Source organism: Posidoniimonas polymericola, from assembly GCF_007859935.1.
In the GTDB taxonomy this organism is placed as follows: domain Bacteria; phylum Planctomycetota; class Planctomycetia; order Pirellulales; family Lacipirellulaceae; genus Posidoniimonas; species Posidoniimonas polymericola.
The window spans coordinates 284800-340461 of the sequence record NZ_SJPO01000004.1 but is presented as its reverse complement, the minus strand read 5'-3'; the positions used below and the strand labels follow the sequence as shown (position 1 = coordinate 340461).

General features: G+C 66.8%; 54 protein-coding genes (2 of these 54 cut by a window edge). 31 read left to right on the top strand and 23 right to left on the bottom strand.

What is annotated here, in order from left to right; genetic code table 11:
* The 3 genes from Pla123a_RS10495 to Pla123a_RS25160 form a co-directional block, all read right to left on the bottom strand.
* Positions 1–365: the 5' portion of a hypothetical protein gene (locus tag Pla123a_RS10495; protein ID WP_146586629.1), read on the bottom strand. 100 nt of this gene lie to the left of the window's left edge; only the first 365 of its 465 coding nucleotides appear in the window; the start codon lies at positions 363–365; its stop codon lies off the left edge, out of view.
* Positions 358–948 (bottom strand): DUF6940 family protein, encoded by a 591-nt coding sequence (locus tag Pla123a_RS10490; protein ID WP_146586627.1) that lies wholly within the window; start codon positions 946–948, stop codon positions 358–360. Before Pla123a_RS10490 ends, Pla123a_RS10495 begins: the two co-directional genes overlap by 8 nt.
* An 80-nt stretch (positions 949–1028) precedes the next feature.
* Positions 1029–2126 (bottom strand): metal-dependent hydrolase, encoded by a 1098-nt coding sequence (locus tag Pla123a_RS25160; RefSeq protein WP_146586625.1) that lies wholly within the window; start codon positions 2124–2126, stop codon positions 1029–1031.
* Positions 2127–2339: 213 nt separating this feature from the next.
* Between Pla123a_RS25160 and Pla123a_RS10480 the strand changes: the two genes are divergently transcribed.
* The 6 genes from Pla123a_RS10480 to Pla123a_RS10455 all read left to right on the top strand — a co-directional run bounded on the left by Pla123a_RS10480 (position 2340) and on the right by Pla123a_RS10455 (position 7378).
* A complete protein-coding gene (locus Pla123a_RS10480; RefSeq protein WP_146586623.1) occupies positions 2340–3506 on the top strand; it encodes a hypothetical protein in 1167 nt (388 codons plus the stop codon).
* Between the two features lie 285 nt (positions 3507–3791).
* Positions 3792–3977: a hypothetical protein gene (locus Pla123a_RS10475; protein ID WP_146586621.1), complete on the top strand. Its 186-nt coding sequence runs from the start codon at positions 3792–3794 to the stop codon at positions 3975–3977.
* 205 nt (positions 3978–4182) lie between these two features.
* Complete coding sequence (gene ispH, locus Pla123a_RS10470; RefSeq protein WP_146586619.1) at positions 4183–5148, top strand: 4-hydroxy-3-methylbut-2-enyl diphosphate reductase; 966 nt, start codon at positions 4183–4185, stop codon at positions 5146–5148.
* Between the two features lie 167 nt (positions 5149–5315).
* The gene (locus tag Pla123a_RS10465) at positions 5316–5732 is read left to right on the top strand and encodes a secondary thiamine-phosphate synthase enzyme YjbQ (protein WP_146586617.1); all 417 of its coding nucleotides are present in this window, start codon (positions 5316–5318) and stop codon (positions 5730–5732) included.
* A 116-nt stretch (positions 5733–5848) separates the two neighbouring features.
* Positions 5849–6193 (top strand): DMT family protein, encoded by a 345-nt coding sequence (locus Pla123a_RS10460; protein ID WP_146586615.1) that lies wholly within the window; start codon positions 5849–5851, stop codon positions 6191–6193.
* A gap of 69 nt (positions 6194–6262) precedes the next feature.
* Positions 6263–7378, top strand: coding sequence for a DmpA family aminopeptidase (locus Pla123a_RS10455; protein ID WP_146586613.1), 1116 nt, complete (start codon positions 6263–6265; stop codon positions 7376–7378).
* Positions 7379–7453: 75 nt separating this feature from the next.
* On the opposite strand, the gene Pla123a_RS10450 is transcribed toward Pla123a_RS10455, so the two are convergent.
* Both Pla123a_RS10450 and Pla123a_RS10445 read right to left on the bottom strand, forming a co-directional pair.
* Positions 7454–8569 (bottom strand): LamG domain-containing protein, encoded by a 1116-nt coding sequence (locus tag Pla123a_RS10450; RefSeq protein ID WP_146586610.1) that lies wholly within the window; start codon positions 8567–8569, stop codon positions 7454–7456.
* 193 nt (positions 8570–8762) lie between these two features.
* A complete protein-coding gene (locus Pla123a_RS10445; RefSeq protein WP_146586608.1) occupies positions 8763–9467 on the bottom strand; it encodes an alpha/beta fold hydrolase in 705 nt (234 codons plus the stop codon).
* Positions 9468–9515: 48 nt separating this feature from the next.
* On the opposite strand from Pla123a_RS10445, the gene Pla123a_RS10440 reads away from it, so the two are divergent.
* Positions 9516–10178, top strand: coding sequence for a hypothetical protein (locus Pla123a_RS10440; protein WP_146586606.1), 663 nt, complete (start codon positions 9516–9518; stop codon positions 10176–10178).
* Positions 10179–10685: 507 nt separating this feature from the next.
* Here the strand turns inward: Pla123a_RS10440 and Pla123a_RS10435 are convergent.
* The 3 genes from Pla123a_RS10435 to Pla123a_RS10425 all read right to left on the bottom strand — a co-directional run bounded on the left by Pla123a_RS10435 (position 10686) and on the right by Pla123a_RS10425 (position 12983).
* Positions 10686–11099: a type II secretion system protein GspG gene (locus Pla123a_RS10435; RefSeq protein ID WP_146586604.1), complete on the bottom strand. Its 414-nt coding sequence runs from the start codon at positions 11097–11099 to the stop codon at positions 10686–10688.
* A gap of 33 nt (positions 11100–11132) precedes the next feature.
* Positions 11133–12005, bottom strand: coding sequence for an ABC transporter permease (locus Pla123a_RS10430; RefSeq protein ID WP_146586602.1), 873 nt, complete (start codon positions 12003–12005; stop codon positions 11133–11135).
* 150 nt (positions 12006–12155) lie between these two features.
* Positions 12156–12983 carry an ABC transporter permease gene (locus tag Pla123a_RS10425; RefSeq protein ID WP_146586600.1) on the bottom strand — a complete coding sequence of 276 codons (828 nt, stop codon included), beginning with the start codon at positions 12981–12983 and terminating at the stop codon, positions 12156–12158.
* 102 nt (positions 12984–13085) lie between these two features.
* Between Pla123a_RS10425 and Pla123a_RS10420 the strand changes: the two genes are divergently transcribed.
* Positions 13086–14060 carry an NTP transferase domain-containing protein gene (locus Pla123a_RS10420; RefSeq protein ID WP_146586598.1) on the top strand — a complete coding sequence of 325 codons (975 nt, stop codon included), beginning with the start codon at positions 13086–13088 and terminating at the stop codon, positions 14058–14060.
* 77 nt (positions 14061–14137) lie between these two features.
* Here Pla123a_RS10420 and Pla123a_RS10415 read toward each other — a convergent pair whose 3' ends face one another.
* From Pla123a_RS10415 to Pla123a_RS10395, 5 genes are all read right to left on the bottom strand, one after another.
* A complete protein-coding gene (locus tag Pla123a_RS10415; RefSeq protein ID WP_146586596.1) occupies positions 14138–14350 on the bottom strand; it encodes a hypothetical protein in 213 nt (70 codons plus the stop codon).
* Complete coding sequence (locus tag Pla123a_RS10410) at positions 14347–15783, bottom strand: purine-cytosine permease family protein (protein ID WP_146586594.1); 1437 nt, start codon at positions 15781–15783, stop codon at positions 14347–14349. Before Pla123a_RS10410 ends, Pla123a_RS10415 begins: the two co-directional genes overlap by 4 nt.
* Before the next feature lie 115 nt (positions 15784–15898).
* Positions 15899–17155, bottom strand: coding sequence for an L-rhamnose isomerase (locus Pla123a_RS10405; RefSeq protein ID WP_146586592.1), 1257 nt, complete (start codon positions 17153–17155; stop codon positions 15899–15901).
* Between the two features lie 98 nt (positions 17156–17253).
* The gene (locus tag Pla123a_RS10400; RefSeq protein ID WP_146586590.1) at positions 17254–18756 is read right to left on the bottom strand and encodes a rhamnulokinase; all 1503 of its coding nucleotides are present in this window, start codon (positions 18754–18756) and stop codon (positions 17254–17256) included.
* A gap of 122 nt (positions 18757–18878) precedes the next feature.
* Positions 18879–21086 carry a bifunctional rhamnulose-1-phosphate aldolase/short-chain dehydrogenase gene (locus Pla123a_RS10395; RefSeq protein ID WP_146586588.1) on the bottom strand — a complete coding sequence of 736 codons (2208 nt, stop codon included), beginning with the start codon at positions 21084–21086 and terminating at the stop codon, positions 18879–18881.
* Between the two features lie 126 nt (positions 21087–21212).
* On the opposite strand from Pla123a_RS10395, the gene Pla123a_RS10390 reads away from it, so the two are divergent.
* From Pla123a_RS10390 to Pla123a_RS10370, 5 genes are all read left to right on the top strand, one after another.
* Positions 21213–22106, top strand: a complete 894-nt coding sequence (locus Pla123a_RS10390; protein WP_197527853.1) for a DeoR/GlpR family DNA-binding transcription regulator — start codon at positions 21213–21215, stop codon at positions 22104–22106.
* Positions 22103–22834 (top strand): (Fe-S)-binding protein, encoded by a 732-nt coding sequence (locus Pla123a_RS10385; RefSeq protein ID WP_146586584.1) that lies wholly within the window; start codon positions 22103–22105, stop codon positions 22832–22834. Before Pla123a_RS10390 ends, Pla123a_RS10385 begins: the two co-directional genes overlap by 4 nt.
* Positions 22831–24228, top strand: coding sequence for a LutB/LldF family L-lactate oxidation iron-sulfur protein (locus Pla123a_RS10380; RefSeq protein WP_146586582.1), 1398 nt, complete (start codon positions 22831–22833; stop codon positions 24226–24228). Before Pla123a_RS10385 ends, Pla123a_RS10380 begins: the two co-directional genes overlap by 4 nt.
* The gene (locus Pla123a_RS10375) at positions 24225–24896 is read left to right on the top strand and encodes a LutC/YkgG family protein (RefSeq protein ID WP_197527851.1); all 672 of its coding nucleotides are present in this window, start codon (positions 24225–24227) and stop codon (positions 24894–24896) included. Before Pla123a_RS10380 ends, Pla123a_RS10375 begins: the two co-directional genes overlap by 4 nt.
* A 66-nt stretch (positions 24897–24962) precedes the next feature.
* On the top strand, positions 24963–25931 hold the full coding sequence (locus Pla123a_RS10370; protein ID WP_146586578.1) for an L-threonylcarbamoyladenylate synthase: 969 nt from the start codon (positions 24963–24965) through the stop codon (positions 25929–25931).
* 110 nt (positions 25932–26041) lie between these two features.
* On the opposite strand, the gene Pla123a_RS10365 is transcribed toward Pla123a_RS10370, so the two are convergent.
* Positions 26042–27691: a DUF7453 family protein gene (locus tag Pla123a_RS10365; protein WP_146586576.1), complete on the bottom strand. Its 1650-nt coding sequence runs from the start codon at positions 27689–27691 to the stop codon at positions 26042–26044.
* A 395-nt stretch (positions 27692–28086) separates the two neighbouring features.
* On the opposite strand from Pla123a_RS10365, the gene Pla123a_RS10360 reads away from it, so the two are divergent.
* From Pla123a_RS10360 to Pla123a_RS10345, 4 genes are all read left to right on the top strand, one after another.
* The gene (locus tag Pla123a_RS10360) at positions 28087–28323 is read left to right on the top strand and encodes a hypothetical protein (RefSeq protein WP_146586574.1); all 237 of its coding nucleotides are present in this window, start codon (positions 28087–28089) and stop codon (positions 28321–28323) included.
* Between the two features lie 285 nt (positions 28324–28608).
* Positions 28609–29220: an NAD(P)H:quinone oxidoreductase gene (wrbA, locus tag Pla123a_RS10355; RefSeq protein ID WP_146586573.1), complete on the top strand. Its 612-nt coding sequence runs from the start codon at positions 28609–28611 to the stop codon at positions 29218–29220.
* Positions 29221–29279: 59 nt separating this feature from the next.
* A complete protein-coding gene (locus tag Pla123a_RS10350) occupies positions 29280–31331 on the top strand; it encodes a catalase (RefSeq protein WP_146586571.1) in 2052 nt (683 codons plus the stop codon).
* An 86-nt stretch (positions 31332–31417) separates the two neighbouring features.
* Positions 31418–32317: a diacylglycerol/lipid kinase family protein gene (locus Pla123a_RS10345; protein ID WP_197527850.1), complete on the top strand. Its 900-nt coding sequence runs from the start codon at positions 31418–31420 to the stop codon at positions 32315–32317.
* Between the two features lie 30 nt (positions 32318–32347).
* Here Pla123a_RS10345 and Pla123a_RS10340 read toward each other — a convergent pair whose 3' ends face one another.
* Positions 32348–33190, bottom strand: a complete 843-nt coding sequence (locus Pla123a_RS10340) for a metallophosphoesterase family protein (RefSeq protein WP_146586567.1) — start codon at positions 33188–33190, stop codon at positions 32348–32350.
* A 42-nt stretch (positions 33191–33232) separates the two neighbouring features.
* Between Pla123a_RS10340 and Pla123a_RS10335 the strand changes: the two genes are divergently transcribed.
* Together Pla123a_RS10335 and Pla123a_RS10330 are read left to right on the top strand one after the other, a co-directional pair.
* Entirely contained in the window at positions 33233–33973 is a 741-nt protein-coding gene (locus Pla123a_RS10335) for a lysophospholipid acyltransferase family protein (RefSeq protein ID WP_146586565.1), read from the top strand.
* Positions 33974–34051: 78 nt separating this feature from the next.
* Positions 34052–34540, top strand: coding sequence for a hypothetical protein (locus Pla123a_RS10330; RefSeq protein ID WP_146586563.1), 489 nt, complete (start codon positions 34052–34054; stop codon positions 34538–34540).
* A gap of 10 nt (positions 34541–34550) precedes the next feature.
* On the opposite strand, the gene Pla123a_RS10325 is transcribed toward Pla123a_RS10330, so the two are convergent.
* The 3 genes from Pla123a_RS10325 to Pla123a_RS10315 all read right to left on the bottom strand — a co-directional run bounded on the left by Pla123a_RS10325 (position 34551) and on the right by Pla123a_RS10315 (position 39384).
* Positions 34551–35267 (bottom strand): ZIP family metal transporter, encoded by a 717-nt coding sequence (locus Pla123a_RS10325; protein WP_146586561.1) that lies wholly within the window; start codon positions 35265–35267, stop codon positions 34551–34553.
* A gap of 173 nt (positions 35268–35440) precedes the next feature.
* Positions 35441–36346 (bottom strand): LysR family transcriptional regulator, encoded by a 906-nt coding sequence (locus tag Pla123a_RS10320; RefSeq protein WP_146586559.1) that lies wholly within the window; start codon positions 36344–36346, stop codon positions 35441–35443.
* A gap of 77 nt (positions 36347–36423) precedes the next feature.
* Positions 36424–39384, bottom strand: coding sequence for a tetratricopeptide repeat protein (locus tag Pla123a_RS10315; RefSeq protein WP_146586557.1), 2961 nt, complete (start codon positions 39382–39384; stop codon positions 36424–36426).
* A gap of 336 nt (positions 39385–39720) precedes the next feature.
* Between Pla123a_RS10315 and Pla123a_RS10310 the strand changes: the two genes are divergently transcribed.
* Complete coding sequence (locus Pla123a_RS10310) at positions 39721–40122, top strand: DoxX family protein (protein ID WP_146586555.1); 402 nt, start codon at positions 39721–39723, stop codon at positions 40120–40122.
* Positions 40112–40444: a TfoX/Sxy family protein gene (locus tag Pla123a_RS10305; protein WP_146586554.1), complete on the top strand. Its 333-nt coding sequence runs from the start codon at positions 40112–40114 to the stop codon at positions 40442–40444. The genes Pla123a_RS10310 and Pla123a_RS10305 overlap by 11 nt, the downstream gene beginning before the upstream one ends.
* 45 nt (positions 40445–40489) lie before the next feature.
* Here Pla123a_RS10305 and Pla123a_RS10300 read toward each other — a convergent pair whose 3' ends face one another.
* From Pla123a_RS10300 to kaiB, 3 genes are all read right to left on the bottom strand, one after another.
* Entirely contained in the window at positions 40490–42310 is a 1821-nt protein-coding gene (locus Pla123a_RS10300; protein ID WP_146586552.1) for a response regulator, read from the bottom strand.
* Positions 42303–43808 carry a circadian clock protein KaiC gene (gene kaiC / locus Pla123a_RS10295; protein ID WP_146586550.1) on the bottom strand — a complete coding sequence of 502 codons (1506 nt, stop codon included), beginning with the start codon at positions 43806–43808 and terminating at the stop codon, positions 42303–42305. The genes Pla123a_RS10300 and kaiC overlap by 8 nt, the downstream gene beginning before the upstream one ends.
* 98 nt (positions 43809–43906) lie before the next feature.
* Entirely contained in the window at positions 43907–44185 is a 279-nt protein-coding gene (gene kaiB, locus Pla123a_RS10290; protein ID WP_146586548.1) for a circadian clock protein KaiB, read from the bottom strand.
* Between the two features lie 319 nt (positions 44186–44504).
* On the opposite strand from kaiB, the gene Pla123a_RS10285 reads away from it, so the two are divergent.
* From Pla123a_RS10285 to Pla123a_RS10270, 5 genes are all read left to right on the top strand, one after another.
* Entirely contained in the window at positions 44505–44915 is a 411-nt protein-coding gene (locus Pla123a_RS10285; protein WP_146586545.1) for a VOC family protein, read from the top strand.
* Between the two features lie 290 nt (positions 44916–45205).
* Positions 45206–45988, top strand: coding sequence for a hypothetical protein (locus tag Pla123a_RS10280; RefSeq protein WP_146586543.1), 783 nt, complete (start codon positions 45206–45208; stop codon positions 45986–45988).
* Positions 45989–46903: 915 nt separating this feature from the next.
* Positions 46904–47197, top strand: coding sequence for a hypothetical protein (locus Pla123a_RS10275; protein WP_146586542.1), 294 nt, complete (start codon positions 46904–46906; stop codon positions 47195–47197).
* A gap of 70 nt (positions 47198–47267) precedes the next feature.
* Positions 47268–47522, top strand: coding sequence for a hypothetical protein (locus Pla123a_RS24575; RefSeq protein WP_197527849.1), 255 nt, complete (start codon positions 47268–47270; stop codon positions 47520–47522).
* Entirely contained in the window at positions 47519–48721 is a 1203-nt protein-coding gene (locus Pla123a_RS10270) for a S1 family peptidase (protein WP_197527848.1), read from the top strand. Before Pla123a_RS24575 ends, Pla123a_RS10270 begins: the two co-directional genes overlap by 4 nt.
* Positions 48722–48740: 19 nt before the next feature.
* On the opposite strand, the gene coaD is transcribed toward Pla123a_RS10270, so the two are convergent.
* The gene (gene coaD, locus Pla123a_RS10265) at positions 48741–49229 is read right to left on the bottom strand and encodes a pantetheine-phosphate adenylyltransferase (RefSeq protein WP_146586538.1); all 489 of its coding nucleotides are present in this window, start codon (positions 49227–49229) and stop codon (positions 48741–48743) included.
* Between the two features lie 50 nt (positions 49230–49279).
* Positions 49280–50446, bottom strand: coding sequence for an aminotransferase class V-fold PLP-dependent enzyme (locus tag Pla123a_RS10260; protein ID WP_146586536.1), 1167 nt, complete (start codon positions 50444–50446; stop codon positions 49280–49282).
* A gap of 177 nt (positions 50447–50623) precedes the next feature.
* On the opposite strand from Pla123a_RS10260, the gene Pla123a_RS10255 reads away from it, so the two are divergent.
* From Pla123a_RS10255 to Pla123a_RS10235, 5 genes are all read left to right on the top strand, one after another.
* Positions 50624–51844, top strand: a complete 1221-nt coding sequence (locus tag Pla123a_RS10255) for a protein-L-isoaspartate(D-aspartate) O-methyltransferase (protein WP_146586534.1) — start codon at positions 50624–50626, stop codon at positions 51842–51844.
* A gap of 380 nt (positions 51845–52224) precedes the next feature.
* On the top strand, positions 52225–53343 hold the full coding sequence (locus Pla123a_RS10250; protein WP_197527847.1) for a TIGR03000 domain-containing protein: 1119 nt from the start codon (positions 52225–52227) through the stop codon (positions 53341–53343).
* A 136-nt stretch (positions 53344–53479) separates the two neighbouring features.
* A complete protein-coding gene (locus Pla123a_RS10245; protein ID WP_146586530.1) occupies positions 53480–54283 on the top strand; it encodes a hypothetical protein in 804 nt (267 codons plus the stop codon).
* The gene (locus Pla123a_RS10240; RefSeq protein WP_146586528.1) at positions 54280–55281 is read left to right on the top strand and encodes an HTTM domain-containing protein; all 1002 of its coding nucleotides are present in this window, start codon (positions 54280–54282) and stop codon (positions 55279–55281) included. Before Pla123a_RS10245 ends, Pla123a_RS10240 begins: the two co-directional genes overlap by 4 nt.
* Positions 55282–55472: 191 nt before the next feature.
* Positions 55473–55662, top strand: the 5' portion of a protein-coding gene (locus Pla123a_RS10235; RefSeq protein WP_146586526.1) for an aspartate-semialdehyde dehydrogenase. The gene runs 827 nt beyond the window's last position; the window shows 190 of its 1017 coding nt (coding positions 1–190); the start codon lies at positions 55473–55475; its stop codon lies off the right edge, out of view.

The window sequence follows — 55662 nt, the reverse complement described above, 5'->3', positions numbered from 1 at the left end:
CGGACCCACTTGGGGTCGCGGAAGTTTTGGCGGGCGCAGTGCCCGCGCAGCCGCTGGGCCTCGGCGGCTGCCTGTTCGAGCGTGGTGAAGGTGGCGCGTTCGTGCCAAGTGTGCCCGATCAGCCGCGACTCGGCCACCACCGCTGCTCGGTAGTTGTCCGGCTCGGTCGACAGGTGATTGACTTGCAGGTTGAACCTGATGTGGGTCGTCGTCCAATTTGTGCAGACGGTTCCAACAGGGAACGACCCGGCAATGTCTGGCGTCAGCGTGAAAGAGCAACGCTGCAGCCCCCGCCAGCCGAGTTGGGCGGCGAAGTGCTCGACGAGTCGATCGTGGTGGTCGAGGTAAGAGAGCTGACTAGGCATCGCGATAGGGACGGTGTTGATAGTACTTGGGATGGCGGTCGAGCCTGGCGTGCAGCCACGCGACGCCGCCGCCGGCGGTGCTGACCCACAGCGGGCGGGCGTCGAGGGCGCGGTGTACCTCGGCCCCGAGAACTCGCCAGAAGGCGTCGCATTGCGTGGGGGGAGCCGATCGGACAAACGAGGCGAGGTGGCCGTAGGCGGTCTCATGGGTTCGTGGCGACGGGACCACCAACGTGGAATCACCGCGGAGATTGGCAAACGCGACAACTCCCTCGTTGGCGTTGTCGGTCGTGAAGAACTCAGCGAAGCTTACTGAGTCAGTTGGCCGATCGATGAAGCTAGCGGCGCTCAGGAGCACAAACTCGAATTCGCGGCCCAACGTATTGATGGTAATTGGCGGAGTCTCCCAACGGAACGCGTCGAGAGGCGAGTCCGCCAGCACCCGGTTGAAATCGCTGCGAAAGGCGGCAGAGGTTCGCCACAACTCGATCACCCGCCCGTAATCTACCGGCGCTCCGCTGTCCAAGATTCGGCAGCGGAACTGGTCGGCAGCGAGTTCTTCAACTTCGTGAGTGATGCTCATGTCGTGGCGGACAAGCAAGACGATCGACTGGGACCGACCCAGTCTACCGCGGACCACGAAGTCGGGCGAGCAGGACACGCCTACCGTTGGTTCCAGCCACCCGGCTGCGCGTGCTGAGCGGCGGGCGGGTAGTTGTACTGCGGCGCGGGCTGCCCGTAGCCAGTCCCGTAGTCGCTCCCGTAGCCGCCACTGTTGGGGCGGAAGCCGCCCGGATTGGTCGGCTGCTGGATCGGGGCGAATCCCTGTGGGGGCTGCTGCTGCGGGTAGCTAGGTTGTTGGTAAGCCGGTTGCTGGTAATTGGGCTGCTGATAGGCCGGCTGCTGACCGCCCTGCGGCGGATAGCTTGGCTGGGGCAGGGCGGGCTGAGGCTGGGTTGGCTGTTGACGCTGGGTTGGCTGTTGAGGCTGGCCCCACCACGAGGGCGGCGTGGCTTGTGGTTGCTGCGGTGGCGGTTGGGGGGCGGCCCCGCCTTCGGTAAATCCGCGGACCCGCTCGCCGGTCGCCTCGGCAATGTCGGCCAGGCCGGGGTGGGTCTCGCGTAGCCGCGTCACCACCGACATGTCGCCGAAGACTAACATCGCGACCACAATCAGCTTGGCGTAGGTCGAGAAGTTGGCCCACGGGCTCTTGCCCCAGAATTTCACCGCGCTGCCGAACGACTTCTTGAACTTGGGGACGATGCCCCGCGTGTCGACGCTGTAGACCTCGTCGAGCACCAGGTGGCTCATTGTGCCGAGGAACACGGCGAACGCCTTGAAGTACTTGATGGTCAGGTCACTGGAGCCGGTGATCAGGAACGCCAGCCCGGCAAAGATCAGCGCCGCCGGAATGCTGTGCCACATGCCGCGGTGCACGGAGAACTCGCCGATTAACTTCGAGAGGCCAAACCGGATCCCGAAGTACAGCCCGGCCGCGATCAGCACCATCTGGTCGTGCTCAAGCTGGTACTGCTGGAAGCGGCTGACCAGCAGCATCGGCACGATCGCGGCGGCGAAGCCCATGGTCTCGCGGCGGGGGATGCCCGAGTCGCTGTCGACGTCCGGCAGCATGCCCGACAGGCCGCACAGGCCGCCGGCCACCAGCGAGGTATCCATGCCCATGCCGGCGGTCATGCCGGCGAACGCGTAGCCGCAGCCCAGCACACTGCTGAACGTGACGTGCGTCTTGAAGTCGGCCATGGCGGGCGGTCCGGTGCAGCGATCCGGTGGCAGGGATCCGAAAGAGCGGGCAAACCGGGGGAATGTAGGGGAATCGGCGGCCGGTCGGAAGGCGGATCGGTCCGCGGACGCTAGCAGTCGAAACCCGGGGCGCCGCTTGGGGTTAAGGTACACTAGGGGCTCTGGTCCGCGGGGCCGCCCGTTGTTCCTTATCGACTCGTCGGGAGTGCTGGTATGAGCCGCTCGAAACTGGTGGAGGTTGGTCCGCTCTGGGTGGGGCTCGTTCTGGCATTGTCGCTTGCGCCGTCGCAGGCAAGAGCGGGCGAGGCCGCCGACGACTTGTTTGCCCGGCTCGACGCCAACGGCGACCAGCTGCTCGACCCGGCCGAGGTGGCCAGCGAGCACCAGCGGCTGTTCGAGCGGCTGCTCCGCAAGGCCGACCAAAACGGCGATGGCAGGCTGACTGCTGCCGAGTTCGCCGCGGGGCTGACGCCGTCGACGCCCCCCAAGCCGATTGTCGACGAGCCGGCCGACTCGACCCCGGCGACCGACGCGCTGCGGCTCTTGCTGCTGAAGCTCGACACCGACCGCGACGCGATGCTCACCCGCGACGAGGCGCCCGCCGAGCTGCGCGAGGCGTTCGACCAGCTGGCCCGCGCCGCCGACGGCGACCAGAACGGTCAGATCGCCTACCGCGAGCTGGTGCAGGGGGGCCGCCGGGCGTCGCAGACAGCGGTGCGGATAGCCCGCCAAGAAGGCTGGGACGTCGAGCGGCAGCTCCGCCGCCTCGACGCCGAGCAGGGCGCCGCCGCCAAGCGGTTCAGCAGCCAGCCCAACCCCCGCGAGGCGCTGGCCAGCCCACGCCGCACACAAGAAATGTTCAAGCAACTCGACGCCAACCGCGACGGGCGGGTAGCCCTGGACGAGGTCCCCGAGCAGGCCCGCGATCGGGTCGAGCGGCTGCTCCGCGCTGCCGACCGCGACCGCAGCGGCGACGTCACCCTCGAGGAGTTTCAGCGGCAGGCGCAGCGGGCGGCGCGGTTCGCAGGGATGGCCGAAGGCGATTCGCCGCGGCTGAACGACCGCCCCGGCAATGAAGACCCCGACGCGATGCGGCGCGAGCGGGGCAGGATGCAGGCCGAGGGGGGCGGCGCGATGCAGCGGATGCTCCGTCAGCTCGACGCGAACAACGACCGCATGATCTCTCGGGAAGAGGCCGCCGGCGTCCTCGAGCGGCGGTTCGACCGGCTCGACGCCAACGGCAACGGTCAGCTCGACGCCGACGAGCTTGGCCGCACCGTCCAGCAGCTGCAACGACGCACCCAGATGAACGGGCGGCGGCCTGGGGGGCGTTCCGACGGGCAGCCGAATGGTCCCGCGCCGGCCGACGCGCAGCGGTAGCGTGTGGCGTCGGCGCCTCATCGCATGGCGGTAGGCCGCTTTCTAAGCCGGCGCGAACCTGTGTATTCGTCGGCCGCGGTCCGTTCTTGCCGGCCGTTAGGCTTCGTGCGGGTTTTTCTTTGAGGGGCTCGGATTCGTGGCGAAATCCGCCCCGAACCTGGCAACACTGGCGCCTGTCCTGCGTACAAGAATTAGACCCAGCCGGCTGCCCCGTCAGTCGTCGCCCCGCCCGCCTTCATCACGACTGGGCCGTGCTGGGTCTCGGAACCGCAGAAAGAGGACGCCATGACCGCCCAGCCCCTCCCCGAGAAGCAGGAACAGTTACTCATCGACCTCGAGCAGGAGTGGTTCCAGCCCATCCTGCTGCCGCTCGATTCGTACAGCGATTTCGCCAAAAGCCTCTCCGATCAGCTCGAAGAGTTCGAACGCCGCTTCCCGGCGCCCGAGCCACTGAGTCGCTGGGGCCGCTGAGTCGCTTTTTCCGTGGGCCATTGGGGTGGCACGCCCTGTCAGGGCGTGGTTGCGTCGGTGCCGGGTTCACCACGCCCTTTCAGGGCGTGCCACCCAGGCCGCGGCCGGTTTCTCCGCCCGATCCGCACGCCTACAATGGGGACTACCAAGTCCCCAATGTCGCGACCCGAATGTCGCAAATCGTGCTGCGGAGCCAGACAGGCGTATGAAGGTATTGTTGGCCAGCCCACGCGGGTTCTGCGCGGGCGTGAACATGGCGATCGAGTCGCTGGAGCTCGCCCTGGCGTCGTTCGGGGCGCCGATCTACGTCTACCACGAGATCGTCCACAACCGGTATGTGGTCTCGCACTTCAAGGACCGCGGCGTCACGTTCCTCGACGACATCGAAGACGCACCGGAGGGTTCCACGCTGCTGTTTTCGGCGCATGGGGTCTCGCCGCTTATTCGCGAGGCGGCCCGGCGGCGGAACCTGACCGCCATCGACGCCACCTGCCCGCTGGTCACCAAGGTCCACCTCGAGGCGATCAAGTACGCCAAGGCGGGCTACACCATCCTGCTGATCGGACACGAGGGGCACGACGAGGTGATCGGCACCATGGGCGAGGCGCCCGAGGCGACCCTGCTAGTCGAGAGCCCCGAGGACGTGGACCGGCTCAAGGTCGCCGACGAAAAGAAGGTCGCGTACCTCACGCAGACCACGCTCAGCGTCGACGACGCCAACCGCATCATCGACCGGCTGAAGCAACGCTTCCCGCACATCGCCGCGCCGCCCAAGTCTGACATCTGCTACGCCACCAGCAACCGGCAGGAGGCGGTCGCCAAGCTCGCCACGCAGGCCGACCTGACGCTGGTGCTCGGTAGCCAGAACAGCAGCAACAGCGCGCGGCTGGCCGAGCTCTCGACCGAGTGCGGCACGCCCGCCCACCTGATCGACGGCGCCGGCGACATCGACCCCGCCTGGCTCGAGGGCGTCGAGACCGTGCTGGTGACCGCCGGCGCCAGCGCGCCAGAAACGGTTGTCAATGAGTGCCTGGACCTGCTGCGTGACCGCTACAACGCCACGGTCGAGCCGCAGGTGATCCGCACCGAGAGCGTGTCGTTCCCGCTGCCCAGAGAACTCCGCGGCCACGCCGCCGAGACCGAGGTCACCAGCGTGCTGACCAGGTCGTAGAAAACTCCCTCCTCCTTCGGGGGAGGGCCGGGGTGGGGGCGCCCCGGATACTAGGTCAGCCTTCAAACCTATCGTTGTCCGGCGCATAACGGCGGGCTCAAGCCGGCCACCCTTGTACCGACTTCACCCCCACCCTAACCCTCCCCCTGAGGGGGAGGGGATTACTTATGGTCCACCAGCAAGAATTCACCATCGAGACCAACGGCCACGGCGACATGCGCGACCTCACCGAGCAGGTCGCCGGCATCGTCGCCGCGTCGGGCGTCACGACCGGGATGGCCCAGGTGTTTAATGTCGGCAGCACCGGCGTGATCGCCGCGATCGAGTTCGAGCCCGGCCTGGCCCGCGACCTGCCCGAGGTGCTTAACCGGCTGATCCCGCCGGGACGCGACTACGGTCACGAGCAGGCGTGGCACGACGGCAACGCCCACTCGCACCTGCAGGCGACCTGGATGGGGCACAGCTTCTCGTTCCCGGTCACCAAGGGCGCGCCGATGCTGGGGACCTGGCAGCAGATCGTCCACCTGGAGTGCGACGTGAAGCCGCGCCGCCGGCACATCGTCGTGACGGTGATGGGCGAGTAGCGGCCGGCCCGCGACCAACCCTTGGTCTGCTCGATCGGCCTCGGGAGGGGCGTAGCCAAGCGGTCGTCGGCGGGCTAGAACGGCGGCGTTCGACTCCCTCACCGCCAGGCTCCGTCATGCCCCCGCACGTCGCAACCATATTGCTGCTGATCTGCAGCAACATCTTCATGACCTTCGCCTGGTACGGGCACCTCCGTGGGATGACCGGCAAGCCGTGGATGCTGGTCGCGCTGGCAAGTTGGGGCGTGGCGCTGTTCGAGTACCTGCTGCAGGTGCCGGCGAACCGGATCGGCTACACGGTGATGGACGTCGGCAAGCTGAAGGTGCTGCAGGAGGTGATCGCGCTATCGGTGTTTGTGCCGTTTTCGGTGTTCTATCTGAGGCAGCGGCTCACACTCGACTACCTGTGGGCGTCGCTCTGCATTGCGGGCGCGGCCTACTTCATGTTCCGCCGACAGTAATCGCGGCAGCGTTGGCTGGATTTAGTGATCCGTCGGAGTGCAACGAAATACACCAAAGGGCGATCTGCCATGCGAGCGTTGTTGTTTTTCCTGTTACTCGTCATTCCTGCCAACGCCGAACCGCGGGCCCGCTGCCGGGAGCTGGGTATCGCGCCCGGCGACTACCCGCCCGGCAGGCACAACGCCATCACCGACGTCGCCGGGGTGACCGTCGGGCACTCTACGCTGATTGAAGGCGACAGCATCCGCACCGGGGCCACGGCCATCGTGCCGCACCAAGGCGACGTGTTCCGGCGCAAGCCGCCGGCCGCCATCGCGGTCGGGAACGGCTTTGGCAAGCTCGTTGGCTCCACTCAGGTAGACGAGCTCGGACAGCTCGAGACCCCGATCCTGCTGACCAACACGCTGAACGTGTGGGAGGCCGCCGCCACGCTGGTCGATCGGACTCTCGCGGCGCCGGGCAACGAGTCGGTCCGTTCGGTGAACCCGGTCGTCGGCGAGACCAACGACGGCTGGCTCAACGACATCCGCACGCGACCGCTCACTCAGAAACACTTCCGCGCGGCTCTCGATGACGCGTACGGCGGCCCGGTGGAGGAGGGCGCCGTGGGGGCGGGCGTCGGCACCACGACCATGGGCTTCAAAGGCGGCGTCGGAACCTCGTCGCGTGTGCTGCCCAACGAGGCAGGCGGGTTCACCCTAGGCGTGCTGGTGCAGACCAATTACGGCGGCCGGCTAACGATCGGGGGCGCCGTGATCGACCCGCCGAGGACGCAGGCCAACACCGGGGGGCCGCCGGTCGAGTACGGGTCGTGCATGATCGTGGTCGCCACCGACGCGCCGCTCTCGGCGCGGCAGCTCAAGCGTGTGGCCCGCCGCGCGCTGGTTGGGATGGCGCGGACCGGCGCCAACTTCTCCCACGGCAGCGGCGACTACGTGATCGCCTTCTCTACCGCCGAAACCAACCGCATCCCCTACGAGGGTGACGCCGTGACCCGCGCCGTTGTCGTGATCGACGAGGCCCGGCTGACGCCCCTGTTCGAGGCTGCCGCCGACGCCACCCAGGAGGCGATCTACAACGCCCTGCTGCAGGCCAAGACCGTGCGGGGCGTGAACGGCCACACCGCCGAGGCGTTGACCCCCGACGCGGTGCGGCGGGCAATCTCGCCGCCGCCAAACGGGTAGGGTGAACGAAACGAGCCCCACCGATCTGACTGGCCGGCGGGGCTCGTGAATTCTGCTGCGAGACGCCGCGCGACCCTACGCGCGACGACGCATGCCACCAACGCCGGCCAGCGTCAGGCACGCGAGCGACAGCGTGGTCGCCTCGGGGACCGACGCACTCGAGAGCGCCACCTGGCCCGCGCCGTAGTTGGCGGCCCAGGCGGTGTAGTCGCCGAGGTCGACCGTCCCAGAGCCGTCGCCGGCGCCGTTGAGCACCGACTCGTCGGCGCCGTCGTTGTCGCGCCACAGGGTGTAGTCGGCCGCGTCGACAACCGTGTCGCTGTTGAAGTCGCCCAGCAGGACGCTGACGGACGGCAGGTTCTCTAGACGCACCGCGTCGAGCGCCGCGAGGTCGAGCAGGTCGTCGTAGACGCGGACGTCGTCCTGCAGGCCGGCGATCGAGACATCGGCCGTCGGGGCCGCGGTCGTGTAGCCGATGGCGAAGTCGGCGGGGGTTTCGTTGAACAGGCCGCCTGGGTCGTTCGAGGTCGTGAGTGTGCTGCCGAGTTGCGTGACCGGGGTGTCCTCGCCGCCCCAGAAGAACTTCATGTTGTTCTCGGCGCTCGTGCCGTCGTAGCTCACCGCCAGGAAGGTCCACTCGCCACCCTGGCCCTCGACGTCGGCGTCGGCGAACGCGAATCCGAAGTCGTTCTGGCCGCCGATGAACATGCCCATCCGGAAATCGTCCGGCGAGGAGGTGGTGGCCTCACCATCGTTGGGCGGGTTGAGGTTCCAAGTAAAACCATCAAAGAAGCTGTTGCCCGCTTGCCGCGACATCAGCCGCACGTTGTTGCTGCCGCCCTGGTCGAGGCTGTTGTCGCCGGTCATCTTGATCCAGGTCGACAGGGTAAATTTCTCGAGCGAGTTCACCTTCAGGGGGTCGCCGCCGAGAACGTTGCTGTCGGACCCCGTAGCGCTGAGGTCGATCGAGCCACCAGGGCCCCCGCCGGGGGTGTCGGTCGAGCGGACGGCGCCGCTCCCCAAGGTCCCATTGGCAGTTGGGCTCACGGCGCCGGTGTCGAGGGCGTCGCCCGATTCCTCGTCGAACGCCCACTGCAGAACGAGGCTTTGGCCGAGGGTCGGCTGGGTAAGCCCCAACGAGAGGACGCAAACGCCGAGCAGAGGCAGTGTTCTAGCCATCGATAGTCGCATGGAATCAAACTCCTGGGGCCAGGCCTGAGTTGTAAGGTGTCTGCGGATTGCCGAGCGGGGGCCTCCCACTCAGTCTAGTCAGAAACCACGTGCCCGTAGTCTATGCGACCAGCAGAACTCTCCAAGTAGGCGGCAGGGCAAGGCCGGGGTGGGGTGGGCCGCAAAGGGCCTCGCAAAGCCGAATAATGAGCCACTAATGCGCGGCCTCAGCGGGGACAGCCGCCGCTGATTCCCACCAGTTGGCGATTGCCTGCAACGACCGCTCGGGGTGCGTTTGGACTAGTAAATGAGGGCCCGGCAGCGATTTCCGGCCAGCGGTTGGGATGGTCCGCTCGATGCCGACCGAGTTGTAGGGGAGGACAAACCAGTCGCCCCTCCCGTGAAGAGCGAGAGTCGGCAATCGAATTTGCGCAGAGCTTTCTCGCGAGTCCGTTTTGCTTAGCAGGCGGAACCGCGCGGCCACCAGTTCGGGCGAGATCGCCAGCACGATCCGCTTGGTGAGCGACCGCAGCTCGCTGCTCGCGGAGCGGTCGATCAGCAGCAGCCGCGACATGGCCCACGGCATCCGCAGCCGCAGCTGCGCGACGCCCGAGGTCAGCGGCGCGAGTGGCAGCCGCAGGAACGTGTTGACCAGCACCAGCCCGACCAAGTTCTCTGGCGGCGCGGCCGCGAACCGCGCGGCGAACGGCCCCGAGAACGACTCGGCCAGCAGCACGTAAGGACGGTCGGTCGGCGTCGTCTGGGCGATGGTCGCCAGGATGTCTTCGGCGGTCGCGTTGGGGTCGTCGGGGTAGTGGGTGGTCGACGAAGGGTGGTCGCCTAGCGCAAGAACGAACGGCGCGTACAGCTCGGGCGTGCCGTGCAGTCCAGGCAGCAGGTGGAGGTGGGGGAGCGGCATTGCTGAGAGCGAGTTCGTTGAGCTCGGGAGTCGTGTATCATAAGCCGTATGGGCGATTCTACGCGAAACTTCTTGCACTGCGTTTGCGGCGCCGCGATTCCATTCTCGGCAGGCGAGTGCGGGTCCGAGGTCGCGTGCCCTGCTTGTGGGACCGCCCGGGTAGCGCCGCCACTGTCTACACTCCGCGACCACCCCATCGACCGTTCGGAGGGGACCAAGCCCAGGGGGTTCTCGCTAGGAACGCTGCTCGCGTTTACCGCAGTGTGGGGGCTGACGTGCTACGGCGCGCTGGCGCCGCGACGATCGGCGAAGACGCCGGTCGTCTACGACCAGCCGATCGACCGCTCGTGGGAGAGCGGCGGCGTCGAGGTCGGCTACCAGATCGAAGGCGGCTTGCTGAAGATCCTGCTGACCGGCTCCTACCCTGACGCGGCGGAGGGACTACATCTCAAGTACAGCTACTGGCTGCAGCCCGATGGGGAGAAGGCGGTCTTTGTCCTGGGAGGACAACGCAAGCTGACGCAGGAGTTCAAGCACGCATCCGGCGGCTACGACTTCGGCGGCGGCCATCACCCAGAGCTGCTAGGACCGCCGGTGCGGGTGCTGGTCGACTACGAGATCTGGAACGGCGACGTCGGCAAGGGCACACTGCTCCACAAAGACTCGGTCTTCTCTAGCTCCTTCCGATTGCCCACTGGCGACGAGTTGTAGGGGTCGCCGCGTAGCGTGGAATCGCACCGTGCAGCGCGGCCTTTGGCCGCGATGTTGTTGTGGAAATGAGCCACCCGGCGCGGTCCAATAGTGGTTGCTCCAACGATTGCGTCCGGGGATTACGAGAGCAAGACCTGCTGGCGGCGGTTCGCTGCTGCGCGGTCGGGGGCCTGGCTGCGGCAGCTGCGTTTTGTCCCTGTTGAGGCCGACTAGCGACCAGCGACGGACAAAACCTGGCGGGGCGACCGCCGGTCGATTGAGATAGCGGCTGCAATGGCAGGGTGGAACGAGCCCGGGGGGAAATGACGCCCGGCGGTTTTGTCCCCTTCGCTCGATATTTTGGACAAAACGAGAACAGAAATCGCCCAACCTCGGCTCGACATCAACAACGGGGGAGCGCCCCGACGCCATCGCCTTCGCATCGACCGCTGCCGGGGAGTGACGGCCGATGCGAAGGCGACGACGACGGGGCTCGCGGGAGCGGTGCTACTTACATTTCTTGATTTTTTAGAAGTCCACGTGCCTATCTGGAGCCTTAATCCAGTCAAAACGACCACTGACTCCGGGAAGGTAGCGAACGACCAAATCAGAGTCTTCGCCAGAACCACCTGGCAGGCCGTCCTTACCAAGCGAAGTGATCTGAGCGTAGTTGCCCGCTTCAACTTTGTATTCGAATGGGCGGTCCCAAGAGTCCTCGATTCGAAAGATGCGGTTTTCGACCGGCGGCAGCGTCGAGAGCGCTTCGGGGAGCGACGAGTGCTTTGCGTAGTAGGCGTCTAGCGCGTGGCAGATGTTGTGCATCTCCCCACGCGTCGCCTCGGTAGGGGGAATCGTCGTGGTGACATAGGGCAGGATCACGGAGCACCCGCAGGCAAGTGCAACGCCGATTGCGAGAGCCAGTTTTGGTGCTCCGGGCTTCATGCCTATCACTCCTGCGATGACGATCCCAACGCCCTAGCTACTCGCGCTCCGATAACTCGCCAGCGCCCGCTGGAAAACCCAGCGGCTAAACCAGAGGGCGGCGACGGTCACCACCGCGCCGTACACGGCCAATTGGGCGTACTCGGGCGTCAGCGGCTTGGCCATCATCCGGGCCGGGACGTTGATGACGATCAGGATTGGCACCACGAAGGTGAACACCGTGCGGATGGGGTCGCCGAAGCGGCCCTGGTAGATTTCCATCGGGTAGCGGGAGAAGTTGGTGATGTAGAACCAGAAGTCGTACAGCGACTGGTTGCGGCCCAGCCAGATGCTGGTCGCCGCCAGGGTCATCATGATGCTGTACAGGATCAGCACGCCCGCCACGACATACGCCGGGTAGAGCAGGGCGGCCAGCCAGGAATCGGGCCGGCCCTCGAGCCGCGACAGCGAGTAGCCGAGCAGCAGCAGCGCCACGAAAAAGTTGCCCAGCGACGACCAGCTGATCCGCCGCAGCGACAGCATAAACTGCGCGTCGACCGGCTTGAGCAGCACGAAGTCGAGCCCGCCGGTGCGGACCAGCTCGCTCAGCTCCTGGGCGTTGGGCATGAAGAACGCCTGCACCAGGCTGTTGACGAACATCGTCGTGGCGATGAACACGAAGAACTCGTACTTGGTCCAGCCCTCAATCGTGGCTTGGCCCGAGGAGTTTTCGCCGAGCAGACCGTACACCAGTGCGTAGAAGCCCAAGTTCATGACCATCCAGGTCATGCTGCTGACCATCTCGATCAGGAAGTTCGACCGGAACGTCATGTCCCGGATCAGGCTGTTGCGGGCGAAGGTCCAGAGCAGGCGGGGGTAGAGGAGGATTGGGGATTGCGGAGTGCGGATTTCGGATTGGGGGTTCATCGATGGCCTCCTGCAACGCGGTACGGGCGCCACTGCTGGCACGTGCAGCAGTGCGCGCCTGGTACCGGGTTCGCACTGCTGGGCGAGCCAGCAGTGCCACCCCAGCTGCGGTCCCCAATCCGCAATCCGCAATCTGCAATCGGCATTCACCTACCCTCCGTACCCGCTGTACCGGCGGTAGCCGGCGTTCATCGCCCAGCGGGCGGCGAACATGAAGAACACCATCCAGCCCGCCTGCAGCGCCAGGCCCTGGAGCAGCTCCCAGCCCTGCACCTTGCCGAGCCACACCGCGGCCGGGAAGTAGGCGAGGAACTGCAGCGGCTGGATCATCACTAGGTTGGCGAGCCAGTCGGGAAGGAAGCCGTAGAGAAAGTCGAGCGGGAACATGTGCCCGGAGAAGAAGAAGTTGAACAGCATGTAGACAAACAGCAGCGAGCTGACCTCCAGGAACCAGAAGCCGAGCATGCCGATGGTCGCCTCGAGGAAGAACCCCAGCAGGAAGCCCATGAGCAGCGAAGCCACGAACGCCAGGATCTGCGTCGCCTCGGGCCAGGGGGGGAAGTAGTCGCCGCAGAGGAAGAACACCAGCGCAAACGGCCCGGTCGCCACGATGTAGTACACCAGCTTGTGGGCGATCCGCGCCAGCAGCAGGAACGACAGCAGGTCGATCGGCTGGATCATGAACTTCTTGATCTCGCCCTCGCGGATCTGACGGGCGATGCCCGACGCGAGGCCCGGCATGCTGCTGAACGCCCTGCCGACCATGGTCAGCAGGTAGTAGGCGATGACGTCCTCACGCGAGTAGCCCTGGATCCGGCCGCTCGAAGCCGAGGCGAACACGGCGGTCCACAGGAAGATCTGCGTGACGATCGGCAGGAACCGCATCAGCGTGCCGAGGATGAAATCGCCCCGGTAGACCAGGCGCTCCTCTAGGCAGATCCGCAGGATCGTCCACCAGGTTGTTGCGCGGGCCAGCATGCAGGAAGGGGGAGCAGGGGAGTGAGGTAAGCTTCGATCTTCGTTGATTCGGGCGGGGGCCGCAAGCTGGCTGCTCTTGGCGCTGCGGCCAGGGCGGCGAGAATGTGGGCTCGTTCACCGTACGAGAAACCTATCAAGCAGCGGAGCGGCAGCGTGGCGAGCAACCCAGACGGACCGGTTTTGTTGATCATGGCGGCCGGCGCCGCGCGGCGGTACGGCGGCCTGAAGCAGCTGGCGCCGGTCGGCCCCGGCGGCGAGGCGATCATGGAGTACTCCATCCACGACGCCCTGGCCGGCGGCTTCGGCAAGGTTGTTCTAGTCGTCCGCCGCGAGTTTGAGCAGCAGTTCCGCGACAAGTTTGTTGACCGGGCTTCCGCAGCCGCGCCGATCGACTTCGCCTATCAGGAGCTAGAGAGCTCGGTCCCCGAACGCCACTTGCCGGTCGACCGCCCCAAGCCGTGGGGCACCGGCCACGCGGTGCTGTGCGCCAAGGACCTGATCGACCGCCCATTCGCGGTGATCAACGCCGACGACTTCTACGGCCCGACTGCGCTGGCCAAGATGGGCGGCTTCCTGACCGGCGTGAGTAATACGCAACCGATGACCGGCGCGATGATCGGCTACCAGCTCCGCAACACGCTGTCGGACCACGGCACGGTGAGCCGCGGCGTGTGTGAGGTGAACCCCGACGGCACACTGGCCACCATCGTCGAGCGGCACAGCATCGCCCGCGCCGGCGACGACGCAGTCATGGAGGCCCTCGAAGGGCAGGCGGTGACCCTCTCTGGCGACGCGATCGTGTCGATGAACCTGTGGGGCTACCCGGCAGCCGTGTTTGGCGAGCTAGAGGAACGCTTCCACGCGTTCCTCGATAGCCCCCGCGGCGAGACCCAAGAGTACGAGATCCCGACCGTCACCCGCCAGATGATGGACGACCACCTGATGTCGGTCCGCGTGTTCGAGACCGACGAGCTGTGGTGCGGCATGACCTACCAAGAGGACCTGCCGATTGCCCAGGAGCGGATCGCCAAGCTGGTCGAGGGAGGTGAGTACCCGAGCACGCTCTGGGGGGCGTAGCCACACCAGGTTCATGAAGCGTCGCGGCTCCGCCGCGTTTGTTCGCAGCAGAGCTGCGGCGCTTAATGCCTTGCGTGCTACAGCACGGGCTGCTCGCCGGCGTCCTCGACGATCTGCTCGAGCTTGGTCTGGCGATCGGCGAGCGGCGCGGAAACAAACCACACCACCGTGAACACCAGCATCCACAGCTTGGTGGCGTCGAGGTCGATCGAGCCGGCGAGGTACATCGCCGCGGGGGCGATCGTGCCGACCAACGCTACTAGGCTCACAACTCGGGCGATGGTGTTCATGCCGCCTCCGCGGGGTTCGATGACTGCAGGACCTGGCTGAGCCCGACGTAGAGGGCCGACGCGATAAACCAGCCCGGCAGGGCCACAAAGTAGATCTCAAACACGCGCACGTCGCCGATCATCACGTCGGGGAAGCCCTTCACCAGCCCGACGCAGATCGCCAGCGTGCCGAGCCAGGCCACCGCGGCGGCCCAGTTGATCGGCAGCCGGGCGTGCTCGGCGTAGTACGACCGCAGGCCGAGCTTCGGCAGCAGCCAGAAGTCGCAGAAGATCACGGCGCCCATCGGCATCAGGATCAGCCCGTAGATCGCCACGAATCCTAACAGTCCCATCGCGACGCCCGGGAACATGCCGACAATCGTGACCAACAGTCCGGTGAACAGCGTGACCCAGAACCGCGACGCGCCGGGGATGATCGACTGGAACGCCAGACCGGCGCGGTAGATGGTCGGGTTGGCGGTGGTCCAGCCGGCGATGATCACGCAGATCAGGCCAGCGATGCCGGCGGCGTTGTCGGCCAGCGGTCCGGGCAGCACGTCGGTGTTCTCCGGCGTGCGGTGCAGCTGTAGCGCGTAGAGGATCGAGGCGCTGATCCAGGCCATGAAGTGCCCGACGTACATGCCCGACGCCGTGGCCAGGCCGTACCAAGACTTCTTGGCGAAGCGGAACACGGACAGGTCGCTCATGCCGATGTGCATCGCCATGTTGCAGAACCAGGCGAAGAACATGACGTGCCAGAAGGTGAACTTGGATTGGCCGCCGAGCGGCTCGCCCCCCTTCCAGATGTCGTTCTGCGCGAGCTCCCAGAAGGACGCCAGCGAGTTGACCTCGGCGCCGGTCTCGTTCATGAACTCACGCAGGCCGATGAAGCCGAAAGCCAGGAACACCAACACCATCCACGGCGCGGCGATGTTCGCGAAGCGGGCGACCATGCTGTACCCGGCGGCCGCCACAAAGCTGACCACCACGCCGAGCGCCGCTACGGCGACCACCCAGCCCACGGAGTTGGGGTAGGTGTCCGAGAGGCCGGGCATCGGGAACTTGAACCACACGCCGAGCGCCGTCGCGGAGACCGTGATCATCGACCCGGCCAGGAAGCAGAACGCCACCCCGTTCGCGATGTTGTACAGCGTCACCAAGCCGCGGCCGCAGATCTTCTCCAGCTGGTAGTACAGCGTCAGCCGGGCGCGGGTCGCGATCGGGGCGCACAGCACCATCCAGCTCAGCACCGCTAGGGCGTTGCCGATCAACAGGCCCATGATCAGGTCCCAGGCGGTGACGCCGGCCGCCACAAACAGCGGGCCGAGCATCAGCTCGGTGCCCGCACAGTGCTCGCCGGCGTACATGCCGATGAAGCTTTTGAAGCCGAGCAGCGAGCTCTTGGGCGCGGGTTCGCGCTCAAACTCGCCGCCGGTGGATTCGGATTCGCTCATGCGTTGGGATCAGAATAGGAGGTGAAGAGGAGAAGTTGGATGTTGTGTTGGTCAAGCAATTGGCAGAGCCGGTCATCAGCGCTTATTTGTGTTCCCTCCAACAACAACCAGTAGTTTAGTTTCTTTTGGCCAGCACGTCGGTCTCGTAGCGCTTGACTTCGGCCAGCCACGAGTCGCTTGATGGCGTGTTGTTCTGCTCGCAGTAGTAGTCCCACACCGCGCCCCACGGCATCTGCTTCGCCTCTTCGAGCAGGGCGAGGCGGGTGGTGAAGTCGCCCTCCCGCTCGGCGACCATCAGCCGGTCGATCGGCTCGAGCATCGCCCGCAGCAGCGACTTGAGCGTCGCGCGGGTGCCGATCACCCAGGCCGCGACGCGGTTGATGCTAGCGTCGAAGAAGTCGAGGCCGATGTGCGTGCGGCCGAGGTAGTCGCCGCGGACCAGCTCCTGGGCCAGGGCGTTGAGCTCGTCGGTCAGCAGCACCACGTGGTCGCTGTCCCAGCGGACGCCGCGGCTGACGTGCAGCAGCACGCGGTCGAGGTACTGGAACACCGAGCTCAGCTTGTCGGCCAAGAGCTCGGTCGGGTGGAAGTGCCCCGCGTCCAGGCACAGCACCGTACCGTTCTTCAATGCGTAGCCGAGGTAGAACTCGTGCGAGCCAACGACGTAGCTCTCCGAGCCGATGCCGAACAACTTCGACTCGACCGCGTCGAGCAGGTGCGACTTGTCGAACGTCTTGGCGAGGATCGCGTCGAGCGAGCCGGCGAGCCGCTCGCGGGGGCCGCGGCGGTCGATCGGCAGGTCCTTGTAGCCGTCCGGGATCCAGATGTTGTTGACGCAGACCGAGCCGAGCGCCGCGCCCATCGCGGCGCCAATCTCCCGGCACGCGATCCCGTGGTCGACCCAGAAGCGGCGGATCCCCTCGTCGGGGTGCGAGAGGGTAAAGCCGTCGTCGGCATTGGGGTGCGAGAAGTAGGTTGGGTTGAAGTCGAGCCCGTGGTTGTTTGCCTTAGCCCAGTCGATCCAGGCGGCGAAGTGCTCGGGCTTCAGCCCGTCCCGCTCGACCTTCGCGTCGCCGGTCTCGGCGTAGCAGGCGTGCAGGTTCAGGCGGTGGTCGCCGGGGATCAGCGAGTACGCCTGGTCGAGGTCCGCCCGCAGCTCGTCCGGCGTGCGGGCCTTGCCGGGGTACGATCCGGTCACGGCCAGGCCGCCGCCGAGCTCGTCGGCGCCCTCGAAGCCGGTGACGTCGTCCCCCTGCCAGCAGTGCATCGAGATCGCCACTTGCGAGAGCTTAGCCAGGGCGGCGTCGGCTTCGACGCCCCACTCGGCGAACTGCTCCTTGGCCAGGGAATAACGCTGCTCGAGGTTCGACACGGTCGTAGTCTGCTGCTGAAGTGAAAGTTACTGGAACGAGAGCTCAGAGTGCTGAACCTAGCCCCCGGCGCCAGCCGGAGGACCGAACTGTCGCATCGTCATGGACTCAGTGTTTCAAAGCGTTCGCGGGCCGCCTGCCACTGGTCGGCGGCGCCAACCGGTTCGGCGCGGTCGACCGGCGTCGAGCGGGCCACCACCTGCCGCAGCTCGGTCAGATTCGCGATTACGCCGCAGCCCATGGCCTGCACCAGCGCGTTGCCGATGGCGGTCGCCTCGGTCGGGCCGGTCAGCACCTCGCAGTTCATCGCACCGGCCGTCAGTCCGTTGAGCAGCTTGTTCTGGGTGCCTCCGCCGACGACGTGCAGCCGCTCGGCCGGCCGGCCGGTGAACTGCGCCAGCCTGCCGGCGGTCTGGGCGTAGCAGAGGGCCAGGCTCTCCAGGCAGCACCGGACGAACTGGCCGGGCGTCTCGGGGATTGGTTGCCCGGCGGCGGCCGCCAGCTCGGCGACCCGCGGCGTCATGGCGCCCGGCGCGGCGAGGCTCGCGTGGTTCGGGTCGACCAGCGTGCGGAACGGCTCGACGCCTTCGGCTTGGTCGACCAGCTCGGCGAAGCTGTGCGCGCTGCCGGCGTCGGCGTACTCGCGACGCAGCTCTTGGATCAGCCACAGCCCGGCGATGTTCTTGAGGAAGCGGATCGTGCTGTCGACGCCGCGCTCGTTGGTGAACGGCGCGTGGCAGGCCGCCTCGCTGTAGTAGGGCGTCGGCAGCTCGGCGCCGAGCAGCGACCACGTGCCGCTCGACAGGTAAGCCCACGGCACGCTGTTGTCGGTGACCGGCGCCGCGGCGATCGCCGACGCCGTGTCGTGCGAGGCGGGGGCGATGACCTTCAGGCCGCGCGGCGCGCCGGTCTCGTCGGCGAGCGTGTCACGGAGCAACCCTACCTGCGCGCCCGGATCAACGATCGGGCCGAGGATCTCCTTCGGCAGTCCGAGCAACTCCATCAGCCCAAGGTCCCACTCGCCCGATTGGATGTCGAGCAGCGACCCGGTCGAGGCGATGGTGCGTTCGGTCGCCTGCTCGCCCGACAGCCAGTAGTGGAACAGGTCGGGAAGGAACAGCAGCCGGCGGGCGGCGTCGAGCTGCGCGGGCTCGGCGGCGCGGATCGCCTCGAGCTGGAACACCGTGTTGAACGGCATCCGCTGGATGCCGGTGCGGGCGTAGAGCGCCTCGTTGCCGCCCAGCCTTTCAACCACGCGGTCGCTGGCCGGTTCGTTGCGGGCGTCGCGGTAGCAGTGGGGCAGGCCGAGCACGTCGCCGCCGGCGCCAACCAGCACAAAGTCAACGCCCCAGCAGTCGACGCCGATGCTTGTGAGCTCGAGGCCGCGCTCCTTGCACCGCGCGGCGCCGACCGACAGGCCGTGCAGGATCTGACGCCAGATGCCGGTAAGGTTCCACACGATGCCGGTCGGGACCGAGCAGGCGTGGTGCTCGAAGCGGTGCACCTCTTCTAGCTCGAGCCGCAACGGGTCGCCGTCGAGCAAGCCGAGCATCGCACGGCCAGAGCTCGCGCCGAGGTCGATTGCCAGGTGTGCGGACTGCATAGACGATCCAGGTTCGTTGCGAGAAGAGAGCTGCTATTCTGAGTCGTCGCCGGCCGCAAGTCTAGACCTGGACCGCGCCGGCGCGTCGTCAAACTCAGCCCAGTCGCGGCCGAGTCAATGGGTTAGCGTTGGAACGCCTCCTGCAGGCCGCCATCGACGTTGATAATCTGGCCGGTCGACTTGCCCGAACGGTCCGACAACAGGAAGTACGCCGCCTCGGCCTGGTCGCCGGGGGTGATCGGCTGCTTGGTCAGCGTCCGCTGGGCGTAGTAGTCCGCCAGCAAGCAACGAAGCTCCTCGTCGGTCGCCGACTCCTCGAACGCGATCGCGTACTTGGTCAGCGACACGACCACGCGGTCGCGCGGGAACATGGTCGAGCCCTGCACCACGGTTGCGGGGGCGATCGCGTTGACGCGGGCGAGCGGGGCCAGCTCGACCGCCAGCTCGCGCACGAGGTGATTGGCGGCCGCCTTCGACGTGTCATACGCCACCGAGCCCTTCTTGCTAACCACGCCATTGACGCTGGTGGTCAGCACCACGGCGGCGGGCAGGCCCTGCTCCTTGATCAGCGTGCGGCACTCGTCGACCACGTTGTAGCTGCCCTGGACGTTGACGTTGAACGTGAGCTGCCACTGCTGGTCAGTGAGCTGGCCGTCGCGGCTCGGCGGGATGAACACGCCGGCGGTGACCACCAGCCGGTCGAGGCCGCCGTAGGCGAGCAGCGTTTGCGCGTACAGCTCGCGGATCGACTCGCGGCACGTGATGTCGACCCCCAGCCCGATGGCCGGGCCGCACGCCGAGACGCCATCGCCCGCCACGCCAATGCCTTGGCCGTAGAGGGCGGTCAGCTCGTTGGCGGTCGCCTGGGCGGCGTCGGCGTTGAGGTCGGCGCACACCACGTGGGCCCCTTCCTTGGCGACGCGGTGGGCCACCTCGCGGCCGATACCGTTGCCGGCGCCCAGCACCACGACAATGTCGCGGGCCAGGTCCTTCTCCGGCGGCATCCGCTTCAGCTTGGCCTCCTCGAGCAGCCAGTACTCGATGTCGAACGCCTCCTGCTGGGGCAGGGCGATGTACTCGTCCATCGCCTCGGCGCCACGCATCACCTCCACCGCGCAGTTGTAGAACTCGGCGGTCACACGCGACTCGCTCTTGTTCTTGCCCCACGCGATCATGCCGACGCCGGGGATCAGGATCACGGTCGGGTTGGGGTCCCGCATGGCGGGGGAATTGTCGTGCTTACACCGCTCGTAATAGTCGGCGTAGTCTTGGCGGTACCGGTCGAGCCCGGCAGAAAGCTTCTGCTTCAGGGCCCCGACGTCCTCGGTCTGGGGGTTCCAGTCGACATACAGCGGCTTGATCTTTGTCCGCAGGAAATGGTCCGGGCAGCTGGTACCCAGCTCGGCCAGCCGCGGGGCGTCGTGCGAGTTGACGAACCGCAGGATCTTGTCGTCGCCCTGCACGGTGCCGATGAACTTCTTCTGCTGGCAAACCTGGCCACGCAGCCACGGCAGCAGCGCCACCAGCACTGCCTTGCGGGCATCGGCCTGAAGGGTTTGATACTTCTGGCCGCCGAAGGTCTGCTCACCTTTGTCCTTCAACTCGATGTAGCGGGCCGCCTTCTCGATTAGCGACAGCGTCAGCCCGTAGCACTCTTTGTCGTCGTCGGCCCAATTGATCAGGCCGTGCTGGCTCATCACCAGGCCGCGGAGTCTTGGGTTGGCCTCGGCTTCCCGCTGCATCATCAGGCCGAGCTCGAAGCCGGGGCGCAGCCACGGCACCCAGCCGATCTCGTCGCCGAACACCTCGGCGGTCAGCTCCTTGCTGCGGCGGCTGGCGGCAATCGCGATCACGCTGTTCGGGTGCATGTGGTCGACGTGCCGGGCCGGCAGGAAGCCGTGCAGCGGCGTGTCGATCGAGCTCGCCCGCGGGTTCAGGTTGAACGAGCAGTGCGGGAAGTAGCCGACCATCGCGTCCTCGGACGGCGTCTTCGGGCCGGGGTCGGGGCTGTCGCGGTAGATCGGCTGCAGGGCGAGCAGCTTGTCCATGTACAGGGAAGCAAAGTTCTCGGCCTTGCTGGTCCGCAGGTCGCCGCCCGAGCCCTTGACCCACAGCACGTCGACCTCGCCGCCGGTGAGCGGGTCGGCTTCCAACGCCTTAGACGAGGTGTTGCCGCCGCCGGTGTTGGTGATTCGCTGATCGGCGCCGAGGCAGTTCGAGCGGTAGACCAGCCGCTCTACTGGGCTCATCCCTTGGACGACCCTATCGTCCCATAGGTAGTTGACGTGCTTAAGGTCGCTGGCTTCGACGGCAGTGAGGGTCGCGGGCATGTGGGAAAGTGACTGTTTGGGCCCAGTTGGGGATTGAAAGGCCACATGTTCACACATAGAATGGGGCCGGTCAAGCCGTCGTCCAGTCAATACCACAAAAAAACACGCAACCTCGGACATCAATTCATGGCTCAGGACGCCCTCCCGCAGGCGGCGCCTCTCCCCCAGGAGCGGCACGACCAGATCCTCGCCCTCTTGGACCAAGAGGGTGCGGTGCGGGTCGCCCTGCTCGCTCAGCGGTTCTCGGTCGCCGAGGAAACGATCCGCCGCGACCTTGAGCGGCTCGGCGAGGCCGGCCTGCTAGTCCGCACCCACGGTGGGGCGCTCCGACTGCGGGACGACCGGCAGGACCCGCCGATCTCGGTCCGGCGGACCACTAACGCTGCCCAGAAGCGGGCCATTGCCCTCCGCGCGGTCGAGTTGGTCCGGGAGGGCGACACCATCGCCCTCGACGCGTCGAGCACCGTGCTTGAGCTGGCCGCCGCGCTGCCAGACATGCCGCTGACCGTGGTGACCAACTCGGTCGAGGCTGCCCAGCTGCTGGCCGGCCGCACGCACATCCACGCCACCCTGACCGGCGGCGAACTCGACGACTCGCTGGTCGGCATGCTGGGGCCGATCGCCGAGGGGACGCTGCGGCAGTTCGCGTTCGACAAGGCGTTCCTGTCGTGCAAGGCGATCGACCCGCGGCGCGGCATGAGCGAGGCGAGCGTCGCCCACGCATCGCTCAAGCGGTGGCTGCTCGACCTGTCAGACGTGTCGATCCTGTGCGCAGACCACAGTAAATTTGGCGTGCGCTCGGTATCGTTTTTCGGTATGCTGGCGGATGTCGGCGTGTTGATTACCGACGACCAAACCAACGCCGATTTCCTCCAGCCGCTCGGCGCGGCGGGAGTCGAGACGCTGATCGCCAGCCCGGCCACGGCCCAGCAGCCGTCCGGTGGCAGGTCGGCCGGCGGCAAATCTACTAAGTCGGATCCCACCAAAGCGGCGGGCAAAGTGACCAAGGCGGGCGTGTGAAGGTATCGCTCTTTATTCCCTGTTACGTGGACCAGCTCTACCCGCAGATTGGGCTGGCGATGGCCGGCGTGCTCGAACGGGTCGGCCACGAGGTCGACTACCCGCCGGGGCAGACCTGCTGCGGGCAGCCCGCGTTCAACTGCGGCTTCCAGGACGACGCCCGTGAGGTCGCCAAGCACTTCCTCAAGACTTTCGCCGACGCCGAGCTGATCGGCGTGCCGTCGGGCTCCTGCGCGACGATGGTCCGCGTGTTCTACCGCGACCTGTTCGAGGGGACCGACCTCGCCCAGCAGGCCGCGGCGGTCGCCGAGCGGACCTACGAGTTCAGCGAGCTGTTGGTCGACAAGCTCGGCGTGACCGACGTCGGCGCGTCGCTCTCTGGCCGCGCCACTTTCCACGACGGTTGCCACGGGCTGCGTGAGCTCGGCATCAAGGACGCCCCCCGCAAGCTGCTGGCGAACGTCCAAGGGCTCGAGCTGATCGAGATGGCCGAGGCCGAGACCTGCTGTGGATTCGGCGGCACCTTCGCGGTCAAGTTTCCGCAGATCTCCACCGCTATGGCCGAGGTCAAGTCGCTCTCGATCGACGAGACCGAAGCCCAGTACGTCATCTCCAACGACCCGAGCTGCCTGTTGCAGATCTCGGGCTACCTGTCACGCCAGGAGAAGCTGCAGGCCAAGTGCCTGCCCAAATGTCTCCACTTAGCGGAGGTGCTGGCCGGACAATGAGCACGCCCCTCGAACAATTTCAGCACGACGCGGCCCAGGTCGCCGGCGACGGCGACCAGCGGCAGTTCCTCCGCAGCTCGCTGTCGGGCTACGTCACGACGCGCCGCGGCACGCAGGGACGCTTCCAAGACTACACCTCGGCCCGCGCCGCGGCCGCCGAGATCAAGTGGAACGCCATCGAGAACCTCGACAAGCTGCTGCCGCAGTTCGCCGACAACCTCGAGGCCCGCGGCGTCAAGGTCCACTGGTGCCGCAACGGCGACGACGCCCGGAAGGCGATCCTCGGCGTGATCCACGCCCACGGCGCGAAGTCGATCGTCAAGAGCAAGTGCATGACGACCGAGGAGATCCACCTCAACGAGCTGCTCGAGAACGAGGGCTTCGAGGTCGTCGAGTCGGACCTCGGCGAGTTCATCGTGCAGCTCCGCGGCGAGGCGCCCTACCACTTTGTCTTCCCCGCGATGCACCTCAAGCGGGGAGCCATCAACAAGCTGTTCAAGGAAAAGCTCAAGTCGGCCGACACCGACGACCCCGAGCAGCTCACGATGATCGCCCGCGAGGTGCTCCGCCAGAAGTACCTCGACGCCGACGTCGGTATCAGCGGCGCGAACTTCGGCGTCGCCGAGACCGGCATGATCTCGATCACCGAGAACGAGGGCAACGCCCGGCTCACCACGGCGATGCCGAAGGTGCACATCGCCGTGATGGGCATCGAGAAGGTGATCCCCAAGCTCGACGACCTGGCGCTCTTGCTGCCGCTGCTGGCGACCGCCGGCACCGGGCAGCACCTCACCGGCTACAACTCGCAGCTCGGCGGCCCCCGCCAGGCGGGCGAGGTCGACGGGCCCGAAGAGATGCACGTCGTGCTGCTGGACAACCACCGCACGCGGCTCTTGGCCGACCAGGAGCAGCGCGACGCGCTGCGGTGCATCCGCTGCGGCGCGTGCCTGAATGTCTGCCCGATCTTCAAGAACGTCGGCGGTCATACCTACGGCACGACCTACCAGGGCCCGATCGGCTCGGTGATCACGCCACACCTCCGCGGGCTGTCGAGCTGGAAGCACCTGTCGGACTCGTCGTCACTGTGCGGCGCCTGCACCGAGACCTGCCCCGTCCAGATCGACCTGCACCACCACCTGCTCCGCAACCGCCGCAACTCGGCGCAGAAGCAGGGCGGGGTGCTCGAGTCGCTGCAGATGCGCATCTTCAGCTTCGTGATGCGGCGGCCGTGGCTGTACGGGCTGGGCGGCAAGCTCGGCCGGATCGGCCACGTGCTCTCCCGGCCGATCCAGGGGACCAAGCTCGACCCGCTCTACAAATGGCGGGCGACCCGCGACTTCCCCGACCCGGCAGCGAAGACCTTCAAGGAGCAGTGGAAGGAGCGTCGGCGATGAGCGACCACCGCGAGGCCATCCTCGGCCGCGTCCGCGAGGCGCTCCGACGCCCCACCGACCCGCACGTCCGCAGCACCTCGGCGCCCGCAACCTCCGAGCCACGCGCGTGGCTCCCGGCCGGCGGCGACACGCACGATGACCGCGTCGCGCTGTTCGCCGAGTGGAGCGACAAACTCAAGACCAGCTTCATCACAGTCGCCGACGAGTCGCAGGCGGCCGGCGAGCTGGCCCGCATCGCCGCCGAGGAAGGCTGGACGAGCGTCGGCGTGCACACCGACCCGCTCGTGCAGGCGTGTACCGGCCAGCTCACGGTCTCTCAGCTCTCGACCGACGGCGGCTACGACCCCGCCGAGCTCGAGAAGTGCGACGCCGGCATCACCGCGTGCGATGCGCTGGTTGCCCAGACCGGCAGCGTGGTGCTGACGACTGCTTCGGCCGGCGGCCGCGCGCTGTCGGTGCTGCCGCCGCACCACGTAGCGATCGCTCGTCGCGACCAACTGCTGCCCGACCTCCCGTCGGCCTACGAACTGCTGCGGCAACGGTACGCCGCCGCCTGGCCGAGCTTCATGACGATCATCTCCGGCCCCAGCCGCACCGGCGACATCGAGCGGATCCTCGTCCTCGGCGCCCACGGGCCGAAGAAACTCACGGTCATCTTGGTTGGGTAAGTGCTTGGGGGCGTGCGTTCTCTGCGGCGCCTTCGCTGCTAGTTCTTTGTCTGTCGGAGCACAGCCGTGGGCACTGCCCTCATCCAATCACCCCGCGAGGCGGCCGAGATTATCCGAGCCGGGGGCGTCGTCGCCTTTCCGACCGAGACCGTCTTCGGCCTCGGGGTCGACGCCACCAACGACCAGGCGGTGCGCAAGCTGTTCCAGGCCAAGGGCCGACCGAGCGACAACCCGCTGATCGTCCACATCGCCGACGCCGGCCGCTGGTCGGACGCGGCCGCAACCCTGACGCCGACCGCCGAGGTGCTGCTGTCCGCGTTCGCGCCGGGTCCGCTGACGGTGCTGCTGCCGAAACGCGCGGAGGTGTCGGACCTGGTGACCGCTGGGCTCGGCACGGTCGGCATCCGGGCGCCCAACCACCCCATCGCCGCCGAGATCCTGCGCCTGGCGGGCAGGCCGGTTGCCGCCCCGTCCGCCAACCGCTCGGGGCGACCCAGCGGAACCCGCTGGCGGTCGGTGCTCGAGGACCTCGACGGAAGGATCGACGCCGTCTTCCAGCAGGATGGGCCGTCTTTGGGGGTGGAGTCCACGGTGGTGGACTGCACGGGGCCTGTCGCTACGGTGCTCCGAGCTGGAGCGGTCACGATCGAGCAGATCCGACGCGTCCTGCCCGACGCCCGGGAGGTCAACGAGGACGCCGACCGCCACGCTGATACCGACGTCCGCTCGCCCGGCACCCTGCACCCGCACTACCAGCCGCGCGCGACTGTCCGCTTAGTCGATAGGCCCAGCGCGTTAGCGAGCCAGGAAGGCGCCCGCGTGGCATACTGCGGGCTGCTCCCCATCGAGGATCAACCGTCGGTGGTGCTGAGTGAGGTCTTCAACTCGCTCGACGATTACGCGGCCGGGTTCTACGAGTTCCTCCGCGAGGCCGACCGCCAGCAGGCGACCGTGGTCTTCGTTCAGCGTGCCCCCGACAAGGGGATCGGCCACGCGCTGCTCGACCGACAGCAGAGGGCCGCGGGCGAGCGATAAGGTGCGGGGCGCTTCTGCCCTCGTGTCACTCTCCGCCCGCATCGGGCGGCGCTAGCCGCGTCTGTTGGCGGCAAGGCTGCGCGTTTTCGGGCACGACTTCGCAAAGCCATTCACGACCGGCGCGTTCGCGGCCCAAAGACGCAGACGCACGCCAACGAGGCGAGAGAGAACGCAAGCGGCTCGGGCACGGCAACGATCCGCGACAAGAAGACTCCCGCAGTTCCATCCGTAAACCTCGCCGAGAACAAGATCTGTCCACTGTCGTTCAATCCGCTTCCAAGCGCCCCGTGTTCGATATCTCCTCGGAACTCGACGAACTCGATTTCTCGCAGGATTCCGGGTTCCATTTCGAGCAGGTCTCCAGGAGCCGCCACCTTGTGGAGATCGCCCCCAAAGTCGGTGGCGAATAGACCGGTCCGTAGCCTTCCAGTGGATTGCACGTACTGAGCAGTAAACGCCAATTGGTTCCGCTCGTTGACGCTGCTATTACCAATCAAGTCGCCGATGGTGCTGCTCTCGCTAGCGAACACACCGTTCACACCGGGAGCGATTCGGCCTTCGATCGCGATCGGCTTGGGGCCGTCCGGAGTCGCGAGCCAAAGTGAATCGCTGTCGTTGTTCCCAAACTCTGGGCCAATGACAACCGCCTCGAAGGCGAGACTTCCGTCGCCCGCAATGCCGAGGGGCGACTCGGCAGAATCACTAGTGAGAATGGCTAAGAATCGGCCGCCGGGAATTGTCGGCGGCTCGTCGCCTTCTCTTACCAACAGGCTTGGATTGTCGCCGGGCCTGCTCAACCACAACGAGTTGCCAATGCCGTCGACGATTGCTCCGAAACCGATGTCACCGTTGTCGTTGATGACCGGGAAAGTGAGTGCGAATAGCGATCCGAGGGCGGGGTCGGAGCCGAAGCTTTCTGTCACAATCCGTTCGACTCCCTGCTGAGAATCGATCCTGATGATGTGTCGAACGGACTCAAAGATCTCCAGTGGATTGATTGTCGTGACGCGAACTGCAATCGCGCCGGCTGCATTGACAACTGGTCGCTCGAATGCCGAGGTATCGGTTGTGGCATACACCTCGCCTGGAGCGGTGAAGCTCGGCTGATCGCCCGCACGCAGGAGCGGCGCCGCCGGCCCGCCGTCTGATACGAACAGCACTTCACCGGGCGGCGAGGTGCTGCCGTTCGTCCACGTAGCCGCAGGCCCCGCCAGGCGACCGCCGATTCCCAAGTGAGAAAAGTCGAAAGATCGGTAGGTGACGCCCGGCTCGGAGGGGTCCACCAAGTCTCCCGACTCCGCAATCGCGGTAAGCTCACCAGATTGAGGGCCGGTGGCAATCAGGTCGAAACTGGGGGGAGTGCCATTTCCAACGCCGCGGATAAACGTGCGCCCCTGATCGTCGATCTGCACATGACTGAACTCTCGAAATGAGTTGCCACCCACAGCGAAGGCAGGTGTGTCAACGAGGGCGAGCGTTTTGAGATCGCCTCCTGCATTTGTGAACGCGCCATCGCGCGGCCCGCAGCACTCCAGTCTCGCGAGAAACGCGGCCTCGCCGTAGTTGTTCAGGACGGCTTTGCTGAAAAAGTTCTCAAAAGTCCTGCCCTCAAAGCCGGGGACCGCTTGCCCGGAAAGAGCGATGGTCTCTACGGAATCGAGCGTTTGAAGTCCGCTAGCTGCGGTGGAACTGGTCGCCAGATGCGCGACACACAGAAAGAGAGTAGCGAAGTAGTTCGGACGAGGTAGGTGGGGGCTCATTAGTCACTCAATGGTTGTCTTGATTTGGGCCTGCTGCCGTCTACGATTTCGCCGTCTTGACGGTGTGAAAGTATTGACCTTGCGGCGTGAATAACCCTAGGTCGACCGACGATACGCCGGTCTCCGCGGTTGGAATCCTAGTGCCAGAGGATCACTACCCGCCTCATCATCGGAGACGTTTGCATCAGCATACCCGCCGCCGTTACGCCGGGCAAATCTCTAAGGCCAGTGAGTGATTTCCTCGGATACCGATAGCATGTTATGTACAGCGCGAGGGTGGGGCGTTGTAAGAAAACTTGCTTCCCTCTCCGGCCCCGTGCTAGACTCGGTGCAGAACTGGGGCTTGCCGGCCAGCAGGCTTGCTGTCCCATGTAGGCGACTCGAAGGAGGATGGGATGGAATCCGGTTTCGTCGTCGACGGCCCTGCCCGCTACGACGCCGCGGTCTGCGCGACGCACCTGGCGGTCATCGAGCCGGCGGTTCGGACGGAGTACGAGCCCCTGCTCGTTAACGCCGGGGCGTGGCGCCGCTGGCGGATCCGCCTTCAGATCCGCGCCGAGATTGCTCGTCGGCTAGAAGTGGCGCTCGCGAACGACGAGTCGCCGGAGCCGTCCCAGTTCTCGCTCTGGTAGTCTTCTCTCTACGCCACTCGCTCTTGGTGGCAGCGTGGTTCCAAAACGCCCGAAGCGGGCGTTTGGCGACCGGTGGGCAGCTGCTGACCTAGCCGCATCGGCCACTCTATTGCTTGGGTCCTCTATTCCTTAGGGCCCACACGCGCCAATTGGATCGTTTGCGGACGGCCTCGTCACGATTGGCACACGCCCTGCTACCGGACTGCTGACCCTTGCTTCGGATGCGCACTACGCGTCCGGCAAGATTTCCGTCAGCGTTCACCCCCGGCAGCAGGTTCTTCCACGATGAAAATCGCGATCGTCTTCTACAGCACCTACGGACATGTCTACCAACTGGCAGAGGCGGTCGCCGAGGGGGCCAAGAGCGTCGACGGCGCCGAAGTTTCGGTCTATCAGGTCCCGGAGACGCTCTCCGACGAGGTGCTGAAGAAGATGGGCGCGCTGGAGGCCCGTCAGGCGTTCGCCGACGTGCCCGAGGCGACCACCGACATCCTTGCCGAGGCGGACGCGGTGATCTTTGGCACGCCGACCCGCTTTGGCAACATGGCGGCGCAGATGCGGTCGTTCCTCGACTCGACCGGCGGGCTATGGAAGAAGGGCGCCCTGGTCGGCAAGCCGGGCAGCGTGTTCGCGTCGACTGCCAGCCAGCACGGCGGGCAGGAGACCACCATCACCAGCTTCCACACCACGCTGCTGCACCACGGCATGCTGGTAGTGGGAGTGCCCTACAGCTGCGAGGGGCTGTCGGAGATGGGCGAGATCTCGGGCGGCACGCCCTACGGCGCCACCACCATGGCCAAGGACGACGGCTCGCGGCAGCCTTCGGAGAACGAGCTGTCGATCGCCCGCTTCCAGGGCGAGCACGTCGCGAAGATCGCCAAGAAGCTGGCCGGCTAGGCTGCTCGTGCAACGGCGAGATTCAACCACCACAAGCAAAACTTTAGAAAGTTGAGTCGATGGCATCCAAGGAACCCGAGTCCCACACCGGCGCCGGCGGCGAACCCCACCAGACGGCCAAGAGCGCCGAGGGCCGCCTGACCACCAACCAGGGCGTCCCGGTCAGCGACGACCAGAACACACTGACGGTCGGGCCCCGCGGACCGCAGCTGCTCGAGGACCATTTATTGCGTGAGAAGATCACGCACTTCGACCACGAGCGGATCCCGGAGCGGGTGGTGCACGCCCGCGGCTACGGCGCCCACGGCTACTTCCAGTGCTACGAGTCGCACGCCGAGCTGACCAAGGCGGCGTTCCTGCAGGACCCGAGCGTCAAGACGCCGGTGTTCGCGCGGTTCTCGACCGTGGCCGGCAGCAAGGGCTCGCCCGACACCGCGCGGGACGTGCGTGGCTTCGCCGTTAAGTTCTACACCTCGCAGGGCAACTACGATCTGGTCGGCAACAACATCCCGGTGTTCTTCATTCAAGACGCCATCAAGTTTCCGGACCTGATCCACGCCGTCAAACCGGCCCCCGACCGCGACTTCCCCCAGGCGCAGTCCGCGCACGACACGTTCTGGGACTTCGTCTCGCTGATCCCCGAGAGCATGCACATGCTGATGTGGGTGATGTCGGACCGGGCGATCCCGCGGTCGCTGCGGATGATGGAGGGTTTCGGCATCCACACGTTCCGCTTCATCAACGAGGAGGGCGAGGTCACGCTCGTCAAGTTCCACTGGCGGCCAAAGCTGGGGACCTTCTCGCTGGTGTGGGACGAGGCCGTGGTGATCTCCGGCGCCGACCCCGACTTCCACCGCCGCGACATGTGGAACGCCATCGAGGCGGGCGACTACCCCGAGTGGGAGCTGTGCGTGCAGGCGTTCACCGAGGAGGAGGCCGCCAAATTCGACTTCGATGTGCTCGACCCCACCAAGCTGATCCCCGAGGAGCTCGTGCCGCTGCGGCCGCTCGGCAAGATGGTGCTCGACCGCAACGTCGACAACTTCTTCGCCGAGACCGAGCAGGTCGCGTTCTGCCCGTCGCACGTGGTGCCGGGCATCGACTTCTCGAACGACCCGCTGCTGCAGGGGCGGCTGTTCTCGTACCTCGACACGCAGCTGTCGCGGCTTGGCAGCCCCAACTTCCACCAGATCCCGATCAACCAGCCGAAGTGCCCGATCGCCAACTTCCAACGCGACGGCCACATGCAGACCTTCGTGCCCAACGGCCGGGTGGCGAACGAGCCGAACACGCTCGACAACGGCGCCCCCCGCGAGTGCCCGGAGACCGGCTTCGCCAGCGCCCCGGTCCCCGAGGCGGGCGACAAGATGCGGACCCGGCCGGAGAGCTTCCGGGACCACTACACGCAGGCCCGGATGTTCTACAAGTCGATGCTCGAGGTCGAGCAGGAGCACATCGCCGGCGGCCTGGCGTTCGAGCTCGGCAAGTGCAAGGAGCTGAAGGTCCGTAGGCGGATGCTGGGCCACCTGAAGCTGATCGACGAGGACCTGGCCGAGAACGTGGCGACCAAGCTCGGCATGGTCGGCCAGGCCGACAAGATCGAGCCAGCAGCCAAGGTCCGCGACGCGAAGCCCTCGGCGCCGCTGTCGCAGTACCGCGTGGCGCCGGAGTCGATCGCGGGCAAAAAGATCGCAATCCTGACCACCGAGGGGGTCGACGCCAAGCTACTCAAGGAGCTGCGTGAGGCGGTGGAAGCCGAGGAGGCGACGGTTGCCGTCATCGCGCCGGCGGCCGGGCCGTTCAAGGACAGCAGCGGCCAGGAGGTCACGCCCGACGACTTCCTCGACGGCGCCCCGTCGGCCTTGTTCGACGCCGTGATTGTGGCGCCGACCGACGACGCCGACGCGCTGCTCGGCAAGCAGGCGGCCGCCGCCGACTGGCTGCGGATGGCCAACTCGCACCTCAAGGCGATCGGGTACACCGCGGCGGCGCAGCCGCTGCTCGAGGCCGCCGGCGTCGACGCCGAAGCGAAGGGCGTGGTTGCGGTCGACGACGGCTTTGAGAAGTTCATCGGCTGGGCCAAGCAGCACCGTGTCTGGGAGCGTGCATGACCTTGCGACCATGAGTCCGTGAGGCTATTGCACAAGTCAACCCAAGGAGGAACGTTGTTATGCAAGCATCCCCAAGTCAACCCGCCATGCCCTCAGCTGCCGACGCGCCCGTCTACGTGCTCCGCAACGCCACGGCGGGCCCCGCGAACCCAGACTCGGACCCGCGCGGCCAACTCGAGCGGATGTTCGGTGAGCGGCTGGTGTTTGTCGAAACGCACAACTCCGCCGAGGGCGAGCGGGCGGTCCGCGAGGCGTGCGAGAAAGCGAGCATGGTTGTCGCCGCCGGCGGCGACGGCACCATCAACGCGGTGATCAATACCATGATGCAGCAGCCGTCCCGGCCGCCGCTGGGGCTGATCCCGCTGGGCACCGCGAACAACCTCTGCCGGGCACTTGGGGTGCCGCTCACGCCACGCGAGGCGTACGCCGCGCTCGGCTCGGGCAGGCGGGCAAATATCGACCTCGCCAAGGCGACCTGCGACGGCCAGCAGCAGTACTTCACGTGCGTCGCAAGCGGCGGCAACAGCGACCGCGTCATCGAGTGCCTGCGGCACGAGGACAAGGCCGCGTGGGGGCCGTGGTGCTACCTGCGGAACGCCCTGCCGGTGATGGCCGACCTGACCGGCTACCAGACGCGGCTCGAGCACGACGGCGGCGAGCTCAACCTCAGCTTGTGGAACGTGATGGTCGCCAACGGCAAGTTCGCCGCCGGCGGACTGCAGGTGGCTCCGCGGGCGCGGATGGACGACGGCCTGCTGGACGTGGTGCTGGTCGAGGACGGCACGCCGCTCGATCTGGCGACCATCAGCGCCGAGTTCTTCTTGGGCGACTACCTCGAGGACGACCGCGTCACGTTCTTGCGGACCCGCAAGCTCCGAGTCGAGGCCAATCCGGAGCTCCGCTTCCTCGCCGACGGCGAGACGCTCACCGGGCAGCCGTTCGAGTTCGAGGCCGTGCCGGACGCGCTGGAGGTCGTTATCCCGTAACGGCTATTCGATGGCCGCTTCCGATGGCCGCTATTGGGGGGCCGCGGGCAGCGAGCGGCCGGGCCAGCGGGGGTACTCGAGCCGGCCGATCGGTTCGAATCGCTCCGCATCGGAGAAGTACATCCAGTGAGTGACCGTGATCGAGTGGTCGGTCGCCTCGAGGAAGTTGAACGAGTTCTTCTCCCGCTCGCGGGCGCGGCCCCGGCGGGAGGTGGTGGTGCCGCACTGGCAGATGATGATGCCGCGCTGCCGCTCGGCGCCGGGGTAGATGTCGAGCGAGTTGCCGATGTAGGCGCGGTGCAGGTGGCCGCCCATGATGATGTCGACCTCCAGCGTCTCGAACCGGTCCATCGCCCGTTTGGCCTTCGGCATGACCTCGGTCTGCTCGTAGTCGGGCGCGGGGGCGAAGTGGTGGTGGGCCACGACGATGCGGAGGTCGCCGTCCGGCGCGGCGGAGAGGGCCTGCTCGCAGTAGTCGAGCTGGGTGTTGTGGATGCGTCCGTTGGTGATCGCGCGGTACGGAGAGGCAGAGTTGAGCGAGGCAATGGTCGCCCCGTCCACGTGCAGCGTGCTGTTGAGCTCTCGGCTGATGTGCTCGTGGTAGTTGCGGTAGGGCGCCGTCAGACGCTCCCACACGCGGTACAGCGGCACGTCGTGGTTGCCGGGCGTGACGACGGTCGGAACCTGCGGCAGGGCGTCCAGGAACCGCCGGGCGTCCTGGAATTCGCTTGGCTTGGCACGTTGGGTAAAATCACCGCTGACGACCATCACGCCTGGCTGCAGGTCGTGCGCGGCCCGCAGGGCCGCTTCGCTGACCTTCGGCAGGAAGTACGGGCCGAAGTGGAGGTCCGAAATTTGCATCAGAGAGAGCATGCGTCCTCGTAGGCGTGTGTCGAATCGAATTGAATAACGTCCATGGAAGCCACCGCAGCCGCCGAATACCTCGAGAAGCCCGACCAGTTTCTGACCGATCAGCAGCGGAAGTGGCTCCAGCCGCTGCCGCCCTGGCGGGCGTGGCTGCGGCGGGTGTTCATTACCGCCAACCGCCGGCTGATGCGGCTGCTGTTCCGGTTCTCAGTCGTCGGACTAGAGAACCTGCCGGACAAAGGCCCGCTTATTCTGGCCCCCAACCATACCAGCTCGCTGGACGGGGCGGTGCTGTTCGCCGCGCTCCCCGACCAGACGCTCGACGCGACCCGCTGGGCGGGCCGACAAGGCGCCGTCCTCAGGCACGCGGGGCGGCGGTTCTTCAATAGGTTAGCAAAAACGGTGCCTATCGAGCGGAACACCTCGGCGCTGGCCGCCGCGTCGGCCGTGCTGGGACGCGGCGAAAACCTCGTCTGGTTCCCGGAGGGGACCCGCACCCGCGATGGCAGCCTGCAGCCGCTGAAGGCGGGCGTCGGCCTGCTGATGACGCACCTCGAGGTCCCCGTCGTGCCCATCTGGATAGAGGGCGCGTACCACGCCCTGACGCCGGGCTCGCTGTGGCTGCGGCCGTTCTCGCCGATCGAGGTCCGGATTGGACGGCCGTTTACTGCCGCCGACCTCGATTGCCAGGAGTGCGACGAGCAGCAGCGGGTCGACGCATGCGTCGAAACACTGCGGGAGCGGCTAGAGCGGCTCCGCGATGGCGAGGCGACCGCCGACCCCGCGTAACACCGGCGGGCTGTATTCGTACGAGGGGGCGAGAGCACGAAGGTTGCTTCCCCACCCGAACACGAATGGAGCGTCGTCATGAAGTCCTCGCTACTTGCCGCGGCCCTGCTGCTGCCCCTCTCGTTTCTAACCCCCACCGCGTTCGGCCAGACCGACTCGGTCTCGCTCGCCGACGCGGTCGACGCGTCGTACGACTTCGAGCTCTACGTTGCCGAGCCCGAAACCGCCACCGCGTGGTTCATGCTGTGGACTTGGGAAGACGGTTATCAGCGGGTCAGCTACCGCTTCGACACCAAGGCGGCCGCCGAGCGGGAATGGATCCGCATGCTCCAGCACCTGACCGACCCGCGGCTCGGTTCGATGGACGCCGACAACTTGATCTCGGTCGACTTCTTCGAGGGACTCGCCGAGCCCCGCTGGGAGTATATCGAAACCTACGCCACCCTTGCCGAGGCCGAGGAAGGCGCCCAGTGGTGGGAGGAACGCCTAGGCCTGATCACCGACATCCGCATGGTGTCGACCCTCAAGAAGGCGACCACGCTCAAGACAGTGGACTCGCTCCGCTAGGCGCCGTCGCTCATGCCGACACCAGCATCTCGCCGATCAGGCCCAGCAGAAAACCAGCCACGGCGCCGAGCGATGGCGCCCAGCGGTTCTCGAGCCGGGCCTGGGGCGCGATGTCCTGGAAAGTCAGGTACAGGATGCCGCCCGCCGCGAACAGCATGACCCCCGACACTACCCGCGGCGAATCGGACAGCAGGTGGTAGCCGACCATGCCCGCAGCGGGGCCGACCAGCGCCATCGCGGCGAACGCCGCCACGAGCCTACGGCCCTGCCAGTCGGTTGAGTCGACCAGCTCGCGGTAGCTATTGAATCCCTCCGGCAGGTTCTGCAGGGCGATCAGCCCGGCGAGCAGCGGCCCGGTGTTCTCGCCCAGCGCGAACGAGGCGCCGAGGGCCATCGCTTCGGGGATGAAGTCCGACAGCATCGCCGCGAGCTGGGTCGCCGGCGTGTTGATCTTGAACAGCAAGAGGTCGAGCGCCATGAACGCCACGCCGCCGCCCGCGAAGCACACCGCCACGCCCGCCGGATGCAGGTCCCGCGAGCCCTCCGGCACGAGCACCAGCGCCACCGCCGACAAGAGCGCCCCGCCGCCGAACGCGATCACCGTGTGCCGCAGCTCGTTCTCGAGCCACTGCGGGTGGATCCGCTCGACCATGGCGATCGCCGCCCCGATCGGCATCGCGGCGCCCGCCATCAGTGTCAGCAGGACGACTTCTAGCCAGGTTGACATCGCCTCTCCGTTGCTAACGCAGAGCAGGGGGGATTGGTCGTTTAGGTTGATGGCCACGGGAAGGCACGAACGGACTCAAAAGGCAGCTGGCAGTTCTTTGGCTCGTCCGCAGCGATCTTTTCGTGACTTCTTGTGCCTTTGCGTGGCTATCTAAACCGCCCGCCAAAAGCGGGCTAGCCCTCGGCCAGCAGGCTCGCCTCGAAATCGGCCGAGTACGCCCGCAGCCGGTCCTTCAGAGCGAGCTGCAGCTGGCTCTCGAACCGGTACGGGTTCCACATCATCGCCAGCGTGCGGGTCGGCTGCTCGCCCGATAGCGCCCGGTACGCCCGCTTGGGCGACTCGTCCAGCCGGCGGGCCATGGCCGGGATCATCGACACGCCGTGCCCCAACGACACAAGCTCCTGCACGGTTGTGAGCTGGCTGGTCCGCTCGACCGCCACGGGCTGGATCGACCGCTGGCGGCAGAACGAGGTGACGCTCTCGGTCAGGCAGTGCGCCTCGTCGAGCAGGATGAAGGGCCGCGGCTCGATGTCGGCCGCGGTGACCTCGGCCTGCTCGGCCAGCGGGTCGTCGACCGCGGTCACCAGCAGCAGCGGCTCGGTCAGCAGCGGCTCGGACTCAAGGTACTTGGCCGACAGCGGCAGCGCCAGCACGGCCAGGTCGATCTCGCCCTCCTTGCACCGCTGGATCAGCTTGTCGGTGGTGTCCTCCTGCACGGCCAGACTCGCCTGGGGGAACTCGGTGTGGAACCGCCGCAGGAAGTCGGGCAGGAAGTACGGCGCCACGGTCGGGATCGCCGCGATCCGCAGCCGGCCGCTCTGCCCGTCGTCGGCGATCTGGGTTTTAGTGTCGTCGACGATCTGCAGGATCTGCCGGGCCCGCGACTCCAGCAGCCGCCCGGCGTCGGTCAGCGAGATGCACCGCGTCCGGCGTTCGAGCAGCGGCTGTCCGAACTCCTCCTCGAGCCGCTGGATCGAACGGCTCAGCGCCGGCTGCGACACGCCCAACTCCTCGCTGGCGTGCGTGATGTTGCCGTGCTTGGCGACGCGGAGGAACTGGCGGAGCTGGTCGATGTCCATCGTCTGGCTTGGGGGGCAGGGAGCTAGCGGCCGGCCGGTGGCCGAGCCCTCATTATGGGCCTGCCGGCGCCCCGCTGCTACTCCGACTCGCCGGCCGGTTCGACCGCCTGCTCAGAATCGCCCGCCTCCTCGGCTTCTTCGTCCTCTTTCGGCTCGTCCCGCCAGAACTCGCCGCGGTAGTGCCGGCCTTCGACCTGGGCCGGGTTGACGCCGGCGTCGCGGAGGTACTTCCAGGCGAGCTGCCGCTCCCAGCAGGCGTTCGAGTAGCAGGCGGCCGGCTTCCAGTACTCAATCGCCCGATCCTGCTGGTCACGGTGAGCGGCGTACCGCCCGAGGAAGATCCCGAACGAGCCGGTCAGGTTGCCGGACCCCTGCTCGCGGTACTGCTCCACAAGCCGGTCGACCTCCGGCTGGTCGATCTCGCCGGTGGCGATCGCCTGCTGCAGCACCTTGGCGAGTTCGACAAAGAAGCCGGGGCTTTCTTTCTCGTCCTCGGGCTCGTGTTCGGCGAGCGTCTGGAGCACGGCGTCCCGCTCGGTGGGTTGGTCGAGCTGGTCGTAGAGCATCGCCAGCGTCATGCCGTCCCACGGGCTGAACTTCTGGGCGAACCGCTCGGCGAGCATGTCGCGGGCCTCGGCCGGCTGGTCGGTGGTAAGCAGGTGCAGCGTCTCGGCCACGAGCTGCTCGCGGGTCCCCTCCAGCCCGTGGTTGGCCAGCCGCTGCTGCTTCCGCTTCCACGCCGCCTCGAGGTCGCCCTTGCCGGTGCGGGCGCACCAGTCGTACCAGTCGTCGTGCCCGTAGTTCATGCCGTACCGCTCGGTGACGTAGACCGCGAGCTGCTCTGCCTCGTGGTCGCGGCCGTGGAGGGTTAGGCACTCGCAGTAGAGCTGCATGGGGTCGGCCGCGCCCGACCGCGAACCCCTCTCGGCCCAGGGGAGCGCGTCGTCGTGGCGGCCCTGGTGCATGTAGGTGGCGGCGATGGCCGAGGCCGCGCGGGACTGCCGCAGGCCGTAGTCCTCGAGGTCGAAGATGCGGTTCATGGTCGTGAACCACTGGTCCTCGTCGCCGCGTTTGAAGTACAGGTTGGCCAGCGCCCGCAGTGCGACCGCGTCGGGCGCCTGGTCGACGTACCGCTGGTAGAACTCGAGCGCCCGGTCGTTGTCGCCCTGGGCCTCGTAGCCCTTGGCGATCGCCAGGTTGAGCGAGGGGTAGGTGGGGTACTGGGCCGCCAGCTTCTCGACCTTGTTCTTGAAGAGGTCCCAGCGGTAGCGGACGTTCGTGGTGAGCAGCAGCGGCGACTCGCGGCTGACCTCGGCGAGCTGCTCGGTAAAGAACACCTGCTGCTGGGTCTTGCCGGCGTACCACTTGGTCATCGCCCGGTGCAGGTCGGGCTCGACCTGCACGCGGAGCCACCGCTGGTAGCCCCGCGCCTGGTTGACGGTCATGTTCTGCAGCTTCACGGCCGCCGGCAGCTTGCGCATCAACGCGTAGCCCGCGCCGATGGTCGCCGCGTCGACGAAGGTGAAGTCGCCCACCGTGCCGGCGTAGTCGTCGGCCCGCGAGCCGGGCGGCAGCGCCAACGTGCGGATCAGCGGCGCGAGTGGGTAGCCGGTGATCTCCGGCTCGAGCCGCCGCACCTCGTCCGACGCGTCCATGCCGAGCGAGTGCTTGACGAACAGGCCCCGGCGGGCGGCGTGCAGCGCGTTCCAGGCCTCGATCCCGCAGCCGAGCACCGCTAGCGAGGGCTCCTGCTGGTCGTCCTCGCCGGCGGCGATCAACGCCTCGGCGATCTCGACGCGGGGCAGCTCGGCCGCCATCTCCGCCCCCGCGTGCTCGATGCCGTCGAGTTCCTCCGCGACCATCTCCGGCAGCCCCTCGACCAGCGGCAGCCAGCGGGCGATCTGCTGGCTGTGCACCGCCGGCATGATGGCGGTCACCTGGTGGTTGAAGCCGACGCCCGAGTCCTCGTACAGCACGTCGACCATCCACAGCTCGTCCGGGTGGTCCGACAGCTGCTCACGGCACGCGGCCAGCGTGAGGTGGTCGCAGTCCGACTGCTGCACCGCGCGGCACCAGAGCGTGCCCGCCAGGTCGCTCAACGGCGAGTCCGTGTCACGGAAGCGATCACGCAGCTTGTCAAACTTGTACTTGTGGTACTCGGTCAGCAGCGGCGCCCACGCGGGCGAAGAGTCGCCGCCCGGGGAGCTACTGGATTCTTGCTTCCGGATTTCCAGGACGTCCTCGTAGCCGTCCTGGATCAGGCCGATCATTACGTTGGTGTAGGCCTCGGACCAGCGGCCGCCGAGGTGTTCGGGCCAGCGCTGGCGGAGCCGCTCCGCGTACAAGAGCGCCCGCGCGCGGCACGCCTGGGCGCGGAGGTCGAGCAGCGGCGAGTAGAGCTGCGACAGGTTGGCGTACCCGCGGGCCAGGCCGCCAAGTCGCTCGGGCGACTCACCAGACTCGCGGATGTCGCCGTGGATGGTGCGCAACGCCCGCCACTGCGAGATGTGGTTCATCTGGAGCAACGCGTCCTCGGTCTCCGCGGCAAGCGGCGCCGTGTCGACCAATCGGTTGGGGCTCGGCCGGTAGCCGCACTGCTCGAGCAGCTCAATCAGCTCGCCGCGGGTGCGGGGCTCGAGCTCGGCCGCCAGCAGGCCGTAGGTGTGCGCGTAGGCGGGCTCGATCGTGAACGTCTGGGCGGCAAGCTCCTCCCCGCCGCGGTCGATCCGCAGCTCGCTCTCGCCCGGATGCCAGATGTCGAGCACCACGCCGAAGGTCGCCTCGCCGTCCCGTTCCAGCGGCTCGTAGAACGTGCCGTCGCGGGTGGCGAGGCCGAACTCTTCGCGGGCAGTGAGCAGCAGCGCCTGCCGCGCGAGCTCGATCGACAACGCGTCGCGATTCGGCCAGGCGTTGTCCCGCTGCCGCAGCTGCTCGTCGACCGCGGTCCGCCTGAGGGAGACGACCCGATCGCCGGCCAGCTCGGCCCGGGCGGCGACCGAGCCCAGGGCCGCGGCGAGCATAAAGACACCCAGCAGCATCCTCAATGGACCACACATCACGACGCCCCAAGCAGGTGAGATAAGCAGGCGGCGACCGGATCGCGACGCCCAGGCAAGTCCGACTATACCGCGGCCTGCGGGGCGACGCAATTTACGCGGGGTCGACAGGTCGCCCCCCGTCGCCATCCGGCGCGCGCATCGGCACAGCGGCTCGCGAGGTTGCGCCCGTTCGCTGTTCAAATGCCTCCCGGTGGGAACTTCGAGAGTATCTGCCCTCGGCTGTCGATAGCTGGCGCTGTCGTTCGACTAGCAAGTGGCGGTGCGCCCTGGGGGCTGCAATTCCAATCTCTATAACGCTAACAAGGAGTACAATCGATGCAGGTTTCCAAGACGCGGCGGATTGCGGGCTGGGTGCTCACGGTGCTGGTCGCCGTGTTCCTGATTGGGCCGAGCGCCGGCGGCAAGTTTGCCGACTGGGAGGGCAAGGCCGAGATGTTCGACCACCTCGGCTACTCGCTCGAGCTGATGAAGCAGATCGGCGTGGTCGAGGTGATCGTCGCGCTGTTGCTGCTGATCCCGCAGACCTCGTTCGTGGGGGCTATCCTGGTGACCGGCTACCTCGGGGGCGCGACCGCCACGCACGTGCGGGTCGGCGAGGCGTTCTTCTTCCCCATTGTGATCGGCGTCCTGATGTGGATCGGGCTCGGCCTCCGGCGGCCGGAGGTGTTCCGCCTGGCGTTCGCCGGCAATCCGGGGGAGCCGGGCCATGACGCCTGACGACGAGGTGCTGGTGGGCCGCCTCAGGCAGCAGCTCAAGGGCCGCCGCGGGGTCAGCGAGCAGCGGATGTTCGGCGGGCTCTGCTTCATGGTCAACGGCAACATGTGCGTCGGGCCGTGGCAGGGCTCGCTAGTCGTGCGGCTCGACAAGGCCGACCACGAGGCGACCCAGGCCGAGCCCCACGCCGGCCCGATGAACATCACCGGCAAAACCATGCGGGGCTGGGCGCTGGTCGCGCCCGCGGGGATCGCCGAGGACGCCGACCTCGCGCGGTGGGTCGGCCGCGCGGTGGAGTTCGTCCGCACGCTGCCGGCCAAGTGAGGCGGGAGAGGCCGCAATGCCTCTCGACGCGCCCGGGCCAGAGCTCTAACGGCCCATGATCGCCTCGACGATGGTCTCGAGCGGTTCGTCTTTGCGCGCGTAGGCCGCGGCGCCGGCGGCGAGGAGCGACGCCGCAACGTCTTCTCGGCTGTGCATCGACAACCCGACTACCCGGACCTGCGGGTGCTCCTGGCGTAGCCGTGCGACGAGATCGCGTCCGTCGATATCGGGTAGCGAGATATCCGATAGCACCACGTCGGGCGTGAGCTCTCGGACCATCCGCAGGCCTTCCAGCCCTGTGGCGGCTGCGCCGACCACTTCGACGCCGTGTTCGGTGCCGAGTAGGCGCGAGTACATGTGGCGGACTGCGCGTGAGTCGTCGATCAGCACCACCCGCCGCAGGGTCGTCGCCGAAGGCTCTGGCCGTTCGCGGTCGGCGGGGGAGGCCTCGCTTGGCGCTTCGATTGGGGCGGTGATGATGAACCGTGCGCCCGATCCCGGTTGGCTCTCGATCTGCATGCAGCCGTCGTAGTGCTCGATCCGCTGCCGCATGTGGAACAGCCCGAAGCCGCCTGCGTCGAGGTCGACTTGGTCGAGTGTCCGCGGGTCGAAACCAGGCCCTCTGTCACGGACTTCGAGTCGAATGTGGCCGTGGTCGAGCCGTGAGACGTCGACCGTCACCGGCGCGCCCGCGGCGTGCTTCACTGCGTTGAACAGCAGCTCCCGGGCGGCCTGGAACAGGAAGCCACGGAGGTCCTCGCTGGGCGCCTGGATCTTCAAATCGCCGGATAGGGTGACATCGAGCCCGTAGCGTTCCTTGTTCAGCCGGCAGAGCCATTCCAACGCCGGTCCCAACCCGAGGTCGTCGAGCACCGTGGGGGTGAGCTCTGACGTGAGCGAGCGCGACACCCGCACCGACTCTTCGAGCAGCTCGAGTGTATGTTCGAGCTCGCGGTGGATCGCTTCGACTTCGGCGCTCTTGCTAGCGGCACTGACCGACATCCGTGCGGCGACCAGCAGCTGCTGCAGGTCGTCGTGCAGTACCCTTGCCAGGCGGCGGCGCTCGCGTTCCTCTGAGCGGCTGATCTCGTTGGTGAGCTGACGGACCCGCTCGTGGTGCCGACGCTGCTGCTCGGCGATGCGTTTCCGCTCACTGATGTCGCGCAGGGCGATCAGCAGCGCGCCGCGGTGCTCCCAGGTGATGCTCGAGATGCGGAGCTCGGCCGCCAGCGACTCCCCGCCCGGGCGACGCAGCTCGAGTTCGGCGTGCTCGCCGCTTACGACCGGGAAGCCGAACGGCGAGCCAATCAGATCATCTGCGGGTAGACCAAGCATGGCGGACGCGGCGGGGTTCGCAAAGCGTATCGCGCCCTGATCGTTGACGACCAAGATTCCGTCGGCGGTCGAGTTCACGACGCTAAGCAGACGCTCGTTCTGCTGCCGCATGTCGCGACGCAGCTCGTGCCGATCGACCGCGTGCAGCACGCCGCGGCGGAGGAGCGAGGGGGTGTTCTCGTCCCAGGTAATGTAGTCGTCGACCGTGCCGCCCAGCGAAGACGAGATGACGTCCGCCGCCACCCGGTCGCTGAGGACGACCACCGGGTAGTCGCAGTCCGCGAGCTCGTCGAGCCAGTAGTGGGCCTCGCTCTGCCTAGCCGAGTCGACGCACAGCAGGGCGATGTCGCAATCGCGGCTGCCGAGCGGACGGCTCTTGCAGACCAGCAGCCTGTGCGACAGCGCCCCGGCGTCGATGAGCTGACCGCGGACGGCAGACGTTGTCTGGTAGTCGCTGCCGGCGATCGCGATATTCAGGTCGGCCAGCGTTGTGGCGAGATCGATTGAGTCGCCTCCAGATTCCTCATGCATCGGCGTCCCTTCCCCCAAGGATGCCGCTCATGTGGTTGAACGGCTCCTGGATGTGCATTCCTTCGCTAGTGATCTCAAACCGCCGCACCGACTTGTCGTGGCCCGAGCCACGCATCTTCAGCACTGTTATTCCGCGCGCGACGCCGGCCGGCTCTTCGACGTAGCGGAGCAGGATGATGGCGTCGGTCAGGGTGGAGATGTTCTGCTCGGTTACGGTCGCCACGCCGTACAACTCGTCGGTGGTCGAGGTGTACAGGCCGGCCACCTGCCGCTGCTTGATGAGGGAAGTCAATCCGAGCACAAAGTCGCGGTAGTACTCCTCGTCCGACACACGCTTCATCGCCGTGATGCTGTCGACCACCAAGCGGTGCGGTTCGAACTCATCGAGCAGCTGCCTGATCTCGACGTGGTGGTGCTCCAGGCTCACGGACTCCGGGAGCTTACAGTGGATCTGGAGCTGGCCGTCGTCTTCCATGCGCTCGAGGTCGATGCCCCAGCTCTTCGCGTTGCGGATGAGCTGCGGGCGGCTCTCCTCGAAGCCGAGAAACAGCGCCCGCTCGCCACTGTCGGCGGCGCCCTTGAGGAACTGCATCGCGGTGAGAGTCTTGCCGGTGCCGGTTGCTCCCGAGACGATGCTCACCGAGTCCTGAAAAAAACCGCCGGAGCACATCTTGTCGAGCTCGGCCGAGCCCGAGGTGATCCGCCGGTCGGTGGACGGCTGGGTCAGCGCCATCGAGCCGACCGGGATCGCGTGCACGCCGTTGGCCGTGATGGAGAACGCGTGCTCGCCGGTCTTGTGCTGCCCGCCGCGGAGCTTGAGCACCTCTATCGTGCGTCGACGCCGGGCCACCGAGGGCCGATTGCGGAGCACGATCACCGCATCCGCCACGTACTCCTCGACCTCGAAACGGGTTGTGGTTTCATCGCCCTGCAGCAGTTCGGTTGTCAGCAGCGACGTCACCCCGAGTTCCTTTAGCACGGACGTCATGCGGAACAGCTCGCGGCGGACGACCCCCGGGTTCGGGAAGCGGGTAAAGATGGCGGCCAGCGAGTCGAGCGCCACCCGCTTCGCGCCGCTGCTCTCGACCGCGTGCCGGATCCGGGTGCGGAGCCCCTCGAGGTTGAAATCGCCGTTGACGAGGTGCTCTTCCTCGTCGGGGAGCAGCCCGGCGTCGACGAACTTCCAGGTCCCGTCCTGCTCCCACTGGGGGATCTTCCACCCAAACCCCGCCATGTTCTCGCGGATATCCTGCGGGGTTTCTTCAAAGGCGACAAACACGCCCGGCTCGTCGTAGTGCTGGATGCCGCAGGCCAGGAACTGGACTGAGAAGACCGTTTTTCCGCTGGCGGAGGTCCCGCAAACCAGGGTGGGACGCGATCGCGGCACTCCCCCGAACGTCAGCGCGTCGACTCCCGGGATGCCGGTTGGCAGCCGCGGGATGTTGTTCGCGGAATCGGCGACGATATCGCTGGGATGCCCGTTGGAGTCGCTGTTCATTCGGTCCGGTGTCGCCAGTCGCTAAGCAGTTGAGGGGAGGGGGTCGTGACGCCTAGACGGCGGGCCTCAGGTAGTGTTAGGGCTTAGGCACGCCCGGTCTAAGAGGGCTTCTTGGGGCGTAGGTCGAGGCCGAACAAGACCTGCTCTCGGTCAGACAAGTCGCCGATCACGCGCCGGATTGGCGGCGGCAGCTCCTTGATCAAGGTCGGGACGGCCAGGATGCGTTCGTCCTCGGCTAGCTGGGGGTGCTTGCGGATGTCGATGACCTTGAAGTCGTAGCAGTCGGTCAGTTCGTCGTCGCAGAAACTCCGCAAGGTTTCTATTGCTCGCTGGATGGCCGGAGTGATGTCCGTGACGTAAAGCTTGAGAAGGTACAAACTGACCTCGCCGCTTCTGGGTTAACGGCTCTACGCAGCGTTTCCGATCGCCGCCCGAAGAGCATCACCGCGGAGCGTAAGCCGGCATCACCGCCGGAGCGTAGCCAACATCGCAGCCGCCGCCCCGATCAACCGCGCCCCGGGAGGGTGGGCGCCGCCCGGCCATCGCGCCCAACAGCCACACGATACTGTCGCGTTGAAAACATTAGTATACTAGGGGACTGCGATTAGAGCGTCAAACAGTGAGCGAAGCGCGACCAGTTTGGTCGTCGTGCTGCAAGCTGTAGGTCTCCATTTCTCTATCCTTGGGAGTGACCCGGTGCAGCCCCGCATCAGCATGATCACGCTCGGCGTCCGCGACCTCGCGGCCTCGGTCGCCTTCTACCGCGGTGGCCTGGGATTCCCGCAGCTCGAGTCGCCGCCGTCGGTCGCGTTCTTCACGCTCAATGGCACGTGGCTCGGCCTGTACGGCCGCGACGCGCTGGCCGAGGACGCCACGGTGCCGGCCGAGGGGAGCGGCTTCAACTCGTTTGCGTTGGCGCACAACGTCGCCTCGGAAGAAGAGGTGCACGCCGTGGTCGACCAGGCAGTCGCCGCTGGCGCGAAGCTGATCAAGGAACCCCACAAGGTCTTCTGGGGCGGCTACAGCGGCTACTTTGCCGACCCCGACGGCCACCTGTGGGAGGTGGCCCACAACCCGTTTACGTGGATCGGGCCGCAGGACGCGTAAGTTGCGTGCACTGTGGTTGTGTTGGGGAACACTAATCGACGCTAATGAGCCCTAAAATCAGCCGTTACGCGTTAGCGTCCGGTTCGGCGTGGCTGGGCGGCAAGAACCGTGGGCTAACGCCCAGCGGCTGATGGTGGAGGGGTCTCGCAATAGCCAGCGCGGCGAACGCGAACCTGTTGTCTGAAAGAGTGTCCGAAGGTTGGTGCGGGCATTCTGGCGGGCAACCGTGTAGAATCACCCGGTGTCCGCCGCGTCAGTCGATCCCTGTTTCCTTGTCGACGGAGTCCGCCGTGCAGTATGCCCTCTTGCCGTTCTCGACCCGCACCCGCGACCACGACTACGTCGGGCGGGCCGACATCCGCGCGGCGCTGGCGGAGCGGCGCCGGTCGATCGCCGAGACCGCGATCGACAACCTCGAGCTGCTCGACCTGGTCGCCGATAAGTTGCAGGAGCTCCCGTGGCGGGTCATGGTCGACCACTGCATCGAGCAGGACGGGCGGCTGCACCTGGCGGTGCTCGCCCCGGACATGGGCAGGAACCTCGTCGGCGGCGACGAGGTCAACGCCGGCTTCTACCTGCAAAACTCCGAGCGTTCGGTGTGCGACACGCTGGCGTGCTCGCGGGTGTTCCGCGTCGCGTGCGCGAACGGCGCCCTGGTGGAGTGCGACCAGACCCAAACGCTCACCATCGGTTCGGCTGAGCGGCCGCCCGGCGACTGGCAGCGGCGGGTGGTGGACGTGATCGGCCGGGCGTTCAGCGGCGAGGGCGTGGACATCGACGCCGCGCGGTTCGGCTCGACCATGCACCAGATGATCGTCGCCCCGTTCGAGTTCCTCTGCCACCTGGCCGCCCAGGGCCTGATCGACGACGACGAGCAGTCGCAGATCCAGGCCGCGTTCGACGACGAGGGCGACCTCTCGATGTACGGCCTGATCAACGCGGTGACGCAGGTCGCCCACGGGTTGCGCGACAACGACCGCTGGGTCCGCTCGTTCGAGATCGAGCGCCTGGGCGGCGAGATCCTCCGCGGCGACCACAACCTGCCGACGCTGGAGTTCGCCCGCAGCCGCTAGAGGGCGCAGGCTTGCGGCATTCGAGCAACTGTGGGAGCCGTCTTCGACGCCGATTGCCGCAGTGAGGAGGCATCCTCTCGTGTGCTAGGGCCTACCAGAAGCCATCAGCCGGAACGCGTTAGCGTCCGGTTCGGCGTGACTAGTTGCCCAGAGGCGTGACTGGTTGGCCAGAACCGTGGGACAACTCCCAGCGGCTGATGACGCTTGCGCCTTCGGTCGTTGGGATGGCCACGAGAGGGCACAAGAAGAACGGTCCCCTTGGCGCCTACATCATCCGTGGCCGTGTCTCTTGCATTAATACCCTCTTTCCACTTTCGAGCGAAATCGGGGTCGCAGACCCCTCCCACAGCCGCTTCTTCAGGTTGGGCAACTCGTCGGTCGCGGTTCCGTTCTTCTCCTCGGATTGTTGTCGAAAGTAGCCCACCCGGTGCGGTCTAATAGGGGGGCGAATGGAACGACAAAATCGGCAGCGCTGCTGCCGGCGGAAGCCGGCAGTTGGCGTGAACTGCTGCGCGGTTGGGGCTGACGGTCGGTGGGGATTGGTCTTGTCCCCGCCAGCCCATGCTTGGGATTCGGTGGACAAAACCCTCGAGGTTGGTTGCCCGGGGGATTCAATTCAAGCTGCTAAACAAGCGTGAATCGAAACCGTGGGCGAGCTGCGGCTGGGGTTTTGTCCCCTCCGCTCGATTTTTCCGACTAAACCCAGGATCTCAGTCTCAGAGCAGCCCACCCCGCCAGGGGTGGGACCGTGCTGGTGTACCGGTTCCCACCCCTGGCGGGGTGGGCTAGGGCTGATGGTGATTTGGAAGCTGTTCCGGTGGTGACGGTTGCCGGCGAGTTGGCCTGCTGCGGGGTCCTTGCCGCGGAACGTCAGACGTTTGCAGAAACGTCCGCACGGGTGCCGATGCCCCTGGTATGGGTACGAGCGACCGACAACTTGACGCGCCACGACTGCACCTGCCCGACCTCGAGCCGGAAACGAAGCCGGCCAAGGTCAGGGCGACGCTCTACCTGCCCGCCGACCTGCTGGACGAGGCCCGCGACGCGGTGGTCTGTCTGGCGGGTTACCCAGCACGGATGACGCTTACCAAATTGGCCGAGCGCGCCTTCCGCCGCGAGATCGAGCAGCTCAAGAACGACCACAACGCCGGCAAGGACTTCCCGCGACGCACGGAGGAACTCAAGGGCGGCCGTCCTATCGCAGCATGATGCGAGTCGCCCCCGCGCCGAGCGATGCGCCGCGCATCCGACGGCAAGGGCGATCCACGAGACCCTACCTATGTCTGGCTACCCCGCCCCGCAGCCGACCGCTGCGGACTACGCCGCCCGGTGTGCGGACCCGCTGCCGGTGCGCACGCTGAAGCTCTCACGGACCACCGCCCCAGCAAGCAACCACGACGAGAACTGCGAGGAGCGAGGCGAAGAGCTCCGCCGCATCGCCGCCCGCACGCGGCTGTTGAACTTCATCCTCGAAAACCACCGGCAGCGGCAGCTCGACGCCGTCCGGGGCCTCCGCAGCAGCGGGGCAGAATGAGCAAGAGCGCCGTGCATCCGAAGCAAGTGACAGGACGACTGACGCGCGTCGCAATCGCCGCGGCTGTGGTGGTGTGCTGCGCGCCGCTGGCGGCCGCGGCGCCGCACCCGTCGGTCGCGCGGATCATTGTGCAGGAGCAGGGCGCGACGGCGTTCGGCAGCGGCTCGCTGATCGACCGCCGCGAGCAGTACGGCATGGTGATCACCAACTGGCACGTCGTCCGCGACGCGGTCGGCAAGATTGAGGTCGTGTTCCCCGACGGCTTCCGCAGCGAGGCCCGCGCCCTCAAGCTCGACGAGGACTGGGACCTCGCCGCGCTGGTCATCTGGCGACCGACCGCCGAGCCGATCCCGCTGGCCGCCGCGCCGCCCCGGCCGGGCGACGCGCTCACCATCTGCGGCTACGGCCAGGGCGACTACCGCGCCGCGACCGGCCGCTGCACCGAGTTCTACGCCCCCGAGGTCGGCATGCCGCGCGAGCTGGTCGAGCTCAGCGTCGAGGCGCGGCAGGGCGACTCCGGCGGGCCGATCCTCAACGCCCGCGGCGAGCTGGCCGGCGTGCTGTTCGGCGCGTCCAACGGCACGACCCTCGGCAGCTTCGCCCCGCGTGTCGAGACCTTCTTGGCCTCCGTGGCTCCGGACATCGGCCGCCGTGGGATTGAGCGCCTCTCGCCCGGAGCGCTGTCGCCGGGAACGCTGCCGACGTCGATCCCCTCGACGCCGGCGCTGATCGCCCACGGACCGCCGCCAGGCGGCGCCGGTTCTGAATCGTTAGCCGGGTCCCTGCCTGGGTCGGCGAGCGGCTGGCAGTCGCTCGCCGGGCCGCAAGAACTGTCGGGTTCGCAGGAGCTGGCCAGCGCCGACGTGCGGTGTTGCCCCAGCCCCGACGGGACGTGCCCCGACGGGACGTGCGCCAATAGCGGTCTGGCGGAAGAGGGCAGGCTCGGCGAGCCGTGGCCCGAGCGGCCGGTGGCCAAGGACCTGTTCACCAATGGAGAGGAGCCGCAGGGCGCCGACAGTTACGCGCAGTGGACGTCGGCCGAGTCGAAGCAGGCGGGGCCGGCGGTCGCCGCAATCCCGGCCGTGGCGGCCGCTGATATCAACCTGCCGCAGCCGCCGTGGTTTGACGGTATCCGCAACGTGCTGGCCGTGATCGGCGTGACGTTCTTGTTCCTGCAGCTCGTGCGGATTGTCAGCTAGCGAGGTGAGGAGACCGTGCCTACTTCTGCAGCTTCTTGCGGAGGTCGGGCACGATCTGCCGCGGCACGAAGCGGGCGAGTTCCTCGTCGCTCGCCAGCGGGGTGATCTGCTTGATGAGCGAGCTGCTGACGTGCGAGAACTCGTCGTCGGCCATCAAGAACACGGTCTCGATATCGGGGTCGAGCTTGCGGTTGGCCAAGGTCATCGTGAACTCGACCTCCATATCGGTGAGCGAGCGCACGCCGCGGACGATCGTGCGGGCCCCGCACTCGCGGACGAACCGCACGGCCAAGCCGGTGAAGCTCTTGACCCGCACGTTGGGCATGTCGGCGCAGACCCGTTCGATGAGCTCGACCCGCTCGTCGGCCTTGAACAGCGACTTCTTGTCGGGGTTCACGCCGATGCCGACGATGAACTCGTCGAACAGGCGGCTGCTCCGCTGGATCACGTTCAGGTGCCCCAGCGTGATGGGGTCGAAAGAGCCGGTGTAGACGGCGGTGCTGGCCATGGTTTAAGAGAAGCGGGCGTGATTAGGGAGGTAGAAGAGCGGGCAACAACCTAGCTCGACGCGCCGAGCACGTCGATCAGCCGGTCGATGTCCTGCTCATTATTATAAGCATGGATGGCGATCCTGAGCCGCCCGCCACGGCAGCTCAGCACGACGCCGGCGTCCATGCAGCGGCTGCGGGCCTCGACCGGGTCCTGGCCGGGGAGCTCGAACGCGACGATGCCGGTGCGGGGGTCATGTCCGTTGGGCAGGGCATCGCGGTGCGAGACCACCTTGGCGCCGACCGACGCCAGCCGCTCGCAGGCGTAGTCGGAGGTCGCGAGGATGGCCTGCCGGACCTGCGCGGTAGGTTGGGCGGTGAGCAGCTTGAGGCTGGCGCCCATGCCGATCATGCCGACCATGTTGGCCGAGCCCCCCTCGTAGCGGGCGGCCTCGTCGCGGAGCTTGAGGTCGATGGTGTTGAAGTCGTGCCGACCCTCGACGCTGTTCCAACCGACGCCCAGGGGGCGGAGCCGGTCGAGCCACGCGTGGCGGATGTACGCGACGCCCGCGCCTTCAGGTCCGAGCAGCCACTTGTGGCCGTCGGCGGCCAGGCAGTCGACCGGCGTTTGGGTGACGTCGAGCGGCGCGACGCCAAGGCCCTGGATGGCGTCGAGGAAGAACAACGCGCCGGCGCCGTGGGCAATCTGGGCGATGTCGTCGATCGGCTGGCGGTAGCCGGTCTTGTAGCCGACCCAGCTGACCGACAGCACGCGGGTGCGGTGGTCGACCGCTTCGCGGAGCCGGTCGAGGACGACGCGGCCGTTGTCGGTTTCGACGGTGCGGACCTCGACGCCGCGGTCGCGTTGATGCATCCAGGGGTAGAGGTTCGAGGGGAACTCGTCGGCCAGGGTCACGACATTGTCGCCGCTCTGCCAGTCGAGCCCTTCGGCGACCAGCGTGATGCCGTGGGTGGTGCTGGGGACCAGGGCGATCTCGGCAGGGCTGGCAGAGATCAGCTCGGCGGCCGACTGGCGGGTTTGCTCGATCTGCTTGGCCCACTCAGGCCAGTAGACATCGCCGTGCTCGGCGGCCTGGTCGAGCCAGCGGGTGATCGCCTTGCGGGTGGGCTGGGGCAGGGGGGCCACCGCGGCGTGGTCGAGGTACGCGTGACGCTCGGCGACCGGCATCTGCTGCCGCAGGGAGTCGCGGAGGGCCAGGTGAGGGGATTCAGACATGCAAAGCCGTCAGATTCGTTGCAGGCGGTACGCCGATTCGACAGGGCGGCTGGCCGTGCCATAATCGAAGGTGAGGGGCGAGGTTCAGACAATTCTACCCCGCCGCCCCCCAGCCGCCCACGGCCACTTACCATGCCGCCGAATTGAGGCCGCCGTACCGAGGAACGAGTCATCACGATGAGACTACCCCTCCTACTAACGCTGCTCGCCTGCCTGCTCCTGCTGCCGACCGCGACCGCGCAGTCGCGCACTAGTATCGAGCAGCAACGCAACCAGATGGTCGACGAAGAAATCGTCGCGGCCGGCGTGGAGGACCCGCGGGTGATCGCCGCGATGCGTGAGACCCCGCGGCACGACTTTGTGCCGCTCGCCCGCCGCAAGCACGCCTACCTCGACATGGCGCTGCCTATCGGCTCGCAGCAGACAATCTCGCCGCCGTTTGTCGTGGCGTACATGACCGAGCAGCTCGACGTGCAGCCGCAGCACAAGGTGCTGGAGATCGGCACCGGCTCGGGCTACCAGGCGGCGGTGCTCGGGGCGCTGGCCCACGAGGTCTACTCGATCGAGATCGTCGGCGAGCTGGGACGCAAGGCGGCCAAGACGCTCAAGCGGCTGAAGTACAAGAACGTCCACACCCGCATCGGCGACGGCTACCTCGGCTGGCCGGAGGCCGCACCGTTCGACCGCATCATCGTCACCTGCTCGCCGGAGAACGTCCCCAAGCCGCTGGTCGAGCAGCTCCGCGAAGGGGGCAAGATGGTCATCCCGGTGGGCACCCGGTACCACCAGAACCTGTACCTTTATGTCAAGGAGCACGGCGAGCTGCGACGGCAGCCGCTCCGCGGGACGTTCTTCGTGCCGATGACCGGCACCGCCGAGGACCTCCGCCGCGTGCAGCCCGACCCGACCAAGCCGCGGCTGGTGAACGGCGGGTTCGAGGAGCTGCTCCAGGTCAACTCCAAGAGCAAGACTCCCGACGGCTGGTACTACCTGCGGCAGGGAGAAGTCGTCCGCGACAACACCGAGGCCCAGGAGGGCGAGCGCTACATCCGCTTCGAGAACGAAGACCCCGGCCGCGGCTGCCGTGCGCTGCAGAGCCTGCCGGTCGACGGCCGCAAAGTCCGTAAGCTGAACGTCCGGTTCTGGGCCAAGGGGGAGCAGATCCGCTACGGCGAGAACCACCAGCAGTGGCCCTACTTTGTGGTCACCTTCTACGACGACCGGCGCGCCGCGATCACCGACGAGGCGATCGGCCCTATGCACGGCTCGTTCCCCTGGACCGAGTACCAGCAGCAACTCAGCGTGCCGCTGGCCGCCCGCGACGCCATCGTCCGCATCGGCCTGCTGGGCGCCATTGGCGAGCTGTCCATCGACGGCATCGAGGTTGAGGGCGAGTAGCGCAACGGATCAAGCTTGCCGCGAGGTGTCCGGTTGTCGTTGTCGCCAGCGGCGGTGGCGGGATCCCGCCCCATTGGAGGCATTTGGACGTCATCGCTGGTGGCGTTTGTTACAGGGATGCGACACAGCAAGCACCGCGGTCGCGCCCAGACCACGTTGTTGCACAAACGCCCCAGAGGTCGCTTCTTTCCCAGGGGGTAATATCGCGGAAATTAGCCCATGTTGCTTGCAATGCCACACGCCGTTGTTATCTTTACATCCGGACGGAGGTCCGCATATTACCTATCTTGTATGAGTCACCAGGGTGAGTTGGGAGCAAAATGGAAATGCTTAGTCGAAAAAATCTGTGGGCGCCTTTGGCGATTGGCGCGGCGCTGTTGATGCCTGCCGATGCCGACGCTTTTTGGGGCAGTCATGGAAGCTATGGCTCGGCCAGCAGCGGCTCGTACGGCGGCGGTTCCTACGCCGGCAGCAGCTACAGCCGTCACGGTTCTTACGCCAGCAGCGGCAGCTATGCCAGCAGCGGCAGCCACGGGGCCTACTCGGTTTCGTACGGCTCTTCGGCCAGCCACGGCAGCTATGCTTCTAGCGGCTCATCCGGTGGATCGTCGGCCAGCTACGGTTCGCACGGCCCCGGTCCGCTGCGGCGCCTAGCAGCGAGGATCCACGCCCGCCATGCTTCGTCGGGCTCGTCGGCTAGCTACGGTTCCACGGGCGGTTCGTCCGCTAGCCACGGCTCGTACAGCACCTCGTACTACTCGACCAGTTCTCACGGCAGCTCGTCCTCGAGCAGTTACTCGACAGAGTACTCATCGGGTAGCAGCTACAGCAGCCATGGCTCTTACAGCACGCATGGCAGCTACAGCAGCCACGGCAGCTACTCGTCCACCGGCGTTACGACCGAGGTCTACGCGGCCAAGCCGGTTTACAGCGAGGGCGTCGTGGTCACCAGCTCGGTGACCTCTGGCAAGGGCACGCTCCGCGTGACAGTGCCGGCCGACGCCGTGGTGTGGGTCAACGACAAGCAGACCACCAGCACCGGCACCGACCGACACTACGTGTCCAACGGCCTGCGTGCTGGTCAGAGCTACACCTATCGCGTGAAGGTCGAGTTCGAGCGTGACGGCAAGGCCGTTACCGAGAACCGCACCGCTACGCTGACCGCCGGTGGCGAGGTTTCGCTGGCGTTCTCTGCTCCCAACGAGCCGACCCCGGCTGTCGTCGAGGGTGAGCAGGAGACCTCCACCAAGCTGACCCTGAACGTCCCGGCCGACGCCAAGGTTACCCTGGCTGGAGCCGAGACCCGTCAGACCGGCGAGGTTCGCGAGTTCGCGACCACACGTCTACCCGCCGGGCACACTTGGGAGGACTACACGGTCCGGGTTGAGTACGAGCTGGACGGCAAGCCGACCTCGCAGGAGCGGGTCATCACCCTCCGCGGTGGCGACGACCTGCAGCTCGACTTCGGCGCCGACGCCCAGACGCTAGCATCCAACTAGCCCGGCGCCGCTGCCCCTAATTACTGTGTAGCGGCGTCGCTAAGACATTGGCCCCGCACCGGCATTGACCGGTGCGGGGTTTTTTCATTTGCTACGGGCGCGATCACTACCCGCCCTCTTCCTGCTAGCTACTGCTGTGGCCAAGAACAAATCAGACGAGGCGGCTTCGCCCAAGGAGAAGCCGGCCAAGAAGCCCCGGCCCGAACCGGGGCCGTGGCCGCTGCCGTACTGGGCCCGGCTGGGGCTGTCGGTCTGGCTGGCGTGGCACGTGTTTGTGGTGTTCATGGCGCCGCTGTCGCTGCAGCCGAAGAACTCGGAGCTCACGCGGGTGACCGCCCAGTCGCCGTTTGTCCGCTGGTACACCGACCCGCTGTACCTCAACGGCGGCTATTCGTTCTTCAGCCCCGACCCACCCATGGCGGGCCAGCTGGTGCGGTACCGGGTGCTCGGCGAATCCGGCGAGCCAATCGCCGAGGGGGAATTCCCCAACCGGGCCAATAGCAACCACGCCACGCAGTGGCCGCGGCTGTGGTACCACCGGCACATGATGCTGGCCGACCAGGCCGGCGACCTGCGGGTGTTTGGTCCCCCACCCAACGCGACCTACGACGACGTGAGAAGAACCCAGCAGCAGAACCTGGAACTCAACCTGCGTTCTTACGCCCGCCATCTACTCCGCACCCACGGCGGCCAAGCGGTTGAGCTGCAGTACATCGAGCACCGCTCGCTCAACCCCGAGGAGTTCCGCCCGCGCGTCCTGGCGGACGGCACGGTTCAGCCGCCGCCGGACATCTCGGCGACCGACCCGTCGTTGTACCGCACGGTGCTAACCCTTACCGAGCGGGCGGGCCAACTCGAGCAGCCGCTGCTGCCGCCGCGGTTCTACAACCAATCGTCGCCGGCCGAGCCCGAGTCGTTGCCTCTTGGTGGGGGGGCGTGACTATGATCAACCGCGTCAGCGAGTACCTCCGCACGGTGTGGCGGGGCTGGAACGACTTCTGGTTCACCCCGACCGACCCGGCGCTGGTTTCAATCCTGCGGGTGCTGGTCGGCGGCATGCTGCTGTACACGCACCTGGTGTGGTCGTTCGGCCTGCACGCGTTCTTCAGCCCGACCGACGGATGGACCGGCGAGCTGCTGCCGGCGACGCAGGGCGGGCGGATGGGCTTCAGCTACTGGGACTACATCGGCTCGGACACGCTGCGGTGGTCGGTGCACGTGCTCAATCTGATCGTGTTCTTCCTGCTCACAATCGGTCTGTTCTCGCGCTGGGTCGCCGTGCTGGCCTGGATCTCCGCGTTGAGCTACGCCAACCGCGTCACGCCCGGCGCCTTCTTTGGCCTGGACAAGGCCAACTGCATGATGATCACGTACGTGATGCTGAGCCCGTGCGGCGCGCGGTACTCGGTCGACCGGCTGCTGCGGCTCCGCCGCGGCGCATCGACCGAGGCGGGGCCCAGCGTGATGGCCAACCTCGCCACGCGGCTCATCCAGCTGCACCTCTGCGTCATCTACCTGTTCGGCGGGCTCGGCAAAGCCCAGGGCGACATGTGGTGGAACGGCGGCGCCGTGTGGTACTCGGTGGCGAGCTACGAGTACCGCTCGCTCGACATGACCTGGCTATCGGCGCAGGTCCCGCTGTGGGGGGGCGGGTCGTTCGACCTGCTGTACGTGGTCGACTTCCTGACCCACGCCACCGTGTTCCTCGAGATCTTCTACTGCTGCCTGGTGTGGAACCGCTGGGCCCGGCCGTGGATGCTGGCCGCGATGATCGGCATGCATCTGTTCATCGGCGCCGCGATGGGGATGTGGACGTTCGCCCTGATCATGATCTTCGCGAACATGGCGTTCCTGCAGCCCGAGACCGTCCGCCGCTGGTGCGACCCGCTCGCCCGACGGGTCAAGCTGGCCGTGGCTGGCGAGAAGGCTGCGGCCTAGGCCTGGAAGCCCGCTGGCGGGATTGAGGCTGGATTGAGGGCAGATCCCGCCCGTGGGGCCGCTCGCGGGCGTCCCGTGGGGCGGCTATAATGCGGGGCTGCGTCTGTCACCCTGGGGCGAACCTGGGGCCCGGCTTTGGGTCCCCCGGGAACGACCCCGTCCGTACCAGTTCCGCCTGGAGCCTGATCCCCGTGTTCGAGACCATCGCCATCGTTGGCGCCACCGGCGCCGTGGGCACTTTGATCCGCCAGATGCTAGCCGAGCGGGACTTCCCGTATCAGCGCATCAAGTTTCTGGCCTCGGCCCGGAGTGCGGGCACGACGGTCGAGTTCAAGGGCGAGCAGCACCCGGTCGAGGAGCTCGTGCCCGACGCGTTCAACG

Excerpts from the sequence above, each read along its gene's own strand:
- Pla123a_RS10490 (WP_146586627.1), bottom strand. The coding sequence starts at position 948 with ATGAGCATCACTCACGAAGTTGAAGAACTCGCTGCCGACCAGTTCCGC.
- Pla123a_RS25160 (WP_146586625.1), bottom strand. The coding sequence starts at position 2,126 with ATGGCCGACTTCAAGACGCACGTCACGTTCAGCAGTGTGCTGGGCTGC.
- Pla123a_RS10480 (WP_146586623.1), top strand. The coding sequence starts at position 2,340 with ATGAGCCGCTCGAAACTGGTGGAGGTTGGTCCGCTCTGGGTGGGGCTC.
- Pla123a_RS10475 (WP_146586621.1), top strand. The coding sequence starts at position 3,792 with ATGACCGCCCAGCCCCTCCCCGAGAAGCAGGAACAGTTACTCATCGAC.
- ispH (WP_146586619.1), top strand. The coding sequence starts at position 4,183 with ATGAAGGTATTGTTGGCCAGCCCACGCGGGTTCTGCGCGGGCGTGAAC.
- Pla123a_RS10465 (WP_146586617.1), top strand. The coding sequence starts at position 5,316 with ATGGTCCACCAGCAAGAATTCACCATCGAGACCAACGGCCACGGCGAC.
- Pla123a_RS10460 (WP_146586615.1), top strand. The coding sequence starts at position 5,849 with ATGCCCCCGCACGTCGCAACCATATTGCTGCTGATCTGCAGCAACATC.
- Pla123a_RS10455 (WP_146586613.1), top strand. The coding sequence starts at position 6,263 with ATGCGAGCGTTGTTGTTTTTCCTGTTACTCGTCATTCCTGCCAACGCC.
- Pla123a_RS10450 (WP_146586610.1), bottom strand. The coding sequence starts at position 8,569 with ATGCGACTATCGATGGCTAGAACACTGCCTCTGCTCGGCGTTTGCGTC.
- Pla123a_RS10445 (WP_146586608.1), bottom strand. The coding sequence starts at position 9,467 with ATGCCGCTCCCCCACCTCCACCTGCTGCCTGGACTGCACGGCACGCCC.
- Pla123a_RS10440 (WP_146586606.1), top strand. The coding sequence starts at position 9,516 with ATGGGCGATTCTACGCGAAACTTCTTGCACTGCGTTTGCGGCGCCGCG.
- Pla123a_RS10435 (WP_146586604.1), bottom strand. The coding sequence starts at position 11,099 with ATGAAGCCCGGAGCACCAAAACTGGCTCTCGCAATCGGCGTTGCACTT.
- Pla123a_RS10430 (WP_146586602.1), bottom strand. The coding sequence starts at position 12,005 with ATGAACCCCCAATCCGAAATCCGCACTCCGCAATCCCCAATCCTCCTC.
- Pla123a_RS10425 (WP_146586600.1), bottom strand. The coding sequence starts at position 12,983 with ATGCTGGCCCGCGCAACAACCTGGTGGACGATCCTGCGGATCTGCCTA.
- Pla123a_RS10420 (WP_146586598.1), top strand. The coding sequence starts at position 13,086 with ATGTGGGCTCGTTCACCGTACGAGAAACCTATCAAGCAGCGGAGCGGC.
- Pla123a_RS10415 (WP_146586596.1), bottom strand. The coding sequence starts at position 14,350 with ATGAACACCATCGCCCGAGTTGTGAGCCTAGTAGCGTTGGTCGGCACG.
- Pla123a_RS10410 (WP_146586594.1), bottom strand. The coding sequence starts at position 15,783 with ATGAGCGAATCCGAATCCACCGGCGGCGAGTTTGAGCGCGAACCCGCG.
- Pla123a_RS10400 (WP_146586590.1), bottom strand. The coding sequence starts at position 18,756 with ATGCAGTCCGCACACCTGGCAATCGACCTCGGCGCGAGCTCTGGCCGT.
- Pla123a_RS10395 (WP_146586588.1), bottom strand. The coding sequence starts at position 21,086 with ATGCCCGCGACCCTCACTGCCGTCGAAGCCAGCGACCTTAAGCACGTC.
- Pla123a_RS10390 (WP_197527853.1), top strand. The coding sequence starts at position 21,213 with ATGGCTCAGGACGCCCTCCCGCAGGCGGCGCCTCTCCCCCAGGAGCGG.
- Pla123a_RS10380 (WP_146586582.1), top strand. The coding sequence starts at position 22,831 with ATGAGCACGCCCCTCGAACAATTTCAGCACGACGCGGCCCAGGTCGCC.
- Pla123a_RS10375 (WP_197527851.1), top strand. The coding sequence starts at position 24,225 with ATGAGCGACCACCGCGAGGCCATCCTCGGCCGCGTCCGCGAGGCGCTC.
- Pla123a_RS10365 (WP_146586576.1), bottom strand. The coding sequence starts at position 27,691 with ATGAGCCCCCACCTACCTCGTCCGAACTACTTCGCTACTCTCTTTCTG.
- Pla123a_RS10360 (WP_146586574.1), top strand. The coding sequence starts at position 28,087 with ATGGAATCCGGTTTCGTCGTCGACGGCCCTGCCCGCTACGACGCCGCG.
- wrbA (WP_146586573.1), top strand. The coding sequence starts at position 28,609 with ATGAAAATCGCGATCGTCTTCTACAGCACCTACGGACATGTCTACCAA.
- Pla123a_RS10350 (WP_146586571.1), top strand. The coding sequence starts at position 29,280 with ATGGCATCCAAGGAACCCGAGTCCCACACCGGCGCCGGCGGCGAACCC.
- Pla123a_RS10345 (WP_197527850.1), top strand. The coding sequence starts at position 31,418 with ATGCCCTCAGCTGCCGACGCGCCCGTCTACGTGCTCCGCAACGCCACG.
- Pla123a_RS10340 (WP_146586567.1), bottom strand. The coding sequence starts at position 33,190 with ATGCTCTCTCTGATGCAAATTTCGGACCTCCACTTCGGCCCGTACTTC.
- Pla123a_RS10335 (WP_146586565.1), top strand. The coding sequence starts at position 33,233 with ATGGAAGCCACCGCAGCCGCCGAATACCTCGAGAAGCCCGACCAGTTT.
- Pla123a_RS10330 (WP_146586563.1), top strand. The coding sequence starts at position 34,052 with ATGAAGTCCTCGCTACTTGCCGCGGCCCTGCTGCTGCCCCTCTCGTTT.
- Pla123a_RS10325 (WP_146586561.1), bottom strand. The coding sequence starts at position 35,267 with ATGTCAACCTGGCTAGAAGTCGTCCTGCTGACACTGATGGCGGGCGCC.
- Pla123a_RS10320 (WP_146586559.1), bottom strand. The coding sequence starts at position 36,346 with ATGGACATCGACCAGCTCCGCCAGTTCCTCCGCGTCGCCAAGCACGGC.
- Pla123a_RS10315 (WP_146586557.1), bottom strand. The coding sequence starts at position 39,384 with ATGCTGCTGGGTGTCTTTATGCTCGCCGCGGCCCTGGGCTCGGTCGCC.
- Pla123a_RS10310 (WP_146586555.1), top strand. The coding sequence starts at position 39,721 with ATGCAGGTTTCCAAGACGCGGCGGATTGCGGGCTGGGTGCTCACGGTG.
- Pla123a_RS10305 (WP_146586554.1), top strand. The coding sequence starts at position 40,112 with ATGACGCCTGACGACGAGGTGCTGGTGGGCCGCCTCAGGCAGCAGCTC.
- Pla123a_RS10300 (WP_146586552.1), bottom strand. The coding sequence starts at position 42,310 with ATGCATGAGGAATCTGGAGGCGACTCAATCGATCTCGCCACAACGCTG.
- kaiC (WP_146586550.1), bottom strand. The coding sequence starts at position 43,808 with ATGAACAGCGACTCCAACGGGCATCCCAGCGATATCGTCGCCGATTCC.
- Pla123a_RS10275 (WP_146586542.1), top strand. The coding sequence starts at position 46,904 with ATGGGTACGAGCGACCGACAACTTGACGCGCCACGACTGCACCTGCCC.
- Pla123a_RS24575 (WP_197527849.1), top strand. The coding sequence starts at position 47,268 with ATGTCTGGCTACCCCGCCCCGCAGCCGACCGCTGCGGACTACGCCGCC.
- Pla123a_RS10270 (WP_197527848.1), top strand. The coding sequence starts at position 47,519 with ATGAGCAAGAGCGCCGTGCATCCGAAGCAAGTGACAGGACGACTGACG.
- coaD (WP_146586538.1), bottom strand. The coding sequence starts at position 49,229 with ATGGCCAGCACCGCCGTCTACACCGGCTCTTTCGACCCCATCACGCTG.
- Pla123a_RS10260 (WP_146586536.1), bottom strand. The coding sequence starts at position 50,446 with ATGTCTGAATCCCCTCACCTGGCCCTCCGCGACTCCCTGCGGCAGCAG.
- Pla123a_RS10255 (WP_146586534.1), top strand. The coding sequence starts at position 50,624 with ATGAGACTACCCCTCCTACTAACGCTGCTCGCCTGCCTGCTCCTGCTG.
- Pla123a_RS10250 (WP_197527847.1), top strand. The coding sequence starts at position 52,225 with ATGCCTGCCGATGCCGACGCTTTTTGGGGCAGTCATGGAAGCTATGGC.